Below are 43,121 nucleotides of genomic sequence, written 5' to 3' on the forward strand. Positions count from 1 at the left end.
CCCTCGAGGAGGACCTGCTGCCGGGACGATCGATCGAAGGCGTCGCCACCTCGGCGCTGTACGCCGCCGCCCGCCAGGCCGGCACCCCCCGCAGCCTCGACGAGATCTCCGCCGTCTCCCGCGTCGAGAAGGACGAGATCGCCCGCACGTACCGGTACGTGATCCGCGAACTCGGCCTCGAGGTCCAGCCCGCAGACCCCGAGAGCTACGTCCCGCGGTTTGCGAGCGACCTCGATCTCTCGGACGAGACCGAACGACGCGCTCGGCGGCTGCTCAAGACGGCCAAGGAGACGGGGATCCACAGCGGCAAGTCACCGGTCGGCCTCGCCGCCGCGGCGGTGTACGCCGCCGCCCTGCTGACCAACGAGAAGGTCACCCAGAACGAGGTCAGCGAGGTCGCGAGCATCTCCGAGGTCACCATCCGCAACCGGTATCACGAACTGCTCGAGGCCGAAGGCGGCGCGCCGGCGTGACCCGAACGTGAGATCGGCTGCGACCGCGCGTCGTCGGATGTGGAGTCGTCGCGTCCGTCGTTTCGATTCAGTTTCGTCTTTCCAATTCGGTATTGATCCGCGTTAGTGTCGACTTTCCCGGCGCGGAACCGTTCTAACCGGGGCATACTGAAGGGGGTAGTCGGTGCCTTCGATCGATATGTACGCCGATACGCCCGCCAACGCTGGCCGCGGAGAGTGCGTCGACGCGACCTGTGACAACTGCGAGTCCGACGACGAGATTGCCTACACGCTCCGGACGTACGTCGACGGCGGATCGGGCGAGCAGGTCGACCTCCACTTCTGCTCGAACGATTGCTTGCGCGTCTGGACGTGAGAGATCGGTCGCGAGGCGACGTCCCGTTGCCCTCACGCCAATTCGTCGGAGCGACGGGAGCGACCGTCGACGACGACGGCTCAGTACACGGCTATCTGTGCTACAACAGTACGAAATTTCGAACGAGGGTGTATGAAATACTCGGTTGGAACGGGAGTGCTCGGCGTCTCTCGAGTCGAGCCGGGGAGCTGTGCAACGAGAGCTGCCGGCGGGAAAAGCCGCGGCGTCGGGCCGTGACGGATCACGGCTCGTCGTAGACGTCCGGGTTCGGGTCTCCCTGGACGTCGATCACCGCGAGCGCGCCCTTGTTTACGACCCGCGAGAGCGCGTGGTCGACGATCTTGATCGGGCCGGGAACGGGGAGTTCCATCTCGCCCGCGACGACGGTGCCGGGTGCGATCGGCGACGTCTCCACGTTTCGCGCCGGCTCCGAGAGCAGGTCGCCGTCGCGGTAGAACCGCGACCAGACGTTGCCGATCGGGTGGAGCGCGCTGGTGAAGTTCGGGCCGCCGTTGGCGAAGTACACTCGAACCGTCTCGCCGACTTCGGCCTCGACGGGACCGTGCTGGCCGTCCTCGGTGAAGCCGTAGGCCTCGCCGTTCATGAGGACGTACGTCGGGTCCTCGTCGGCCGAGGCGTCGAAGTCGAAGTGGTGGTGGCCGTCCTCGCCCGTATCGCCGTTGGTGTACAGCTCGTGCTGGCCGAAGTAGAACTCCCGGTCGACTTCCGGGAGCCCTTCTTTGGGTTCGACGAGGATCGCGCCGAACATCCCCAGGCTGATGTGTTGGTCCATGTTCGGGACCGCACAGTGGTAGATGTGCACGCCGGGGTACTTCGTCTTGAACCGGAGTCTGGCCGGCTCGTCACCGGGTGCGATCGTCGTCGCGACGGCGCCGCCGCCGGGTCCGTACACCGCGTGGAAGTCCACGTTGTGGGTGTCCCTGTTGTGTTCGTCGGGCACCTCGAAGGTGAGGTCGATCGTGTCGCCTTCGCGGACCCGGATCATCGGGCCGGGGATCTGGCCGTCGTAGGTCATGTACTCGACGGTGACGTCGGGTTCGACCTCCGCGACCACCTCGATCGTCTCGAGGGTGATCTCGTGCGTCCGCGGCTCGTCCCAGTCGACCGGCGGCGGAACGTCGGTCGGGTCAGCCGCGATGTGGCCGACGCCGACCTCCTCGGCCGGCGGCAGTCCCTGGTCGCCGTCGTCGGCGTCGGCGTTCCCGTTCCCCCCCGCCTCGCTCGGCGGAGCGTCGGTAGTGAGACAGCCGGCGACCGCGACGGCACCGGTCGCGCCGGCAGCCTGGATGAACGATCGTCGGTTAATGGTAGTTGTAGTCATTTTCCTTAACCTCTATCCCCATATTTGCCATACACACGTTCACCTCTGTCGCAAATTCTTGAACGGGGAGAAACTGAGCGAACATGTTCGTGTCAGTGGTGGGACGAATCGGAGAAGAACGGCCGTCAGGCTGGATCGACGCGGTTCGACGTCCGTGGCGCGTCGACGACTACGGCCGCCAGATTACGGTGACGACCTCCGTCCCGCCGTCGACCGTCTCGTAGGCGTACCCCCTCTCCTCGAGTTTCGGAAAGAGAAACCGCGGCACGCGATCGTTTCGCTGGATCAGCACGGTCTCGTCGGGGAGGTCGACGAGCCGCTCGAGCGTGCGCTGTAGCGGCTCCGGGGGGCCGAGCGTTCGGACGTCGATCGTTTCGCGCGGTCGGTCCGACGGTGCGTCGGTTCGGTCGACGATCGATGCGAGCGACTGCATACGGGACCGATCGGCCCGCAGTCACCTCTCTCTCGTGCCGTACGTGTTCGCGACCCGACGGTCGACGACGGCGTTCGGCCACGCGGCTGTCGGGCGTCGGTACCGTGACGGACGGGGGCCGCGGCGCGTCTCACGGGGATCCGAGGTGGTGTGTCGCGTGCGTCCCGCAGTCCGCAAAAGCCGGCGGGTTGCAAACGAACGTATTCCCGGCTAGATCAGCGGGTATCTGCGGACCACGCACCCGTGTGGCGGTCGGAGAATCCGTCTCTCGCCGAACGATCGATCAGCGCTCGCGTTTCGGGAACCGCGCCACGAACTCCTCGGGACCGACGCGTTCGACCTCGTAGCCGTCGGCGTCGAAGCTCTCGACTTCGGCCTGGAACTCGTAGAACAGCGGCTTGGGCTCGTGGTCGTTGACGATGGTTAGCGTCTCGCCGGGCTCGAGCGCGTCGAACTGCTCGTGGATGGTCGGATGGCGGTTCACCGGCGGGACGTCCCTGACGTCGAGTCTCGTCATGCGAACGGAGGTCGACGCCCCGGACGGATCGGTGTTCGTGCGAACCGGTTCGGCCGCCCCGCTTCGTCGGCACCCTCAGGCGCGTTCGATGAACACGCGCCAGACGCCGTCGTCGCGTCGTTCGCTCTCGTGAGCGAAGCCGCGCGCCTCGAGTACCTCGTACAGCGGAGCCGGTTCGAAGGGCGCGAGCAGCCGAAGCCGGTCGTCGGACTCGAGTTGCTCGAGTGCGGTCACGATGTCGTCGAACGGTGGGCCGTCGATCTCCCGGACGTCGAGCGTCCGGTCGGCTGGTTCGGATGCCATGGATCGCCGTTCGGGAGGTGGGCTGTTGGGCGTTGGCACGAATCAGTTCGGCACTCATTCCCAGTCGGTAGGAATCGGGCGAATATATTCGTCACCACGGGTTCGTACTGACGATTAGAAGGTGATTACATGGCCCAGGCGACACTCACGGTGACGATGCCGGAGCAGGTGTGGATTCAGCAGGTCTCGACGGAGTACCCCGAGGCGACCTTCCGCGTGCTGGCCGCGGTTCCCGGTGCGGAGTCGGGGTTCGCGCTCGTTCGCGTCACCGGACCGGACGTTCCGGAAGTCGTCAGCGACGTCGAGGCCCACCCACAGATCACGGAACTCACGCTCGTCCAGTGGACCGACGACGAGGCGACGATCCACTTCGAGACGACGGCTCCGCTGTTGCTGTTTTCCTCGCGCGAGTCCGGAATGCCGATCGAACTCCCCGTCGAAATTCGCGACGGCGAGGCGACGGTCGAGGTGGCCGGCTCGCGAGAACGGCTCGCGGAACTGGCCGAACAGCTCGAGCAGTTCGGGCTCAGGTACCGCATCGACAACGTCACCGAACGCCTCCACGAGAGTCAACTCCTCTCGGATCGCCAGCTCGAGGTCGTCGCCGCCGCGGTCGAGCAGGGGTACTACGACACGCCCCGCCGGTGTTCGCTGACCGAACTCGCGGATCACCTCGACATCGCCAAATCGACCTGCAGCGAGACGCTCCACCGCGCCGAGGAGGCGATCGTCAAGCGATTCGTCGAGGACGTTCCGGGCCTCGACGACCAAGACCCGCTCGTCGAACAGTTCGCGACCGGTTGAGGTCGTTTCTCGTCGATCGGCGACGTCGCGTCGGTACTGATCCCCCACGCCGGCGGCCGATCTAGACTCCGTCCACCCGAGACGGACCGCTTCGTCCGTCTCGGATCGCTTCGTTTCCTCGCCGTCGGACGGTTTCCGGCCGGATCGTACTCGGGCCGTCGACGCGGGCACCGTATATAACACCGAACAAGTTCGCACCGGTTCTCACGAGTTGGAAATCGGCTCGATACTTCAATCGTATCTAGTTGTGACTCCGCACCAGTGGAGCACAAATGAACGTATTCAAGTATCTGTCGCTGAGTATCCACTCCGTGAGAGAAACAACATGCCAGGGGTGTTCTGAGTAGATGAGTACAGACGACGAGTCATTCCACCCGCTCGGCGAGGAGTGGGAGAACGATCTCGAGGCCATGCTCGACGATACCGAGTACGACAGCGATCTCGGGATGGACATGGCCAGAGACGCGATGCGCGTCACCAAAGGCGAACTGTCCGAGGCCGAGTTCCACGAGAAGTACCACGAGGACGTCATGGAGGAGTTCGGCGTCGACGACCGTCCCACCGAGGAGGCCTACGAGGAGCTGAAGGCCGCCGAGGAGGGGACGTTCTCCCGCGTGCTCTCGACGTTCGAGGGCGACGGCGAGGACGGTCGCCGCGACGTGATGAAAAAGATGGGGGCGGGAGCCGCGTTCGTCGGACTCGGTGCCTGGGGAACCGCCGACGCCGGCGAACCGGAGCCGAACGTCGCCGCCCAGGAGGACGACGACGGCGAGGACGGCATCCAGTGGGGGATGGCGATCGATCTCGAGCGCTGTGACGGCTGTCTCTCCTGCGTGACCGCCTGCTCCCAGGAGAACGACCTGGACCAGGGGGTCAACTGGATGTACGTCCTCGACTACGAGGAGCCCCGAGGCGGCGCGGACACGAGCCGAAACCGGCTCGTCCGACCGTGCCAGCACTGCACCGACGCGCCGTGTGAGAAGGTGTGCCCGACGACGGCCCGTCACACCCGCGACAGCGACGGTCTCGTCCTGACCGACTACGACGTCTGCATCGGCTGTCGGTACTGTCAGGTCGCCTGTCCCTACGGCGTCAACTACTTCCAGTGGGACGAACCCGACGCGAGCATCGACGAAGTTCGCGAGCACGCCGAACAGATGGGCGCGGAGAACGACCACCTGTACGACGAGCGCGGCCGGTGGACCGACAGCCGCGCGCCTCGCGGCGTCATGAGCAAGTGTACGATGTGTCCGACCCGCCAGGACGGGTTCAAAGGCGACGAGTACGTCGGGACGACGGCCTGCGAAGAAGCGTGTCCGCCGGACGCGATCCAGTTCGGAAACATGAACGATCCCGACAGCGACCCACAGACGTACATCGACAACCCGAGCCGGGGACGCGCGCTCGTCCGGATGGACGTCAGCGCACCCTCGGCCGACACGCTCGAGGAGCAACTCGACGGCGCCGACGACGACCTCGAGTCCGTCCTCGACGCGTCCGAGGACCTCGACGAGGAGATGCTCCGGATCCTCCTTGCGATCGACATCGTCACCGAGGAGATGGGCGTCGGCGACTCCGAGTACGTCGAGTACGAACAGAACATTCTGGAGATCTTCGACGTGCTCGAGTCTCACGGCCTCGACCTCGCGAGCGAGGACGTCCTCGTCCCGCTCCGTCTGGCGGACGAGCCGGGCGAAGACGACGAGTTCGACGGGCCGAGCGAAAGCGACGCGCAGGCCGCACTCGAGGCCTACGCCGGTTCGCCCGAGTCGAACTTCCGGCTGCTCGAGGACATCGGGACCAACCCGAACATCGTCTACCTGGGTAACGAACCTGGTCCGAACGCACAGCAGGTCGACGGTCCGGTCGCCTACGACGACGTGGGCCTGACGGACAACCGCAAGGACGTGCTCGACGAGAAGACGGTCGGTGACGCAGGGGTGTCGCTATGAGCACGAAGACGCCGACCAAGGAGGACATCCTCCGTCCGACCAACACGTTCACGAAGAAGTACGTCGCGCTCTTTGGCGTCTGCGCCCTCGTGTTCGGTGCGTTCCTGGTCGGCTGGCTGTACCAGCTACAGCAGGGGCTGGCCGTCACCGGCCTCTCCGACTGGGGCTCGGGCGGCGGCGTCACGTGGGGACTGTACATCGGCGCGTTCATCTGGTGGGTCGGCATCGCCCACGGCGGTATCATCCTCTCGGCCGCGGTCAGGCTGCTCGGGATGGACCGATACATGCCGGTCGCTCGACTCGCGGAACTGCTGACGATCGCCGGCCTCTCCGCGGCCGGTTTCTACATTCTCGTCCACATGGGCCGTCCGGACCGGATGGTCACGAGCGTGCTCGGCCACTACCACATCACGGTCAACAACTCGCCGCTGGTGTGGGACGTCACCGTCATCACGGCCTACTTCGTGCTGACGGCGACCTACCTCGGCCTCACGCTTCGATACGACATCTCGCGGCTTCGCGATCAGCTTCCCTCGTTCGCGCCGGAAGTCGGCGGCAAACAGCTTCCCGACGTGTATGGACTGGTCTACGACGCGATGACGGTCGGCTACAGCGAGAAAGAAGACGAGATCATCGAGCGGATGGTCTGGTGGGTCGCGCTGGCGATCATCATCATGGCTCCGCTGTTGCTCCACGGCGGGGTCATCCCGTGGCTGTTCGCCGTCCTGCCGAACTATCCGGGCTGGTTCGGTGCGATCCAGGGGCCGCAGTTCCTGACGATCGCGCTGACGTCCGCGATCAGCGGCGTCATCCTCGTTTCCTACGCGTTCCGTCGCGCGTACGACTGGGATCACATCATCACCGACGACATCTTCCGCGGACTCCTGCTGTGGCTCGGCTTCTTCAGCCTGCTGTTCCTGTGGCTGCAGCTCCAGCAGCTCACCGCGGGTAGCTTCGCGCCGACGGTCGACCACGCGGACGCGACCGCCTCCAAGTTCTCGCACCCGATGTACATCGTTCCGATTCTGATGGTACTCGGCGTCCTCGCGTACATCTTCGCGACGACGCTTCGGCCGTCGCTGTTCAGCAAGAAGCGGGCGATCGTCGCCGGCGTGTTCGTGCTGTTCGCGACGCTCGTCGAGAAGACCTACTTCGTCATCTCGGGCTTTTGGTATCCGACGTTCAGCATCTACGAGGGAACGCCCGGCGAGTACTTCCCGAGCGCGATCGAGCTGATGTCGGTGTTCGGTACGATCGGGATGGTCACGCTGATCTTCCTGGTCGTTTCGAAGCTGGTTCCGGTCGTCGAACTCCACGCGGTCGAGCACCTTCGCGGTGATCACGGCCACGACGGCGATCACGAGTCAGCCCACGACGCCGCGACCGAACCGGAGGTGGAAGCATGATCGCGCCGGCATCGATCGCGTCCGCCCTCTCGTTCGTCCTCTATCACGGCTACGAAGGAACGGAAGGGCTGACCGGCTTCCCGAACATCGGAACCTACCTCATCTTCGGGGTCATCCTGGTTCCCGTCTACGTGATGGTGATCGCGTGGTTCGTCGGCGAACCGCGCGACTCCAAGACCGGCCTGATGGGCGTCACCTACCTCGTCGGGATCACCGCACAGATGTGGATCGGAATGTTCTTCCTGACGATGATCATCGGCATCGTCTTCTACGGTGGGCTGCCCGAACCGTTCGGTTCGGTCGGCCCGCCGTAATCGGATCGATCGCGGTTCGATTTTCGCGTTTTTCGTCGCCCCGTACGTATCGCTTGCACGTGCAGGCCGTACCACGACTCCGTCGGGGATGGTTACGGTAGGCGAGCGATGATTCCACACCGCCTGCTCGCGTCCGTTCTCTACCACGGCTACGGACCGACCGAAGGGCTGACCGGATTTCCGAACACCGGAACGTGGCTCATCTTCGGCGTCGTGTTGGTTCCGATCTACGCGATGGTCGTCGCCTGGTTCGTCGGCGTCCCTCGAGACACGAAGACGGGGCTACTCGGCGTCACCTACCTCGTCGGGTTGACGACGACGATGTGGGTTTCGATGCTGGTGTTGACGGTGATGCTCGGGATCGTCTTCTTCGGCGGTGCGCCCGAGCCGTTCTCCCCACGCGGACCGTAGCGAGGGCGTCCGCTCGCGCACGCGGGTCGTCTCATCACCTCGAGTCCGATCCCGATTTCGGTGACCCACCGCGCCTCTCGACGTCGGTCCCGTGGGACGGTTCGGTAGCCGAACCATCACACGTATCCCGTTCGGTCCCGTTCGTCCGCTCAGAGTATACGACGCACTATGAGTATCACCGAACACGAACTCAAAATCGAACTCGAGGGGATCGAGGACCCGGACATCGGCGAGGACATCGTCTCGCTCGGACTCGTCAACGACGTCACCATCGAGGACGAGACCGCCCGGATCTCGCTCGCGTTCAACGCACCCTACGCGCCCTCCGAGATGGAGATCGGCAACCGCATCCGAGAGGTCTGTGACGAAGCCGGCCTCGAGGCCGACCTGCGCGCACACGTCGGTCAGGAACACGGTTTCGACGACGAAGTGTTGCCCCGCGTGCGAAACGTGATCGCCGTCGCCTCCGGGAAAGGCGGCGTCGGGAAGACGACGGTCGCCGCGAACCTCGCCGCCGGCCTCGAGAAACGCGGCGCGATGGTGGGCATCCTCGATGCGGACATCCACGGCCCGAACGTTCCCCGCATCCTGCCGGTCGAGAGCGAACCCGGCGTCACGCCCAACGAGGAGATCGTTCCGCCCCGGTCCGACGGCGTCCGCGTCATCAGCATGGGCTTCATGATGGAAGAGGAGGACGATCCCGCGATCCTCCGCGGTCCGATGGTGAACAAGTTCATGATGAAGTTTCTCGAGGGCGTCGAGTGGGGTCGACTCGACTACCTCGTCGTCGACCTGCCGCCGGGAACCGGCGACGCGACGCTGAACCTGCTGCAGTCGATGCCGGTGACGGGCTCGGTCGTCGTCACGACGCCCCAGGAGATGGCGCTCGACGACACCCGCAAGGGCATCCAGATGTTCAACAAACACGACACGCCCGTCCTCGGCGTCGTCGAGAACATGAGTTCGTTCATCTGTCCGAGCTGTGGCGACCAGCACGGCCTGTTCGGCACCGAAGGCGCCGACAGCATCGTCGACAGGTACGACGTCCCGCTGCTCGGGCGGATCCCGATCCATCCGGACTTCGGCGCGGACGGCAGCGACGGCGCGATCGTCAAAAACGACGAGAGCCCCGTCCAGGAGCCGGTCGAGGAACTCGTCGCGGAGATCTCGAACCGGATCGGCGAGATCAACCGCCGCACGGTCGACGAGCACACCGCCGATACGCCCGACGACGCCCTGCCGACCGAACTCGAGGACTGACGCTTCTACTGCGGTCACCGTTTCCGACGCGCTCGAGATCCGCGGCAGTTACTGCCGTCGCGATCGCTCGAGGGGACGACGGCGCAGCCAGCACCGATCCCCGCGGCAGCCGCCCGTCAGGGACAGCGATTATTGTGCTCGTCCGCGAACTGTCGGCCGATGACGCTCGACAGGTACACCGACGCGCTCGCCGACCTCGAGCCGGCCGACGGCGAGGTCGAAAGCACCGAACTGGTCGTCACCGACGACATCCTCGTGAAGGCGTTCGCGCTCGGACCCGACGCCGAACTCGAGCCCCACGAACACGGCGACAGCACCAACGTCTTTCACGTGCTCGAAGGGACGGTAACGGTACTGCAGGACGGCGAGAACGAACGAATCGACGCGCCGGGCGTCGTCCTCCACGAGCGAGGGGTCGAACACGGGGCGAGAAACGACACCGACGAGACGGTCATCTTCACGGCGAGTCTCTGTCCGCTCCCGTCCTGAACCGGACGGCACCGGCACCGCCATCGCCGTCAGTCGATCCCGTCCGCATTCTCGAGCAACGACGCGACGTACCGCGAGACGTGGTCGTCCATCCGCCGTTTGTAGCCCGCCTGCCGGGCCAGCCGGTCGAGTTCGCGGGCGACGAGGCTGCCGTACTGGACCGCCTTCTTGTCCCTGGCGGCGACCTCGGCGGGGAGATACCGCGATGCGACGCGCCGGAGGCCCCGCTTGCGGATCTCCTCGTCGGCCAGCAACTCGTCGGGCAGCCCCAGCGCCGCGTCGACGACGGCGTCGTGAAGAAACGGAGCGACCGGCTCGAGGCCGGTCGCCTCGATCGCGAGCACGTCGCGGGGAAGCTGGTCGGGGAGGCTCCGTATCTGTTCTCGCACCGCAGCGCGGGTCGTCTCGGCGTCGACGCGGTGATCGAGGCGAACGACCTTCTCGTAGCCTCCGAACAGTTCGTCAGCGCCCTGGCCGACCGCGAGGGCCTCGTAGCCCTCCGCGGCGACGCGTTCGCCCACGAGAAACAGCGGCAGAGCGATCTGGACGTCCATCGCGTTCGTCCGGCCGATGGCTCGCGCGACGCGCGGAACCGCCCGCTCGAGGTCCGCCGGCTCGAGTTCGACTACGGTGAGGTCGCGTCCCATCGCCGCGGCCGCCGTACGGGCGGCTTCGACGTCGTGGCTGTCCGGAAAGCCGACGACGAAAAGCGGCACGTCGAGGAGTTCCGCGACGAGCGCCGAGTCGACGCCGCCGGAGAAGGCAACCGCGACGTCGCCCTCGACGGCCCGGGCGGCATCCGCCCCCGTCCGGATCGCGCCGTCGAGGCGCTCGAGCGCGACCCCCTCGTCGTCCGGTTCCGGATCGGGGAGCGTCCAGCGGTGGTCGACGGCCGACTCGAGATCTGCGGCGGCCGACGGACCGGACTCGAGGTCGAGAACGCCGCCCGCGGGAACGAGGACGGGATCGGCGAGCGGCGTCGGTTCGAACGACCAGGCCGGCGCGTCGGTCGGGCGATCGGCGTCGCCCTCGAGAAAGAGCGGAACGCGCCCGAGGACGTCGCGGACGAGCCGGCCGTCGACCTCGCCCGCAAAGCCCGCGGTTCCCGGTAGCGCCTCGTCGCGTTCGATGGCGCGGCGAACGAGCCGCGGATCCCCGCCGCAGAGGTCGGTCACCGGAACAACCCCACGACGCCGTTTCGCACCCGGCGACGGACGCCGCCGGCGGCCTGTCTGAAACTGATGTGCCAGGGCGTTCGTTTTCCCTCGACGGACGTCTTTCCCTCGCGAATCGCCTCGAGAATCGCGTCGACGGAGCGCTCGTCGGCGTCGACGCGGGTGACGGCCTGCCCGACCATCTCGCTGATGTGGGCGTCGCTGCCGGCGGTCATCGGCAGTCCGTGCGAGCGGGCGAACCGCTTTGCCTGTCGGTTCGCCCGCCCGGTCAGCAGCCGCGAGTTGTACACTTCGATGGCGTCGCCGGTCGCGAGCTGGTCGCGAGAGATCCGGGCCATGACGCCGTGACGGGATTCCTGAAAGGGATGAGGGATGACGGCGAGGCCGTCCTGGGCGTGAATCTCCTCGATCGTCGACTCGAAAGAGAGGCCGGGCGGAATCGCCTCCGTGACGCCCAGCCCCAGAACGTGACCGGCTTTGCTCGAGATCTCCATTCCGGGAATGCCGACGAGCCCGTACTCCGGCGCTCGGTCGGCGGCCTCGAGGCTGGCGTCGATCTCGTCGTGATCCGTGATCGCGATCGCGTCCAGGCCGATCCCCTCGGCCTGCTCGAGGATGAGATCGACGGGGTCGCGACCGTCGTAGGACAGCGCCGAGTGCACGTGGAGTTCGACCGACAGCACGGATATGCGTTTACGTTGCCTGATGAAAAGCCCCTCGGTCCGGCCCAGCGGCTGCGAGCACGCCGTCGAGTGCAAGCCGCCGAGCGCTCGAGAGCCGCGGCTGGATTCTCGTCGGTCGCGTCGAGACCGGCGAGGTCGGACCCGACGACCGTTACACGAACGTGCACATAGAAACCCCTTTACTGCCCCACTTCCACCACCGACATGAATGAGTCTTGCCGATTCGGACCGCGAACTCGTCGTCTCGGAGCTGGGCCGCGAACCGACCCCGGCGGAGGCGGCGCTGTTCGAGAACCTCTGGAGCGAGCACTGCGCGTACCGCTCCTCGAGACCCCTCCTCTCGGCGTTCGAAAGCGACGGCGAACAGGTCGTCGTCGGACCCGGAGACGACGCGGCGGTGGTCGCACTCCCCGAGAGCGACGGCGAGGGCGAAGGTGACGAGCGAACGTACGTGACGATGGGAATCGAGAGCCACAACCACCCCTCCTACGTCGATCCGTTCGACGGCGCCGCCACGGGCGTCGGCGGCATCGTTCGCGACACGCTCTCGATGGGGGCGTACCCGATCGCGCTCACCGATTCGCTGTACTTCGGCGAGTTCGATCGCGAGCACTCGAAGTACCTCTTCGAGGGCGTCGTCGAGGGAATCAGCCACTACGGCAACTGCATCGGCGTCCCGACGGTCGGAGGGAGCGTCGACTTCCACCCCGACTACGAGGGGAATCCGCTGGTCAACGTCGCCTGCGTGGGCCTGACGAACGAGGAGCGACTCGTTACCGCCGAAGCCCAGGAGCCCGGGAACAAACTGGTGCTCGTTGGCAACGCGACCGGCCGCGACGGCCTCGGCGGCGCGAGCTTCGCGAGCGAGGATCTGGCCGAGGACGCGGAAACCGAGGATCGACCCGCGGTCCAGGTCGGCGACCCCTACGCCGAGAAGCTGCTCATCGAGGCCAACGAGGTTCTCGTCGAGGAGGGACTGGTCGAGTCCGCACGCGATCTGGGTGCGGCCGGTCTCGGCGGTGCCTCGAGCGAGATGGTCGCGAAAGGCGGCCTCGGCGCGCACATCGAACTCGAGCGAGTCCACCAGCGCGAGCCGAACATGAACGCCCTGGAGATCCTGCTCGCGGAGTCCCAGGAGCGGATGTGTTACGAGATCGAACCCGACAACGTCGACCGCGTCCGCGAGATCGCAGAACGGTTCGACCTCGGCTGTTCGGTCATCGGCGAGGTCACCGACGGCAACTACGTCTGTACGTTCGAGGACGAACCGGGCGACCGCGAGACCGTCGTCGACGTCGACGCGCACTTCCTCGGGGAGGGTGCGCCGATGAACGATCTGGCGGTCGACGAACCGGCTCAGCCCGACACCGACCTGCCGGACGTCGATCCCGAGGCGGCCGTCGACGCGGTGCTCTCGAGTCCGAACACGGCCTCGAAGCGGTGGGTCTACCGCCAGTACGACCACGAGGTCGGCGTCCGGACGAGCGTCGGACCGGGCGACGACGCGGCGATCGTCGCGATCCGCGAGAGCGGCCAGGGGCTGGCCATCTCCGCGGGTGCGGCCCCGAACTGGACCAGCGTCGCGCCGCGCGAGGGCGCGCGAGCGATCGCACTCGAGAACGCGACGAACGTCGCGGCCAAGGGGGCGACGCCGCTGGCCGCTGTCGACTGTCTCAACGGCGGCAACCCCGAGAAGCCGGACGTCTACGGCGGGTTCACGGCGATCGTCGACGGGCTCGCCGAGATGTGCGAGACGCTGTCGACGCCCGTCGTCGGCGGGAACGTCTCGCTGTACAACGACTCCGCGACCGGCCCGATTCCGCCGACGCCGACGCTCGCGCTCGTCGGCGTCAAAGACGGCTACGACGCCCCGCCGCTTTCGGTCGACGCCGACGCGGGCGGTGAACTTCTGCTGGTCGGCGACCTCGGCCTCGAGTCGAGCGACGCTCGCCTCGGCGGGTCGGAGTACCTCGCGCGGTTCGACGGCAGCGATCGATTCCCTGCGTTGCCCGACGATCCCGCCGCGTTCGTCGAGACGCTCGCGACCGTCGCGAACGCGGACGCCACGGCCGCGGTCCACGACGTCAGCCACGGCGGTCTCGCCGTTTCCCTCGCGGAGATGGTGACAGACGACGCCGGCCTCGCGGTCACCCTCGAGGCGGACGACCCCGCAGGCGCGCTGTTTCACGAACAGCCGGGGCGCGCGCTGATCCAGACCGGCGCTCCCGAGGACGTCCGCGAGGCGTTCGCGGGGGTCGCGCCGGTCGTCTCGCTCGGAACGGTCACCGACGACGGGACGCTCGCCGCGTCCGTCGGCGACCGAACGATCTCGCTGGAGGCGGCGGAGATTCGCGACCTCCGATCGACGATCGACGCCGAACTCGAGTAGGTCGTTCCCGTTCGGTCGTCTTCCGTTCTCGGTCCCGGTACGTTGATGTATTCTCGGTGCGCACGGCGAACCAACGACCAGGAGACCGGAGGATGTCGATCGACCGCCCGTCAGTGCTGATCGTAGAAGACGAACCGGAGCTCGCACAGCTGTACGCATCCCGGCTCGGGAGAGCGTACGACGTCGAGACCGCATACGACGGCAACGAGGCGCTCGAATCGATCGACGAGAACGTCGACGTCGTCCTGCTCGATCGGCGGATACCCGGCCTGCCCGGGGAGACGGTTCTCGAGACGATTCGCGATCGAAATCTCGACTGTCGGGTCGCCATGGTGACCGCGATCGAACCGGATTTCGACATCGTCAGCATGGGATTCGACGATTACCTCGTCAAGCCGGTCGCCAGGGAGAAACTGACCGACGTCATCGAACAACTCCTGTTACGATCGACGTACGACGAGCAGTTACAGGAATTTTTCGCCGTCGCGTCGAAGAAGGTACTCCTCGACGGACGAAAGACCGAAGCCGAGCGAAAATCCAGCCAGGAGTACGCCAGACTCGAGGATCGCCTCGCGGTGTTGCGTGCTCGCGTCGACGAGACGGTGTCGGAGCTGCTCGAGGGCGACAGCTACCGACAGCTCTGTCGAGACATCACGCGGGAGTCGCTACTCGACGAGTAAACTACGCCGTTCGGCTTCGGTTTCGCGACCGATCGTTCCGACGAGTCGACTCCTCGTCTTCGTCGGTCGTCGCGGGCTCGAGCGTCATCACGCCACGAATCTCGATCCGCGAGCCGGTTTCGCAGTCGGTCTCGACCGAGAGCGTCCAGTCGTGGGCCTCCGCGATCGCTCGCACGAGCGTGAGGCCGAGGCCGTCGATCGCCGCGTCGTCTTCGGTCGTGGGATCGAGCAGGCGGTCGATCGTCGACGGCGGCGCTTCCCGCGCGTCGTCGGCGAGGTAGAACCCGCGGGGCTGATCGGCGTCGTCGACGCCGGTGAGACCGATCCGAACCGAGACGTCGTCGTCAGCGCGCGACGCGACGTCGTCGAACGCCGTCTCGAGCAGGTAGACGAGCCGATCGGCGTCCGCCCTCAGCGTCGCCGCGCGGTCGACGGCGACGGCGTTCTCGTCGAGGCGGGACGCCTCCGCCGCTTCGGCGACGATCCGATCGAGCCGGACGCGACTGCGCGTCCGCACGGTCGAGGCGTTTCGAGCGAACTCGCGGACGTCGTCGACCAGCCGCTCGGCGCGGTCGAGCGTCGGCTCGACCGAATCCTCCGCGAGCGGAAACTCCCAGTGCTCGTCCCCGTCAGTCTCGAGCGCGTCGGCGACGGCCTCGAGCTGCCGTTTGAGATCGTTCGAGAGGACGTTCGCGACGCCCTCGAGGCGCTCGGTTCGGCGCTGAAGCTCGGTGGTCTGTTCCCGAAGGAGCCGTTCTCGATCGGCACGATCGAGCGCCGCGCGGGTGTTTTCCGTGAGCGTCGAGAGCAACTCGACGTCCGTCTCGTCGAAGCGGTGTGGCTCGAGCGATCCCGTCATGAGCACGCCGTGGGTTCCGATCGGCGCGATGATCTCCGAACGGATCGGCGTCTCCGGGTTGTAGAGGCCGTCGACCGCCTCGAGGTCGTCGAATCGCTCGACACCACCGGCCTCGAACACGTCCCAAACGAGCCCCTCGTTCGGATGAAAGCGCGGGAGACCGCCGAACTCGTCGTGTGCGCCGGCCGTTCCGGCGACGGGTTCGAGATAGCCGTGTTCCTCGTCGAGCAGCCACGCGCCGCTGATCGGCAGGTCGAGGAGGTCGCTGCCCGCGTGGACCGCGATCGCACAGATCTCGTTCGGATCGTCCGACTCGAGCAGCCAGCGAGTGATCTCGTGCAACGAGGCAGCGACGCGTTCGTACTCGTGCTGGTCGGTGACGTCGCGAACGACGGCCGCGACGGTGGCCGTGTCGTCTTCGATCGGGACGAAGCGGAACTCGCCCATCCGATCGACGCCGTCGGCGTCGGTAAACGGCACCTCGAGCTGGCGTCTGTCCGCGGTGCCGATGTCGACGTCGGTGATCGCCCGGCCGATCTCGACGGCGTCTTCGTTCGCGATCGACGCTAGCTCGGGGATGATTTCGACGTGTTCGCCACACAGCTCCCGGCGATCGGCCCCGAGAAACTCCTCCATCGCGGCGTTGACGGTAACGATCTCTCGGTTCCGGTCGAGCGTGACCACGCCGTCGTGGACGGCTTCGACGACGGCCGCGTGCTGGGCGATCGTCGTCTCCTTGCTCTTTCGGTCCGTGACGTCGCGCATGTACACCGAGAGACCGTCTTCGGAGGGGTACGCCTGCGCTTCGAACCAGGTCTCGAGCTGGGCGTGGTAGATCTCGAACGCCACCGGAACCTGTTCTTCCATCGCCCGGTGGAACCCGTCGGGAAACTGCGTCTCGACGGTCTGGGGAAACTCGTCCCACATCACCCGACCGATCAGTTCGTCGCGGGAGCGTTTCAACAGCGTCTCGGCGCGGTCGTTGAGGTAGGTGAATCGAAAGTCCGTATCGAGCGCGAAAAAGGCGTCCGTCACGCGATCGACGATCGGAACCGACCGGCGCGTCACCGTTGCTCACCCGCCACCAGCGCCGCGGCCGCACGTTCCTCCCCCACGGAGAAATCGGCGTTCGTTGAAAGCATCGACGGACAGTCAGGAATTACTAGGCGAAGCTCGTATTTCAGTGTCGTGGCCAACTGTTACGGTACGCGTCCGGACGATCGGTTTCCGTTCTCTGGGGGCCGATCTACAATAAAACCGTCGTTCCGAGATTCGTCTCGAGCGCGCGCTCGAAGACGAATTCGGCGGTCGCGGCATCCAGCACCGCCGAGCCGACGCTCTCGAGGACGATTATCTCGTCCGATGATCGCCGTCCCCGTCCGTCGGCGAGCGCGTCGCCGAACCGGCGAACTTCACGGTCGCGATGACCGCGAAGGTCTCCCGTCTCGACCGCCTCCGTCGGCACGTCCGCGAAGATTCGAGCCGCCCGATCGATCGTCTCGTCGTCCAGTTCTCGCATCTCGGCCGTGTACGCGCCGACGGCGATCACCAGCGTTCCGGCCGCGAGCGCCTCGCCCGGAACCACCGGTTCGGTGCTCGTCGTCACCGTAACGACGACCGTCGCGCCGTCGACGGCCTCGCGGGGACTCGAGACCGCACGCACCCGAGCCTCGAGTTCGGCGTCGAGGGCCGTCGCACACTCGAATCTGGACTCGCTCGGCGAGTGGATGCGGACCGACTCGAGATCGTCGCCGACCGCGGCCGCGATCGCTCTGGCCTGCCAGCGGGCCTGCGTTCCCGCGCCGATCACCGCCAGCTCGACTGGGCCGTCGGCCGCGAGCTCGCGCGCACCCAGACCCCCGATGCAGCCGGTCCGCGCGTTCGTGATCCGGTTTCCCGCGAGATAGCCGACGGGCTGGCCGGTTTCGGCGTCCGTCAGACAGATCTGTGCGGTGACGGTCGGCAATCCGCGATCCGGGTTCCCCTCACAGACCGTGGCGAGTTTGGTCGCGACGTAGGCGGCTCCGTGGACGTACGCCGGCATGCAGAGCGCGGTCCCCGTCTCGCGCTCCGGTGAGTCGGGATCGAGTCCGACTCCGATCGGGTAGTGCGGGCGGTCGGGCCGTTCGATCGCGCCCGTTCGCTGCTTTTCGAACGCGTCGGCCACGACCGGAAGCAGCGCCTCGAGGTCGAGCACCGACGCGACGTCCTCGTCTGCGAGCACGCGGAGCATGCCTCGAGCGTCGTCGGCCGGACACTTGTACGTACGCTCGCGGGCCGGCCGGGAGCGGACGCGCCCCCGTCGGCGATCGCTCTCCGTCGAGAGACGCAGACAGCGCCACGAGGGCGGGCCGATGTCGCTCACGACGCGAAACGATCGGACGAGTACCGGTCGCGGCGATCCGCTCGAAGCGCTCGGAGGCGGGTTCGAAGAAGTCGACAGGTCTACGGCGATCTTCTCGAGGAGGCGCGGACGGAAGCGCTCAAGGAAGCCGGTCGGTAACGCTCGTCCGTGAGGACGCGAACGCGAACGTCGCGTCCGGTCTCGACCGAAGGCGACTCCAGTTTCGACTGGAAGACGGTCGCCGAGGAGTGACGCTCCGCAACCACTGCACGCGGCTCGCACCAACCACCACGCAGTAAGCGACTGGACCGAGACGTCGGGACGATGTGATGGGGCCGTCGAATGCCTATCGTCGTTTACTCGTGGACACGAACACGAACTCCCACTAAATAATTTGAGGTGGGCATTTCCACATATCGGGGAACATTTTTATTTTCACCCACCGTACGCCGAGGTATGTCAGACGTCGCACTGGACGACCGCGGCCGCCTCACGCTCCCGAAGGAGGTCAGAGAGCGATACGGGGACCGATATCACGTCGTTCAACTTCCCGACGGAATCAAACTGGTTCCGATCGCCGACGACCCGCTCGAGGCGCTCAGAGACGAGTTCGCGGACGTCGAGAAGTCGGCCGACGAACTTCGTGAAGACGCACGAAAAGCAGCCCTCGACGAGGCCGGGCGATAAATGTACGCGGAGACCGATTTTCTGCTCGCGCTCATCAAGGACGACGACTGGCTCGGCGAGGCCGCCGAGTCGGTGTACCGAGAGCACCGCGACGAGTTGTGGACGTCGCAGTTCACGCTCATCGAACTCCTGATGGTCGCCTACCGCGAGGAACGTGATACCGAACGCGTCGTCTCGAACGCCGCCAACCTCGTCGAGGTACGCGGTGACGTGGAGACGGTCGTTACGGCGGCGACGTACGTGGAGGACCACGAATTCACGCCGTTCGACGCGCTTCACCTCGTCGAATCTAACGGCGATACCGTGGTCTCGAGCGACGACACGTACGAGGACGTCACTCCCCGTCTGGACCTGAAGACAGTCGACGCCGAGTAACGCTCCGCAACCACTAAACGCGGCTCGCACCAACCACCACGCAATGAGCGACTGGACCGAGAAGTACCGCCCGACGACGCTGTCGGAGGTGCGCGGCAACAACAAGGCCCGCGACAAACTCGAGGAGTGGGCCGAAAGCTGGGACGACCACCGGGACGCGGTGATCGTCCACGGCAGCCCCGGCGTGGGGAAGACGTCGGCGGCTCACGCCCTCGCCAACGACATGGACTGGCCCGTGATGGAGCTCAACGCAAGCGACGACCGGCAGGCGGACGTGATCGAACGGGTCGCGGGCGAGGCCGCAAAGAGCGGCACCCTGACCGCCGGCGGGGCGGGCCGGCGGCTGGTGATCCTCGACGAGGCCGACAACTTCCACGGCAACGCGGACTACGGCGGCTCCCGGGAAGTTACCCGCGTCGTCAAAAACGCCAGCCAGCCGATCGTGCTCGTCGCAAACGAGTTCTACGACATGAGCCAGTCGCTGCGAAGCAGCTGCGAGACGATCGAGTTTCGCGACGTCTCCAAGCGCTCGATCGTCCCGGTGTTGCGGGACATCTGTCGCCGGGAGGAAATCGAGTACGACGAGGCGGCCCTCGAGAAGATCGCGGAGTCGACGAGCGGCGACCTCCGATCCGCGGTCAACGACCTGCAGGCCGTCGCGGAGGAGGCCAACCGCCTGACCGTCGACGACGTGGTTACGAGCGCGCGCGACCGAACCGAGGGTATCTTCGACTTTCTCGACGCGCTGATCAAAGAGGAAGACGCCGAGGGGGCGCTTCGGGCGTCCTACGACGTCGACGAAACGCCCGACGAACTCCTCAACTGGATCGAGGACAACGTCCCGAAGGATTACGAGGGTCCAGAGCTCGCCGACGCCTACGGCTTTCTCTCGAACGCCGATCGGTGGCTCGGCCGGGTCCGGGCGACGCAGGATTACTCGTTCTGGCGGTACGCGACGGACAACATGACCGCCGGCGTCGCCGCCTCCCGGCGCGAGAGCAAGGGCGGCTGGACCCGGTACGGCCCGCCGAGTTACTGGTCGAAACTCGGCCGAACCAAGGGGACGCGCAACACGCGCGACGCCATCGCGGGGCGCATCGCCGAGCGCGAGGGAACGAGCGTCGCGACGGCTCGCCGGGAGATCATGCCGTTTCTCGCCGCGATGACCCACCACTGTCGAAACCGCGAGCTGACCGTTCGGATGGCCGCCGCCTACGACCTCGACGAGGGCGAGGTTTCGTTCGTCACCGGGAGCGGAAAAGACACCAACAAGGTTCAGTCGGTCGTCGAGGACGCCGAGGAGCTCATCGAGGAGGCGACGGTCGAACACTCGGGGTCGGCGTTCTTCGCGCCGGCAGACTCGAGCGACGGGGCCGGAGCCGACGCGGGCGGTGAGTCGGAAGACGTGGACGTGACCGCGACGGACGGCGACAGCGAGGACGGCCAGCAAACGCTCGCCTCGCCGAACGGCGGGGACGCGGGCGAGTCCGACGACGGCTCGAGCGCCGACGCGTCGGACGAGCGTGACCAGGACGACGACCAGTCCGGCCTGAGCGACTTTCTCTGATCTGCCAACCGGCCGTCCGCCAGCGGGCGCTCCGGCGAGCGCCGTCCCGGGTCGGGTGCGACCGGTCGTCGACGCCGGCGTTCTCGGCACTCGATCCGTCGGATCGAGAACTGGCGGTACAATTACGTCGATGAACGTCGTTACTAGACGACGGTGAGTAGCGAAATGACCGACCAGCACGGCTGCCCCTTCTGTCCACACTCGTACGACGAGCGCACGGACCTGCGCGTCCACCTCGAGGTCGAACACCGAAAGTCGGAGATCGTCTCCGCGTTCGTCAACGTACTCGAGTCGGATACCCCGACCCACGACGGGAAGACGGCGGCTCCCGAAGACGAGATCCGGTCCGCCCCGTCGCCGTGAGCGGCGGATTTCGACTTCGAGCCGGTACCCGACTGACCGCGAGCCCGGTTCCGATGGTCGACCGAACTCGATAGCCGTCGGTCTGCAATCGTCGCTCGAGCGAGACGATCGGTCGGGACGAACCGCCGCTCGAGCGCGACCGTCACTCGATCGATTTCGCGTCGACGTCGGAGAGACGCTCGAGAAACGAAGGTGAGAGCGCGTCGACGACGCCCGTCGCGAGCGTTCGCGGCGACCCGTCGGCGTCGACGGACGGAACCGTCTCGACCGGGCGTCCGGTCATCCGCTCGAGTTCGGCGGGATTCGTCCGCTTGGCGACCGTCGCCCCGTCGAACTCGTTGCAGACGATCCCCCGGACGTCGACGCCGCGGCGTTCGAGCGCCGCGACCGAGAGCGCGGTGTGGTTGAGCGTTCCCAACCCCGAGCGCGCGACGACCACCGCGGTCGCCTCGAGATCGGCGACGAGGTCGATCACCTCGCGGTCGCCGGCGAGGGGAACCCGGAGCCCGCCGATCCCCTCGACCAGTGCGAGTTCCGCGCGGTCGACCTGGCGCTCGCAGTCGGCGAGGATCGCGTCGTAAGAGAGCCGGTCGCCGACGCGCTCGGCGGCGACCCGCGGCGCGAGCGGCGGCTCGAGGGCGCGCAGTCGAACCGCCGCGTCGGGATCGCCGCAGGCGTCCGCGACGAACGCCGCGTCGTCGTCCGGCGGACAGCCGGTCTGGGCCGGCTTGATCGCTCGAGCGGCTTTCCCTCGTTCGCGGTAGTAGCGGGTGAGGCCGGCGGTGATCGCGGTCTTTCCGACGCCGGTGTCGGTGCCGACGATCGCGAGCGGACGCGACGTCGATCCGTTCGGCCGATCGCCGTCCGTCGTCACGCTTCGGTACACCTCGCCCGACAGCGGCTCACAGGAGACCGACCTCCTCGCTCGCTTCCCGGACGGCCTCGAGACAGGCGACGACGTCCGCCTGCTCGTGGGTCGCCATCGGCGCGAACCGGAGGCGGCTCTCGCCGTCGGGGACCGTCGGCGGTCGGATCGCCGGAACGACGACGTTCCGATCGCGAAGCGCGGCCTCGAGCGCGAGCGCGTCGCGACGGTCGCCGACGACGACCGGGAGGATCTGGGAGTCACCGGGAACGTCGAATCCCATCGTCTCGAGGCCGTCGCGGAGGTGGGCGACGTTCTCCCAGAGGCGTTCCCGCGCGTCGCCGTGGCGCGCGAGGTGGAGCGCCTCGCTGGCGGCCGCCGCGGCCGGCGGCGTCAATCCCGTCGAGAAGACGAACGACCGCGCGTCGTTGACGAGACACGAGATCAACGCGTCGCTGCCGGCGACGTAGCCGCCCTGGCTCGCAAGCGCCTTCGAGAGCGTCCCCATCTGGACGTGGACGCGATCCTCGAGTCCTTCCGCCTGGACGACGCCGCCCCCGTCGACGTACAGCCCCGTCGCGTGAGCTTCGTCGACCATGACCCACGCGCCGAACTCCTCGGCGACGTCGCAGAGCGCAGAAAGCGGCGCGACGGTGCCGTCCATGCTGAAGACGCTGTCGGTGACGATCAGCCACGATTCGGTTCCGTCGGGCGAACTCGAGTCGGAACTCGCGCTCGCACTCGAGTCGGAACCGGAGCACGCGTCGGCGTTCGGGTCGGAAGCCGAATCAGCATCGACGGGCGCGTCGTCCCGGTCGGCCCGCGCCGCCAGTTTCGCTCGGAGGTCCTCGACGTCGCGGTGGTCGTAGACCACCGTCTCGCAGTCGACCAGTCGACAGCCGTCGATGATGCTCGCGTGGTTGAGTTCGTCCGAGAAGATCACGTCGGGCTCGAGCGCCGCGATCGTCCCGACGTTCGCGGCGTATCCCGACGAGAACGTCAGGGCGCGGTCGGTTCCTTTCGTCTCGGCCAGCAGCCGCTCTACGTCGCGGTGGACCATCGTATCGCCGGTGACGAGTCGACTGGCTCCGGAGCCGGTGCCGACGGTCGCGGCGGCGCGACGGGCCGCGTCCTGGACGCGCTGATCGTCGGTCAGCCCGAGGTAGTTGTTGGAGGCAAACACCAGCGCCTCGTCGGCGTCGAGGACCGGGAGTTCGCCTCCGCAGGACTGTGCGAAGTAACCCCGCTCGGCGACGCGGTCGACGGGCGACAACGTCCGGTTCAGCTCGTTCTCCTCGAGCGTCGCGAGACGCGCCTCGAGGTCGAACCCGCGGTCTTCCATTCGGATGAAGGGAGTCATCGCCACGGTTTCACTGTCACGGTTCCGTTCCGACGTGTCATCGTCCACCCATCAAATGCGAGGCATCAGCTCCGCCGGTCCGAAGACGCCGTACTCGCCGGCGCGATTGCGCCGGACGCCCGCTTTCAGGTAGCCGAGCGCCGGCCCGTTCACGTTGGCCGCCATGCTCGTCTCGTCGCCGAGCTGGACGGTGTTCGTCGCCCGCTCGCCATCGAACGTCGTCCCCGTCACGGTGACGGTCGTCGTCATCGGCTTCTCGTCGCGCCGAAGATCGAGTACCCCGCCGACGGTGACGTCCGCGGCCTCGCAGACGCCCGCGCGCTCGAGCAGGACGTCGTCGGCGTGTTCCATGTCCTCGAACTCGATGACGCCGTCGCGGTCGTCGACGATCGCCTCGATCTCGTCGTCGGAGAGGTCGCGCACGGTCTCGAGGTCGTAGTCCGGCAGATGTGCGATGTCTTCGCGGACGGTGCCGCGATTGTCCTCGTACCCCGACGCGAGTCCGACGCCCCACCGGATGTCGACCGAGTCGACCTCGACGAACGACTGGGCGACGAGCGCGGCCGCGCCCGTGAGGAAGCCGGGGGTCGCACCCGCGCCACAGACGAAGGTGACGCCGGCGTCCTCGAAAGCGACGCTCCGGTCGTCGAGCATGCCGATCACGCGCGAGCGCTTCAGGACGTCGACGAGGACGCCGTCGTAGCCAGCGTCGACGAACCGGTCCGCCGTCCGCGGGATGAAGTCGTGTTCGTAGTTCGGGAGCGCGAGCAAAACGGCGTCGAGGTCGTCGCCTCGATCGACGATCGACCGGATCGGATCGTCGGTTTCGTTCCCCTGTGCCGACGCGAGGACGCCCGCGCGCTCGCCGTGGCGCGTGACGTCATCGTTGCCTGCAGCGTCGGAACCGGAACCGGTGGCGGCGTCACCACCGATGTTGCCCTCGGTCGCCGCGAGCAGTTCGTCGACGTCGAGTCCGTCGGGATCGATCGCGACGCCGCGTCGGTCGCAGGCCGCGACGGGAGTGAGGTCGTCTTTGTGCTGGCTAACCTCGAGCGCTCGTCTGCCGATACCACCGGTTCCAAGGACTGCAAACGTGATTTCTTCCATCGTGTGTCGGTGATCGGTCGTCTCGTCGTCGTTCAGTCGTCGTCGCTTTCGGCAGCCGCGTCCGTCGCCGACCCGTCGCTCGAGCGCACGGCCGGTTCCGTCCCGGCGTCGTGGCGGGCTTTGACCGTCTCCGGATCGAACTCGTTCGTCTCCCGGTTCGGTTCGAGGCCGGCGCGCTCGACGATCCGGACGTCCTCGGCGGGCGACTGGCCCTCGGTCGTGAGGTAGTCCCCGATGAGGATGCCGTCCGCGCCCGCCTCGAGCGGGCGATGCTGTTCGTCGGGGGTGAGATTGACCTCGCGCCCGCCCGTGAGTCGAATCCGCGCCTCGGGGTGGAGGAGTTTGTAGACGGCGACGGTCGCGACGATCTCGTCGGTCGTGATCTCGACGCCGCGTTCCGCCAGCGGCGTCCCCTCGATCGGGTTCAGGACGTTCACCGGCAGCGACGAGACGCCGATCTCCTGGAGTGCAACGGCCGCCTCGATTCGATCGGTCGGCGTCTCACCCATGCCGAGGATAACGCCCGCACAGAGGTCCATGCCGGCTTCCTTCGCCACCTCGAGCGTCCGGACGCGGTCTTCGAAACTGTGCGTGTCGACGATCTCGGGGAAGTACCGCGGAGACGTTTCGATGTTGTGATTGTAGTGGTTGATGCCCGTTTCGGCCAGAATGTCGGCTTCCTCGCGGGTGAGGATGCCGAGCGAGGCGTCGACTTCGAGGTCGCACTCGTCGCGGACGAGCCCGATCGCCTCGAGGACCTCCTCCCACTCGTCGGGGCGGCGATCCTTCGAGACGCCTTTCTCCGCGAGGACGATGCCGAAACGCTGGGCGCCGTCGCGCTCCGCTCGTTTGGCCGCCTCGAGGACGCGCTCCGGTCCGAGGAAGTCGTACGTGTCGATGCCGGTGTCGAAGTGAACCGACTGGGCGCAGAAACCGCAATCTTCCGCGCAGTTGCCGGCTTTCGCGTTGACGATCGAGCAGGCGTCGACCGTTCCGTCCCCGAAGCGGTCGCGAACCACCGCGCCGGCGTCGGCGAGCTGGTCGACCGGCTGGGCGATCAGGGCGAGCCCGTCCGTTCGATCGAGGCGTTCGCCGGCGAACACTCGCTCGAGGGCGTCGTCGATCGTTTCGTTTCCGGTCTCGTAAACCACAGGAAAAGAGATGGTTGACGAGAATATAATTCTTGTGACTCTCCGGCGACAGGTCGCTCGACGAACGGCGCTCCGGGGACGGCGATCGACGAGGGACGGCCCGAAGCGTCGATCACCGACCCGGACGGCTCACTTCTCGAGTTCCGCGTCGACACCGCGTACGTCTCCCCGTCGAACTCGTAGTGGCCGTCGGACCGACTGCCGAAATGGGGTGAGTTCCGTCGTACTCCTCGAGGCGAACTCGATCGGCGTCGCGCAGTCGGTCGTCGCGAAGGAGCGTCTCGATGAGCAGCGGCGTTGCCTCGACGTCGTCGTCGGTTCCGCTCGAGTCGTCTCCCGTCCCGTCGGAGCCGGAACGCCAGCGGTGGGGCCCGCTATCGCGGCGTCTCGGCACCCCACTTCTCGAGCGCGGTCGCGAGTTCCTCGTGGTCTTCGGCGTAGGTCCCGAGCGGGACGCCCTCGAGGCTGGCCTCGACGGACTGGCGGAGCGCCTTCGCGCCGGCGTGGGTGCCGTCGGGGTGACCGTGGATGCCACCGCCGGCCTGGATGCAGATCTCCGTCCCGAGCGCGTCGATCAACTGGTCGACGACGCCCGGATGGAGCCCGCCGGAAGCGACGGGCAGGACCGGCGTCAGGCCGTGACAGTCGCCGGCCAGCCAGGCGTTGATCCCGGGCGTGTCCTCGTTCTCGAGTTTGCCGAGACCCGCCGTGCCGGTGTGGATGTGGTCGACGCCACAGAGGCGCGCGATCTGTGCGAGCACGCGCATCGAGACGCCGTGGTGGTCCGTGCGGTCGAAGGCGGCGTGCATCGCGCGGTGGGCGTGGATCGCGAGGCCGTGGTCCCCACAGCGCTCGCGGACGGACTGGACGGCGGCCCAGCCGCAGGTGATGACGTCGACCATGACGAACCCGCCGCCGTGTTCGGCCACGAGGTCGACCCGCTCGAGCATCTCCGTCGTCTCCGCCGTGACGTTGACGAGGTAGTCCTTGCGCTCGCCGACGTCCTCCTGGACGCGGTCGCGAGCCGCGAGGCTCTCCGCGAGGCGGTCTTCGAAGGGGTTGAACGCCTGGTCGGTGAGGTTCTCGTCGTCTTTCAACAGATCGATGCCGCCGCGCCAGGCGGCTTCACCGACGCCGACGTGGGCAGACGTCGAGAGGCCGACCTTGGGTTTCGGCACCGTCGCGAGCACCGGTCGGTCGCCCGCGTCGAGTTTCTCGGTCGCGACGGCCGGGCCGAACTGCGGCCCCGGAAACCCGTCGACGATCGACGCCGGCCAGGTGCAGTCCTCGAGCCGGATCGAGTCGACGGCTTTCATCCCCATGATGTTGCCGGCGATACACGAGAGGATCTGAGCCATGCTCCCCTCCTCGAAAAGGCCGACCGGATAGGCGACGGCGATCCGGTTCCCGTCGATTTCGCACGCGACCGCACCGAGGTGGGTTAGCTCGTCCTCGTCGACGTGCAACGCCGCCCAGGTCCCGTTCGAGGATTCCGAGGCGACACGACTGGCCGCCGCTTCCGTCGACATCCCCGCCGCCGGATCTATCGTAAACTCACAGACGAGGTCCGTCGCCGACGGCTCGTACTCGAGGTCCAGAAAGTCGTCGTACTCGATTCCAGTCATGGCAACTCGCGACCTTCTCCGCCTCGAGTAATAAGGGTTGGCGTCGCGTTCACGCGCTGGAACGGGCTCCCCGCCGGGCCACGCATCCCGCGTGCTACGGCGCGTCCAGCGGTCTTCGAATCCGGACGACGTGACGTCCTCGAGCGAGTTCGAACGGTGCGTCGATCGCGCGCCGATCGATCAGTTCGTTCGTTCACCGAACGAAATTATCGGTGGACGATCCGACAGACTGGTGCGACACCAAATTGTTGAATCACAGATACTCTGTGGCGCGTCTCCCGTCCTGACTCCCGTCTAGAAAAATTCCAAAACTTAATTATCTGTGATAATGTAGTAGTACAAAGCGAGTTCATGACCGATAGTACGATCGACGAAAAACCGGGTGACGGCGGGTTCGACGTCGGCTCGAGCGCCGACGAGCTGTTCGGGGAGATCACGGAGGAGCCACTCGAGGCGGACGTCGATCGAGAAGACCCAACCGAAAGCGACGACACAGCAGAGACCGGCGACGACGGCATCGAGGATCGGACCGCCGCGTCGGTGTTCGGCCAGCTCAAAGACGAGGTCGGCGATTCGGGCACCGACGAGCTACTCGAAGACGAGACGCCGGACGAAATCATCGCGAGTGCAGACGAGCCGGATCCGGAGCCGGAAGACCCCATCGACGACGACCTGCTCGCCGACGACGACGAACTGGCCGACCTCCTGCTCACCGGTCGAACGAAAGGCGAAGAGTTCCTCTGGATCGACGCGGACGACTCGTCGACGCCGACGGACAGCGCCGACCCGGACGACGCCGACGTCGAATCCGACTCGAGCGCGCGTCTGGAACGGGCTGACGACGTAGCGGCGGAGTCGGCGGACGCCCCGTCGGCGCTCGAGTCTGACGAAACGCGGGAGACCGAGTCGGAGACTGACGAAACGCCGGCACTCGAAACGGACGACGCCGACGAATCGTCCACGCTCGAGGTCCCGTCCGGGGCCGAGAGCGACGAGTCGGTTTCGGCCGAAACGGACTCGACGGCTGCGGACGGACCGGCCGACTCCGAACCGACGGCGAACCCGGACGCTGTGGGCCCGAGTGACGAATTCGACGACGCCGAACGCGAGTCCGAGCCGACCGAGCGCGACGCCGGAGACGGATCCGACGAACGCGATGCCACGAGCCGTGACGCCGAACGCGATGCCACGGACAGCGAGGCCGAACGCGACGACGAGCGAGCGTCCGAAAGCGAGCGTTCGCCCGGTCTCTTCGCTCGCATCCGGGCGAAAATCGCGGGCATCTTCTAGCTGGACGTCACACCGATCGATCGGTCGTGGACGCCGCCGGTGGGACGACCGCCGCTCGAATATCTCCGAAGGCGACGACGGTGTCCTCGCGTTCGCCTCGATCCTCGACCGTCGTCGAGAGACGGTATCCTCTCGGTGGAAAGCGGACACCCTCGAGTCGACGATCCCGGGTTCCGAAATCGGTCCGAAAAGCAAAATGATGCGAGATAACGGAGACGCGAGTTAGGCGAGGAACTCTTCGATGTGATCCGCGACTTCCTCGGGCGTGTCTCCGACGGGGACGCCGGCGTCGTTGAGCGCGTTGATCTTGCTCTCTGCGGTGCCGGTTCCCGAGCCCGAGACGATCGCGCCGGCGTGGCCCATGCGCTTGCCCGGCGGCGCGGTTCGACCGGCGATGAAGCCGGCGACCGGCGTGTCGACGTGGTCGTCGATGAACGCGGCCGCTTCCTCCTCGTCCTCGCCGCCGATCTCGCCGCACATGACGATGGCCTCGGTCTCGTCGTCGTTCTCGAACAGCTCGAGGGCGTCGACGAAGTCCGTGCCGATGATCGGGTCGCCCCCGATGCCGATGGCGGTCGTCTGCCCGATGCCGCGGTTGGTGAGGTTATCGACGACCTGGTAGGTCAGCGTCCCCGACCGGGAGACGAGCCCGACGTTGCCGTCCGAGAAGATGTTGCCCGGCAGGATTCCGAGTTTGGCCTCGCCGGGGGTGATGAGACCGGGACAGTTCGGACCGATGAGTCGCGTATCCGTCTCCGAGAGGCGCTTGTTCACCCGCGCCATGTCCTGGGTCGGGATGCCCTCGGTGATCGCGACCGCAAGCTCGAGGTCCGAGTCGAGCGCTTCGAAGATGGCGTCGCCCGCGAACGCGGGCGGGACGAAGATGACGGAGGTGTCGGCGTCTTCCTCCTCGACGGCCTCGTGGACCGTGTCGTAGACGGGAACGCCGGCGGACTCCTGGCCGCCTTTGCCCGGCACCGCGCCGGCGACGACGTTGGTGCCGTACTCGATCATCTGTTCGGCGTGGAAGTTACCCTCCCCGCCGGTGATACCCTGTACCACGACGCGCGTGTCGTCGTCGACCAGTACGCTCATTGTTCGTTCACCTCCTCAGCGTACGCCACGGCACGCTGAACCGCATCCTCGAGGGTCTGTTCGACCGTCACGAGGTCTTCGTTCAGTATCTCCATTCCTTCCTCCCAGTTGGTGCCGGCGAGTCGGACGACGACCGGCTTGGGAATCTCGTCGAACTGCTCGAGAGCCTCGTTGATCCCCTTTGCGACCTCGTCGCCGCGGGTGATGCCCCCGAAGATGTTGAAGACGACGCTGTCGACGTTGTCGTCGGAGAATACCATGTCGAGCGCGTTCGCGATTCGGTCGGCTTTCGCCCCGCCACCGACGTCGAGGAAGTTGGCGGGCCGGCCGCCGTAGTGGTCGACGAGGTCGAGCGTCGTCATCACGAGGCCGGCTCCGTTGCCGATGATACCCGTGTTACCTTCGAGACGGACGTAGTCGAAGTTGTACTCGTCGGCCTTCTGCTCGAGTTCGTCGCCCGCGGCGGCCTCGTCTTCCATTTCGGCCAGTTCGGGCTGACGGAACAGCGCGTCCTCGTCGATGTTCATCACGGCGTCGGCCGCGATCACGTCGTCGTCGGCCGTGACCATCAGCGGGTTGATCTCGGCGTCGGAGCCGTCTCGGCTCTCCCAGAGATCGTAGAGCGTCATGAGAACGGTCGAGACGTCGCGCGCGACGGCGCGGTCGACGCCCGCGTCGTAGACGGCCTTGCGGGCCTGGTAGGGATGCATTCCGAAGGAGGGATCGACGTGTTCGCGGGCGATCGCGTCGGGGTCTTCCTCGGCGACCTCCTCGATGTTGACGCCGCCGCGGGTCGAGACCATCGCGACGGGTTTGCCCTCGCCGCGGTCCATCGTGATCCCGACGTAGAGTTCGTTCGTGAAGTCGACGGCCTCCTCGACCAGCACGCGGTCGACGTGGTAGCCCTTGAGATCCATTCCGAGGATCGAATCGGCCGCCTCGCGGGCCTCGTCCTCGTTTTCGACGAGTTTGATACCGCCGGCTTTCCCACGGCCGCCGACCTGTACCTGCGCTTTGACTGCCACCGGATACCCGATCTCCTCGGCCGCGGCGAGTACGCCGTCGGCGTCGGAGGCGAGTTGTGACGCCGGCGTCGGAATCCCGGCGTCGGCGAAGACCTGCTTCGCCTGGTATTCGTGGAGTTTCATAGGCATTCGAACGGGCGTGCTGGCCTTGCTTAAATCCTGTTAGTTTCCACTCGCGCCGGTGATCCGCCGGATAGTATCAACCCACAACGCCGCACACGTTCACGCTCTGATCACTCGAGGTCGTTTTTTGTGAGGAACACAACAGCGGTGAAGAGATGGCGTCGTCGATCGCGGTCGGGCGACGACGTCGGATCGCCGCGACGGGGGGAGACGTCGTCGCCGGTCGGGCGGAGAGCCTACGACGCGGACGACGCCTCGAGTTGCATGACGTCGAGCAGAATCAGGTTCTTCGTGGGTTCGACCGCCTCGATAACCCCGGCGAGGAGGAGTTCCGCGTTGGGCTGGACGCCGATCGCGATCGGATCCCCCTGTGCCAGTCGTTGGACGGACTCGCCGAACCGGATCCGAGCCTGGCAGGTTTCCGGGTGGTGGACGTTGGTGAACGTGATGCTGTCGACGACTGCGTCGACGCGATCGAAATCGCGAGCGAGAACCGCCATCTCGGGGTCGTCGACGGGGTGGCGATCGAGCACCTCGTATGCGGCCTCGGTGGGTTGGTATCCGCCCCGCGGTCCGGAGACGCTCTCTACGAGACCGAGATCGACCAGATTCGACATCTGGTTTCGGACGGTTCGGGGTTGGCGGTCGACGTGACTCGCGATGGTTCGTGCGGGGACCGGGCGCTCGTCATCCCGCGCGTTGTTGATGAGCACGGAAAGAATAGTTCGCTGACTCGTCGTCAACTCGATCTCGACCATGTTCGATATAGTTCCCGTTCGCACTTTATACCAGTCGGTGTCTTCGGTCGGCGAGGAACTGATCGATCGACGCGAGCGAGAAACCGACGTCGCTCCACAACGCCCAAGGCCGTCCGGACCCTTCCACCGCTAGAGACGACTCGACTCGCGCGTCGACTTCCTCGAGCGCGCCGCGTTCCGGCCGTTCGCGGGGTCGACCGCGACGGCCGATCCGTCCACCGGAGGCAGACCCGCCGTGTCCAACACCACACCCACGCGCAGCCGGCGACGGTGGCTCTCGTCGGTCACGTCGGGGCTTCGGACGCTGGTGCACACCAACCTCTTCATCTCGCTGGCGACGGTGAGCGTCGCGGTCACGACCGTGACGCTAGCCGGACTTCCCCTCGAGGCGCTCCCGCTGTTCATCGTCTTCGCCGCCACGATGTTCGTCTACACCGTCAACCGGTTCACCGACCTCGAGGAAGACGAACGGAACGTCCCGCGTCGAGCGGCGCACACGCGCCGCTACGGTCGGTTCTGGCTGGCTCTCGGCGTGGTGCTCTATCTGGCTGCGGTCGCCGTCGCGGTCGTACTCGGACTTCCCGGCGCGCTCTACCTGTCGCTCCCGCTGGTGGCGGCGCTTTTGTACTCGGTGGTCGGCGTCAAGCGACTCTTTCTCGTGAAGAACGTCTTCGTCGGGCTCGCGTGGGGAGCCATCCCGCTCGGCGTCGGCTACTACTACGGTCAGCTTCTGAGCCTCGAGATTCTGTTTCTGTTCGGCTACGTGACCGCGATGATCACCATCGCTGCGGTCGTCTTCGACGTCAAGGACATCGAGGGCGACCGCGCGGAGGGGATCGCGACGGTTCCCAACACGCTCGGCCCGCGTCGAACCAGACGCTTCTCGCTCGTGGCGACCGTCGTCGTCGCGCTCGTGGTCGTCGCCCTCGTACAGATCAGCGCGCTCGGCGGCGAGTTTTTCGTCGTGCTCGCGATGAACGGCTACGTCGCCTGCTACGTTCCGTTCGCGACGCCGGACCGCGGACCGCTGTTCTACGGGTTCGTCGTCGACGGCGAACACGTGTTTCTCGCCGCGGTCGTTCTCGCCGCCGAGTGGCTCGTCTGGTGATGGGCGGTTCTCGACACTGCGGGTCGCACGCGACACCACGGACCCGAGCGGCGTTCGGACGGGGCTCTCGTCGGTCCGCTCGCAGTCGCCTCGAGCAATCGCGACGACCGATTCCGGCACGTACCGTCCTCCGTCACGCCGAGCGCGGTCAGTCCCCGTCAGTCTCGCTCCAGTCGCAGTCCTGGCACTTGCGTCCGACGACGAACTCGGTGACCGAGGGCATGTAGCCGACCTCGAGAACGGAGCCGCCGCAGTCGGGACAGGCCCGGTCCGCCTCCTCGATCGACTCCGCTTCCATCACGGACTCGCCCTCGATTAGCTCCGCCAGCGTCTCCGCCGTGACCATTCGTCCCTGAACGACGCGGTTCTCACTCACACTCGTGGGTGCGGACTCGACCGCCCTAAGCGTTCGGGACGGTTCCGCGGGTCGTCGCTCGGACCGATAGTGCGCACCCGGCAAATTGCCCGACGGATTCGCCTGCGGGATATTCCCGAACGAGGACCTGTAACCGGACCGAGCCGGTAGCTGCGGGCACAAGGGTATAAGGGCGGACTCGCCTACGGATCGGTATGGAGACGCGATGGGCGACGATCGACGGTGTTCACCTCGAGATTCCGACTGACTGCACCGTCGACCAGCTCCGCACTGTCCTGCACAAGCCCGAGAACGCGGTTCTGATCGCGGTGACCGGCGACCTCGTGTCCGTCGTTCACGACGAGGAACGCCCCTTATCCGAGCTGGTCGCCGGCTGTGGCGACACCTACTACTTCAGAAGCGAAGACGAGTACGATCCCGGGCGCAACGAGATCCTCTCGGCACCCGAGATCGAGAACGCGCTGAAGATGCCAAGCGGCGAAGAGACGACGTTCCAGCGGCCGGGAATCGACCACTGAGCGCGACGTCGCGGCGGCGAGTATTCGAACTCGGTCTCGAGTCGGGTGTTCGACCCGATCCCGTTTCAGGCGTCGACTGGTGGACGAAACCGAACCCTACCACACGATTTCGCTCGGCAGTTCGGGCCCGGAAAACCGCTAGCGAAAACGGATCACGTGAAGTTCGGGTGATCGCTGACGTGACGCGGGAGATAGCGGGCCTTGTTCGGTTTCTCCCCGACGTCTTCGAGCACGGCCGCCGTCAGCGTCTCGAGATCCATGTCGCGTTCGTCGTCCTCGTGACGGAGGTTCACGCCGAAGACCGGCTCTGCGACCTCGTCGTCGCCGACGACGGCATAGTACGGAACCCAGTCGGTTTCCGCCTTCGCGATGCGTTTACCGACCGACTCGTTTCGGTCGTCGACGTCGGCGCGAACGCCTGCCTCCTCGAGTTCGTCGACGAGGTCGTCGCAGTACTCGACGTGCTCGTCGCCGACGGGAATGAACCGAACCTGCGTCGGCGAGAGCCAGGTGGGTAGGCTCGCGGTCTCCTGACGGGCGGCCTGCTCGAGCAACGCGGCCATCACGCGCTCGATCCCCCCGCTGGGCGAGTAGTGGAGGATGATCGGATTGTGCGAGGACTCGCCGGTGTTGTACGTGATGTCGAATCGCTCGGCGCTCTCGACGTCGATCTGAACGGTCGGGTTCTCGATCGGCCGACCCAGCGCGTCGATGGCGGCGAGGTCGATCTTGGCCGACCAGTAGTGGTGGCGATCCGGCAGCACCTCGAGCAACACCGGTTCGTCGACGTCGGCCGCGACCGTCTCGATCCACTCGCGATGCTCGTCGAAAAAGTCCTGGGTGACCCGAAGGGCCGCGACGTAGTTGAGTCCGAGGTCCGAACTCGACTCGAGCGAGAGGTTCGTCTGGGCCCGGAACTCGTCTTTTGCCTGTTCGATGTCGGCCGTCGCGGTGTGCATGTCGGGCATGGTGAACGCGCGCTGGCGCTTGAGTCCCATGACCTCGCCCTTCTGTTCGCGCCGGAACGAGTACGTGCTCATCTCGTAGACGCGAAGCGGGAGATCGGTTTCGGAGATGAACATGTCACGCATGATCGAAAACTGACCGAAACAGGCCGCAAAGCGCAGCATCATCTTCCGATTGCCGCTCTCGAAGCGATACTGGCGCTCGCCGAACTTGCCCGCGTGTTCGTCGATCGCGCGCACGCCGAGGTCGTACATGATCGGCGTCTCGACGGGCATCCCGCCGTAGTCGACGACGAGGTCGTTGACGTACTCCATCAGCGAGTCGCGGACGAACTTGCCCCGCGGGTAGTACCGCAGGTTGCCCACGTCCGAGAGCGGATCGTAGTCGACGAGCTCTTTTTCCTGCATCAGCGAGAGGTGGGCCGGCTCCTCGCCCTTGCTCGCGGTGATCTCTTCGACCTCGTCCTCGACGAACGCCCGCATGTCCTCGCTCAGCGCCGACTTTCGCTCGACCGGATCCCGAAGCTCGCCGTCGGGCGTGAGGAGGTACCAGTCGCTCGGTTCGCGCTCTTCGGATTCGTCCTCGTCGGACTCCTCGGCGTCGCCGTGGTGACTCGTGACGTGACGCGACAGCTCCGACAGCGGGTGTCCCTTACAGGAGATCTCGAAAGACTTGTACCAGCCGAACGGCGCGCGGAGTATCTCGTAGTTCTCGGCCTCGAGTTCCGACTCGAGTGAGCGCATGACCGTCTTCGCCGCGTCCGGGCTCGCCAGATCCTCGCTCAGGTGCGCGTAGGGGTAGAGAACGATGCTGCGGGTGTTGAGCTGACCGGTGACGTCCTCGAGTTCGTCGACCGCGTTCGCGACGACGCCGTCGAGGTCTTCCTCGTCGTCGGACTCGACGGTGATGAACGCCGTCACGCACTCTTCCATCTCCCCCGCCATCGGTACGCCCTCGGTCTCCGCGAGGTCGTCCGGCCCCGCCTTGTCGGTCGTCTCAAACGTTAGATGATCCGAATGAATGAACAGCAGTCGCATGTGCAATAGATGGACTCACGGGCTAGATAAATACCGTGGTTCGCCGGCCGGACGCCCTCGAGAACGCGCGATCCGTACTCGACGCGCGACGGCCGGGTGAGTCGTCCAGAGCGGTCCGCTCGGACGCGTTTCGTCGATCACACTCGAACGGGGTGGACGCGTCGGTCGGCGCTGACCGACGACGAGCGTTCGACGAAACGCTCGAGCACTACGTAATCAAATGTGGTTTCGAGAGGGTCGGGAGTGCGAATATACGTGCGCTGAACGGGGCAGTGAAAAGGAAACTCTGTCGTCGACAACCAGTTTCAGTTACGTTCGAATCCAAAGCTATTTTGTCCCGGCACGGGTCGTAGTATCTATGCCGATACAACGCCGAGAGGTCGTCGCCGCGCTCGGAAGCACCCTCGCGGTCGGCCTGGCCGGGTGCACGGTTCTCGGCGACGGTGGCAACGGCGACGCCGGTCCGGAGATCAGCGGCGAAACGCTGACGCTCACCACCACGACGAGCACGTACGACACCGGCCTGCTCGACGAACTGAACGCGCCGTTTCAAGAACGGTACGGCGTCACCGTCGACGCCGTCGGACAGGGGACCGGTGCGGCACTCGAGACCGGGCGAAACGGCGACTCCGACGTCGTGATGGTCCACGCGCGCAGACTCGAGGACGAGTTCGTGGCGGACGGCTACGGGGTCAACCGGCGCAACGTGATGTTCAACGACTTCGTCGTCGTCGGCCCCGCGGACGATCCCGCCTCGATCGCCGGGAGCGGCGGGGTGACGGGGGCCGTCGACGCCGTCGCGGAATCGGAGTCGACGTTCGTCTCCCGCGGCGACGACTCCGGCACGCACGCGAAGGAACTCGAGGTCTGGGAGGCGGCGGGACTCGACGTCGCCGACTTCGGCGAGTGGTACGTCGACGGCGGGGATGGGATGGGAGCGATCCTGGTCCAGGCCGACCAGCAGGGCGGATACACGCTGGCCGACCGCGGAACGTACCTCTCGATGCGAGACGAGATCGACCTCGAAATCCACGTCGAGGGTCCGGTCGAGGGCGGCCCCGAACTGCTGGCGAACCCGTACGGGATCGTCGCCGTCAACCCCGCGGTTCACGACCACGTCGCCTACGACCTCGCGATGGCCTACATCGGCTACGTCACGAGCGTCGAGGGCCAGGAGATCGTCGAGCGGTACACGATCGACGGCGAACAGTTGTTCTTCTCGCAGGCGCTGGCCGAGGAGCCGAACTTCGAGCAGTACGTCCCCGAGGGGTGGGAGGGGGCGAGCGACGCCGAGTGAGCGAGCGATGACGGTCGAATCCAGCCTGGTGACGCCGCTGTTGCTCGAGTTTCCCTTCGAGTGGACGTACCTCCGGAGCATCGTCCGCGTCTCGCTGTACGTGAGCCTCGTCGCGGTCGCACTGAGCACGCTGTGTAGCCTGCCGATCGCACTCGCCGTCGGGTTCACAGAGTTTCGCGGGAAGACGCTGCTCACGTCGGTCATCAACACCGGAATGGGGTTTCCGAGCGTCGTCGTCGGCCTGGTCGTGCTGTTTGCCGTCTCCAACCAAGGACCGCTCGGATCGTTCGACCTCGTGTTCACGGCCGAGGCGATGATCGTGTCCCAGTTCGTGCTCGCGACACCGGTCATCACCGGCGTGAGCCTCGCCGCCGTGAGCAGCGTCGAACGGACCGTCCGCGACGCCGCGTTCGCGATGGGCGGAACGAGAGTCGACGTCGCGCTCGTGACGATCAAGGAGGCCCGCTACGGAATCGCCACGGCGGTGCTCGCGGGGTTCGGACGGGCCATCAGCGAGGTCGGCTCCGTTCTGATCGTCGGCGGCAACATCGTCGGCCCGGACGGCACCTCGAAGACGCGAACGCTCACGACCGCGATCCAGCTCGAGGCGAGACAGGGACGGTTCGAAACGGCGATGATGCTCGGAGCGATCCTGGTGGTGCTCGTGTTGGTCGTCAACGCGTTCGTCGTCCGACTGGGACGCGGTGACGGGGGGTACCGATGACGCTCGCCGCGAGAGACGTCCACCACGGCTACGGCGACGACCCCGTCTTCGACGGCACGTCACTGTCGGTTTCCCCCGGCGAGGTCGTCGCGATCATCGGTCCGTCCGGGGTCGGCAAATCCACCCTGCTCCGACTGCTCGCGCTGTTCGACCGACCAGACGGGGGCACCGTCGAGTACGACGGCGAGGACGTCTGGAACGCGTCGGAACGGAGGCGGCTCGCGTACCGACGCCGGATCGGCATGGTGTTCCAGGAGACGAGCCTCTTCGACGCGAGCGTGCGTCGCAACGCCGAGTACGGACTCAGGGTTCGAAAGTCCTGGCCGGATCGACTCCGCGACGAACTCCGGGGTTTCCTGGGTCGAACCAACGGCACCGTCGACGCGGTCGAAGCGCTCGAGACCGTGGGGTTGGCTGAAAAAGTCGATCAGGACGCCGCGTCGCTGTCCGGCGGGGAGGCACAGCGGGTCGCGTTCGCTCGCGCGCTCGCGTACGATCCCGAGGTGCTTTTGCTCGACGAACCGACGTCGGATCTCGATCCGCGAAACACCGCGGTGCTCGAAGACGCCGTTCTCCAGGCCAAAAACAGCGGAATCGGCGTCGCGATCGCGACTCACGACATGCACCAGGCCGAGCGGGTCGCTGATCGAGTAGCGGTGCTGCTCGGAACCGGGATCATCGAGATCGGCGAGACTGAGACGGTCTTCGACGATCCCGCCGACGACCGAACCCGGAAGTTTATCGACGGCGAGTTGGTATACTGACGGTAGTCGCCGCGACGTCACCATCCGCTCGAGGCCCAACGATGACGATCGAAAAGGAATACAGCACGAAGCTCTCGATCGACGGCGTCACCGTCGATCGCCGCGACGTCGAGATGCTCGCGGCGATCGACCGCCGTGGATCGATGCACGCCGCGGCCGACGATCTGGGGCGGTCGTACGCGCGTCTGCAAAATCGCGTCGTCGAGATCGAGGAGGCCGTCGGGCCGATCACCGAGCGACGCCGCGGCGGTCCCGGCGGCGGCGGGACCGAACTGACCGAGACCGCCCGCGATCTGTGTCGGCAGTTCGACCGCCACGACGCCGAACTCGACGGCGTCGCGCGGGTGACGGAGTCCGTGTTCTCCGGTACCGTCCGGGAGCGAACCGGCGAGCTCGCGACCGTCGACTCGGCGGTCGGCTCGATCCTGGCGCTGGTTCCCGACGGAGCGAGCGAGGTACAGGTCTCGGTTCGCTCCGACGCGGTCGTCCTGACCGACCCGGACGAGACGCCGCGGGCGGACGGAACGAGCCTGCGAAACCGGTTTACGGGAACCGTCGACCGACTCGAGTCGGGCGACGCGATCACCAGAGTGACCGTCGAACTCGAAGCCGACCGGCCGATCCAGGCGTTGATCACGAACGCCAGCGCGGATCGGCTGACGCTCGAGCCCGGTCGGTCGATCGCCGCGTCGTTCAAAGCAACGGCGGCTCGAGCGATCGCGGTCGATTCCCCGTAGCACGTCCGAGCGGCGTCACTGGACGGGTCGGGGAGCGTTCGGAGTACTACTCCAGTCGAGAGACGTTCGGTATCGAAGCGCGCTCCGGACGCCGTCCTGCTGACCGCCGCGAACGGCCGTGGCCCGCCCGCGCATCGCTACTCGGCCATCCTCCGCGGTCCGATCCACCCCACCTATTCAACCGGCCACGTGTTATCGGAGTAGTATGACCGCCGAACGAACGGCGGCCGACGCGTTCGCCCTGCTCTCCGACGAGAGCCGGGTGGAGATCATCCGAGCGATCGCCATCGCCCACTCCGAGCAGGAGCCGTCGAACTCGGGACCCGCGCCGCTTTCGTTCTCGGAGGTCTACGAGCGCGTCGGTGTCGACAACACCTCGAAACTGTCGTACCACCTCGGGGAGCTCACGGGAACGTACCTCAGGAAACGCGAGGGGGGCTACTCGTTCACCCACGCCGGCGATCGGATCGCTCGGTTCATCCTCGCGGAGAATTTCCGCCGGCCGGCCGACGTCGGCCCCATCGAGACGGACGGGAGCTGTCCGTACTGCGGGGAAACGACTCTCGAGGCGGGAGTGGACGACCAGTACTTCGCGGTTCGGTGTTCGGCCTGTGACCGGCCCGTGACCGGCTACACCATCACGCCGGCTCAGACGCGCGCCCGCTCGGGGAACACGCTGCTCGAGGTGCGATTATTCCCTGGAGATACGACGAAAATGGGAACGTTGCCGACCAGTGGGTTGAGGCAGAAATGAGTGTTCTCCGCGGACTAGAAGAGGGAGGGATGATAGATGTGTTTCGAGAGCTGCACGGCTACGGCGAACTCGACGTTCTCGATGTGAGTCACGCGACGCAAACGGATACCCCGTTGGCGGTTCCAGCAACAGAAGTTGAGGGGAAACGATTCGACCACACGATCGTGACACAAACACTGGATCCCCGAGAGCGTTATTACGATCAAGATCGCTTTCGCTGCAGTGATCACGCGCCTCTTATTGCGGTATTTCGGCCGTAAATCTGCGTGTGTCCGCGGTTACTGACTCTGGATTTATTTCATGCGGGTGAAAAAATCTGTGCGAGGTCGTCTAATTCGAACAGCGACCAGCTATCGTCAAGTTCCGCAGCGAGGCCGTCAACAAATCCGCTTCTCGAGAACAGGGCAAAGCGTTCGGATCGATTTCCTGGCCCCCATCGGACGTTCTCAGCCGTTTCTCGAAGGTCATCGACGAGTCCGTAGCCAACTGGATCACTGGTCCACTTGCATTCGGCGAGGAGGATTCGGTTATCAGCGGGTGCGAGCCCGACGATGTCGATTTCGTGTTCCCCATACCACCATCGGCCCACTTCGGAATATGGCTCCAGTTCTTCGCGTCTGATCAGCTCCCAGACGGCTTCGTTGCAGATATCTTCGAACGTTGTTGCAACATGCGTCGGCAAATCCGGCTCGATCGTCCCCTCGAACACGACGGACGGGGCTTCTTCGATGCTGGATCGGTTCGGCTCGACGTAGCGAAACCAAAACCGGAGGAACTCATCGGCGACGCGGTACCGGGAGCGTTTGGACTTCTGCCCGGCTGCCGTGACCGGCACTTCGCGATCGAGGAGTCGAAGTTGGCGAAGCGTCTGGAGGTACTTCGAAAGCGGTCCTGAATCGATGCCAGTGGCACCCGAAATTTCGTTCGGTGTCGTGTGTCCCAGTGCGACTGCCTCGAGGATACTCAGGTAACGGGCCGGATTTCGAAGTTCCGTTCGAAGCAGGAACTCCGGCTCGTTGTACAGCATTGCTGTCGGCGAGAGGATGTGTGTCCGGATGTTTTCGGATAGCGGCCGCTCGTAGTCGAAGAGTGTGAGATACATGGGCGTCCCTCCCGTAACCGAGTACGACCGGATCGCGTCTGCAATGTCGTACGAGATGACGTCACGAGCCTGTTGAAACGAAAACGGTTGGAGGTCGATCTGTCCGGTTCGACGACCGTACAGGGGACTTTCGTGGCCGAGCACCGCTGATTCCATCGTGCTCACGCTCGAGCCACACAGTACGAGCATCGACTCGCTGCCCTGGAGTTGCTCGTCGACGAACGCCTGGATATAGGACGGGAGTGAGTCATTTTCCTCGACTAAATACGGAAACTCGTCGATTACGACGATCCGATCGTCCGTTTTGAGTTTCTCTCCGAGATACTCGAACGCGTCGTCCCAGCCGTCGATTCGTGGAACACGCTCATCGAACGTTTCAGCGACTTGCTCCACGAATTTCTCACGTTGACGATCTTCTGCTTCTTGCGCAGCGAGATAGTAGAGATGGGGGCGATCAACACAGAACTCTTTGAGAAGCGCGGTCTTTCCCACGCGCCGACGCCCGTAGACTACGTAGAACGCGTGGCCGGGCGATGAATATGCCGTTTCGAGTGAAGCGAGTTCGTCCTCCCGATCGTAGAATGTCATACTTTGGCTAATGATTACTGCGATAATGACTTGGTCGTTTTGGTCGATCTGGGTGAACGGAGTCTACCGCACGCAATCTAGATGAGGATAGCTTTATCTTACCGAGTAGTTGAACGATCAGAGCAAACAGTACAGGAACAACTATGCAACATGTGAACCGAGAGAGTACGGGCAAAGTGACCTTTTGAGTCATTTGCCCGCGAATCTAGTGCTCCGTCTGGGATTTGAACCCGATGCAAATCCTCGCTTCACTCGGATTTCCGTGATTCAAATCCAGCGGTCGCATTTGCTGCTCACGGTTTGTTCGCAGCAAAGTGCTCCGTCTGGGATTTGAACCCAGGTCATCGGCTCGAAAGGCCGAAATGATTGGCCGGACTACACCAACGGAGCCCCGTACGCACTCAGTGGTTGCCGAGGCCTAGTAAAAAGCGTTCCGTTCCGCGTCCGTCGTGGCACGACCTGACACTCGAGCGCTCGCCCGCGTTCGGTTCGCCCTCGTCCGGTTGAGTTCCCGCCTCGAGATCGACGTTCCCGGACGGAGCCGAGACGCCGTCGGATCGCAGCTTCGCCCGCATCTCAACGCTTTTGACCGTACGATTCGACTCGATGCGTATGAAATACGTTCGATTTCGCGACCCGGCCGGCGCGGTCCGTCGCGGCGAGTACGAGAGCGGTCACGTCCACTTCGCGAACGAGAGCTACGCGCTCGCGGACGACGCCATCGACGTTCTCCCGCCGTGTGAGCCGTCGAAGGTCGTCTGCGTCGGACGAAACTACGCCGCTCACGCCGACGAGATGGGATCGGACCTTCCCGACCGCCCGCTGTTGTTTCTGAAACCGCCGAATTCGGTCGCCGGCCACGGCGACACTGTCACCGCCCCCGCAGGCAAGGACCGGATCGACTACGAGGCGGAACTCGGGATCGTGATCGGCAGGCAGTGTCGCCACGTCCCCGAAGCGGACGCGATGGACGTCGTCGAGGGCTTCACCTGCGTCGACGACGTCACCAACCGCGACGATCAGGAAGAGGAGGTGAACTGGATCCGCGCGAAGGCCTTCGACGGCTCCGCACCGATCGGCCCCGTGCTCGCGACGCCCGACGAAGTCCCGGACGACGCGGCCGTCCGCTCGCGGGTCAACGGGACGGTGAAACAGGACGGCTCGCTCGAGCAGCTCATCTTCTCGATTCCCGAGTTGATCGCCGAGATCACCACCTACCTCACCCTCGAGCCCGGCGACGTGATCGCCACCGGCACGCCCGAGGGCGTCGGCCCGCTCGAGGACGGCGACCGCGTCGAGATCGACGTCGAGGGGATCGGCACGCTCGAGCACTCGATCCGAATCCCCTGAGACGGGTTACTGGAAGTCATAGGGATCAGTAGGCTAGTTCATATCTTCTGGACGCGTAGAGAGTCCCATGACGACGTGGGGCGGAAAGTTGGGTGATGTTGATGAGGAGCAGTTGCGCCAGCAACTGCGCACGGAAACTGATGCGAAGGCGATCAAACGCCTCACGTGTGCGCTGCTGTACCGACAAGGTAAATCACCGGCAGAGATCGAGCAGTTGCTC

44 protein-coding genes and 1 tRNA gene are annotated in these 43,121 nt (G+C 65.8%); 24 read left to right on the forward strand and 21 right to left on the reverse strand.

Going from position 1 to position 43,121, the window contains the following annotated elements; translation table 11 throughout:
- The coding region (locus EA472_RS19360; RefSeq protein WP_133306990.1) for a transcription initiation factor IIB at nt 1-473 on the forward strand (473 nt) is incomplete at its 5' end.
- Between the two features lie 178 nt (nt 474-651).
- A complete protein-coding gene (locus tag EA472_RS22665) occupies nt 652-828 on the forward strand; it encodes a hypothetical protein (protein ID WP_165874946.1) in 177 nt (58 codons plus the stop codon).
- Nucleotides 829-1,069: 241 nt separating this feature from the next.
- Here the strand turns inward: EA472_RS22665 and nirK are convergent, their stop codons facing one another.
- The 4 genes from nirK to EA472_RS19380 all read right to left on the reverse strand — a co-directional run bounded on the left by nirK (nt 1,070) and on the right by EA472_RS19380 (nt 3,423).
- On the reverse strand, nt 1,070-2,170 hold the full coding sequence (nirK, locus tag EA472_RS19365; RefSeq protein WP_124193152.1) for a copper-containing nitrite reductase: 1,101 nt from the start codon (nt 2,168-2,170) through the stop codon (nt 1,070-1,072).
- Nucleotides 2,171-2,339: 169 nt separating this feature from the next.
- Nucleotides 2,340-2,603 (reverse strand): DUF2249 domain-containing protein, encoded by a 264-nt coding sequence (locus EA472_RS19370; protein ID WP_124193153.1) that lies wholly within the window; start codon nt 2,601-2,603, stop codon nt 2,340-2,342.
- A 283-nt stretch (nt 2,604-2,886) separates the two neighbouring features.
- Nucleotides 2,887-3,120, reverse strand: a complete 234-nt coding sequence (locus EA472_RS19375; RefSeq protein WP_124193154.1) for a DUF2249 domain-containing protein — start codon at nt 3,118-3,120, stop codon at nt 2,887-2,889.
- A gap of 75 nt (nt 3,121-3,195) precedes the next feature.
- Entirely contained in the window at nt 3,196-3,423 is a 228-nt protein-coding gene (locus EA472_RS19380; RefSeq protein WP_124193155.1) for a DUF2249 domain-containing protein, read from the reverse strand.
- A gap of 129 nt (nt 3,424-3,552) precedes the next feature.
- Here EA472_RS19380 and EA472_RS19385 point away from each other — a divergent pair, with 129 nt between their 5' ends.
- The 7 genes from EA472_RS19385 to EA472_RS19415 all read left to right on the forward strand — a co-directional run bounded on the left by EA472_RS19385 (nt 3,553) and on the right by EA472_RS19415 (nt 10,059).
- The gene (locus tag EA472_RS19385) at nt 3,553-4,227 is read left to right on the forward strand and encodes a helix-turn-helix domain-containing protein (RefSeq protein ID WP_124193156.1); all 675 of its coding nucleotides are present in this window, start codon (nt 3,553-3,555) and stop codon (nt 4,225-4,227) included.
- Between the two features lie 347 nt (nt 4,228-4,574).
- On the forward strand, nt 4,575-6,179 hold the full coding sequence (locus EA472_RS19390; RefSeq protein WP_124193157.1) for a 4Fe-4S ferredoxin N-terminal domain-containing protein: 1,605 nt from the start codon (nt 4,575-4,577) through the stop codon (nt 6,177-6,179).
- A complete protein-coding gene (gene nrfD / locus EA472_RS19395; RefSeq protein ID WP_124193158.1) occupies nt 6,176-7,585 on the forward strand; it encodes an NrfD/PsrC family molybdoenzyme membrane anchor subunit in 1,410 nt (469 codons plus the stop codon). The genes EA472_RS19390 and nrfD overlap by 4 nt, the downstream gene beginning before the upstream one ends.
- Nucleotides 7,582-7,899, forward strand: a complete 318-nt coding sequence (locus EA472_RS19400) for a hypothetical protein (RefSeq protein ID WP_124193159.1) — start codon at nt 7,582-7,584, stop codon at nt 7,897-7,899. The genes nrfD and EA472_RS19400 overlap by 4 nt, the downstream gene beginning before the upstream one ends.
- A gap of 108 nt (nt 7,900-8,007) precedes the next feature.
- A complete protein-coding gene (locus tag EA472_RS19405; RefSeq protein WP_124193160.1) occupies nt 8,008-8,310 on the forward strand; it encodes a hypothetical protein in 303 nt (100 codons plus the stop codon).
- Nucleotides 8,311-8,478: 168 nt separating this feature from the next.
- On the forward strand, nt 8,479-9,570 hold the full coding sequence (locus EA472_RS19410; RefSeq protein ID WP_124193161.1) for an Mrp/NBP35 family ATP-binding protein: 1,092 nt from the start codon (nt 8,479-8,481) through the stop codon (nt 9,568-9,570).
- Between the two features lie 159 nt (nt 9,571-9,729).
- Nucleotides 9,730-10,059, forward strand: coding sequence for a cupin domain-containing protein (locus tag EA472_RS19415; RefSeq protein WP_124193162.1), 330 nt, complete (start codon nt 9,730-9,732; stop codon nt 10,057-10,059).
- A 29-nt stretch (nt 10,060-10,088) separates the two neighbouring features.
- Here the strand turns inward: EA472_RS19415 and EA472_RS19420 are convergent, their stop codons facing one another.
- Together EA472_RS19420 and EA472_RS19425 are read right to left on the reverse strand one after the other, a co-directional pair.
- Nucleotides 10,089-11,234 carry an asparagine synthase C-terminal domain-containing protein gene (locus tag EA472_RS19420; RefSeq protein WP_124193163.1) on the reverse strand — a complete coding sequence of 382 codons (1,146 nt, stop codon included), beginning with the start codon at nt 11,232-11,234 and terminating at the stop codon, nt 10,089-10,091.
- Nucleotides 11,231-11,917, reverse strand: coding sequence for a PHP domain-containing protein (locus EA472_RS19425; protein WP_124193164.1), 687 nt, complete (start codon nt 11,915-11,917; stop codon nt 11,231-11,233). Before EA472_RS19425 ends, EA472_RS19420 begins: the two co-directional genes overlap by 4 nt.
- Before the next feature lie 208 nt (nt 11,918-12,125).
- Here EA472_RS19425 and purL point away from each other — a divergent pair, with 208 nt between their 5' ends.
- A complete protein-coding gene (gene purL / locus EA472_RS19430; protein ID WP_124193165.1) occupies nt 12,126-14,306 on the forward strand; it encodes a phosphoribosylformylglycinamidine synthase subunit PurL in 2,181 nt (726 codons plus the stop codon).
- A 92-nt stretch (nt 14,307-14,398) separates the two neighbouring features.
- Entirely contained in the window at nt 14,399-14,986 is a 588-nt protein-coding gene (locus tag EA472_RS19435) for a response regulator transcription factor (RefSeq protein ID WP_124193166.1), read from the forward strand.
- 1 nt (nt 14,987) lies between these two features.
- Here the strand turns inward: EA472_RS19435 and EA472_RS19440 are convergent, their stop codons facing one another.
- The gene (locus tag EA472_RS19440; RefSeq protein WP_124193167.1) at nt 14,988-16,913 is read right to left on the reverse strand and encodes a PAS domain-containing sensor histidine kinase; all 1,926 of its coding nucleotides are present in this window, start codon (nt 16,911-16,913) and stop codon (nt 14,988-14,990) included.
- A 178-nt stretch (nt 16,914-17,091) separates the two neighbouring features.
- Nucleotides 17,092-18,078 carry an ornithine cyclodeaminase family protein gene (locus tag EA472_RS19445; protein WP_124193191.1) on the reverse strand — a complete coding sequence of 329 codons (987 nt, stop codon included), beginning with the start codon at nt 18,076-18,078 and terminating at the stop codon, nt 17,092-17,094.
- Between the two features lie 567 nt (nt 18,079-18,645).
- Between EA472_RS19445 and EA472_RS19450 the strand changes: the two genes are divergently transcribed.
- From EA472_RS19450 to EA472_RS19465, 4 genes are all read left to right on the forward strand, one after another.
- Nucleotides 18,646-18,876 carry an AbrB/MazE/SpoVT family DNA-binding domain-containing protein gene (locus tag EA472_RS19450; protein WP_124193168.1) on the forward strand — a complete coding sequence of 77 codons (231 nt, stop codon included), beginning with the start codon at nt 18,646-18,648 and terminating at the stop codon, nt 18,874-18,876.
- Entirely contained in the window at nt 18,877-19,251 is a 375-nt protein-coding gene (locus EA472_RS19455; RefSeq protein WP_124193169.1) for a PIN domain-containing protein, read from the forward strand.
- Nucleotides 19,252-19,294: 43 nt separating this feature from the next.
- Nucleotides 19,295-20,818, forward strand: coding sequence for a replication factor C large subunit (locus tag EA472_RS19460; RefSeq protein ID WP_124193170.1), 1,524 nt, complete (start codon nt 19,295-19,297; stop codon nt 20,816-20,818).
- A 153-nt stretch (nt 20,819-20,971) separates the two neighbouring features.
- Nucleotides 20,972-21,181 carry a hypothetical protein gene (locus tag EA472_RS19465; RefSeq protein ID WP_124193171.1) on the forward strand — a complete coding sequence of 70 codons (210 nt, stop codon included), beginning with the start codon at nt 20,972-20,974 and terminating at the stop codon, nt 21,179-21,181.
- Nucleotides 21,182-21,323: 142 nt separating this feature from the next.
- On the opposite strand, the gene bioD is transcribed toward EA472_RS19465, so the two are convergent.
- The 6 genes from bioD to rbcL all read right to left on the reverse strand — a co-directional run bounded on the left by bioD (nt 21,324) and on the right by rbcL (nt 27,289).
- Nucleotides 21,324-22,055: a dethiobiotin synthase gene (bioD, locus tag EA472_RS19470; RefSeq protein WP_124193172.1), complete on the reverse strand. Its 732-nt coding sequence runs from the start codon at nt 22,053-22,055 to the stop codon at nt 21,324-21,326.
- 28 nt (nt 22,056-22,083) lie between these two features.
- Nucleotides 22,084-23,388, reverse strand: a complete 1,305-nt coding sequence (locus EA472_RS19475) for an aminotransferase class I/II-fold pyridoxal phosphate-dependent enzyme (protein ID WP_124193192.1) — start codon at nt 23,386-23,388, stop codon at nt 22,084-22,086.
- A 69-nt stretch (nt 23,389-23,457) separates the two neighbouring features.
- Nucleotides 23,458-24,513 (reverse strand): transcriptional regulator, encoded by a 1,056-nt coding sequence (locus tag EA472_RS19480; protein WP_124193173.1) that lies wholly within the window; start codon nt 24,511-24,513, stop codon nt 23,458-23,460.
- Nucleotides 24,514-24,545: 32 nt separating this feature from the next.
- Entirely contained in the window at nt 24,546-25,664 is a 1,119-nt protein-coding gene (gene bioB, locus EA472_RS19485; protein ID WP_124193174.1) for a biotin synthase BioB, read from the reverse strand.
- Nucleotides 25,665-25,776: 112 nt separating this feature from the next.
- Complete coding sequence (locus EA472_RS19490; protein ID WP_124193175.1) at nt 25,777-26,058, reverse strand: hypothetical protein; 282 nt, start codon at nt 26,056-26,058, stop codon at nt 25,777-25,779.
- Nucleotides 26,039-27,289 carry a type III ribulose-bisphosphate carboxylase gene (gene rbcL, locus EA472_RS19495; protein WP_124193176.1) on the reverse strand — a complete coding sequence of 417 codons (1,251 nt, stop codon included), beginning with the start codon at nt 27,287-27,289 and terminating at the stop codon, nt 26,039-26,041. Before rbcL ends, EA472_RS19490 begins: the two co-directional genes overlap by 20 nt.
- Nucleotides 27,290-27,640: 351 nt before the next feature.
- Here rbcL and EA472_RS19500 point away from each other — a divergent pair, with 351 nt between their 5' ends.
- Entirely contained in the window at nt 27,641-28,579 is a 939-nt protein-coding gene (locus tag EA472_RS19500; protein ID WP_207891190.1) for a hypothetical protein, read from the forward strand.
- Between the two features lie 222 nt (nt 28,580-28,801).
- On the opposite strand, the gene sucD is transcribed toward EA472_RS19500, so the two are convergent.
- The 3 genes from sucD to EA472_RS19515 form a co-directional block, all read right to left on the reverse strand.
- Nucleotides 28,802-29,674 carry a succinate--CoA ligase subunit alpha gene (sucD, locus tag EA472_RS19505; protein ID WP_124193177.1) on the reverse strand — a complete coding sequence of 291 codons (873 nt, stop codon included), beginning with the start codon at nt 29,672-29,674 and terminating at the stop codon, nt 28,802-28,804.
- Nucleotides 29,671-30,822 carry an ADP-forming succinate--CoA ligase subunit beta gene (gene sucC / locus EA472_RS19510; protein WP_124193178.1) on the reverse strand — a complete coding sequence of 384 codons (1,152 nt, stop codon included), beginning with the start codon at nt 30,820-30,822 and terminating at the stop codon, nt 29,671-29,673. The genes sucD and sucC overlap by 4 nt, the downstream gene beginning before the upstream one ends.
- Nucleotides 30,823-31,058: 236 nt before the next feature.
- Nucleotides 31,059-31,580: an Rrf2 family transcriptional regulator gene (locus tag EA472_RS19515; RefSeq protein WP_124193179.1), complete on the reverse strand. Its 522-nt coding sequence runs from the start codon at nt 31,578-31,580 to the stop codon at nt 31,059-31,061.
- 235 nt (nt 31,581-31,815) lie between these two features.
- On the opposite strand from EA472_RS19515, the gene EA472_RS19520 reads away from it, so the two are divergent.
- Entirely contained in the window at nt 31,816-32,688 is an 873-nt protein-coding gene (locus EA472_RS19520) for a UbiA family prenyltransferase (protein WP_124193180.1), read from the forward strand.
- Nucleotides 32,689-32,836: 148 nt separating this feature from the next.
- Here EA472_RS19520 and EA472_RS19525 read toward each other — a convergent pair whose 3' ends face one another.
- Nucleotides 32,837-33,064 (reverse strand): DUF5795 family protein, encoded by a 228-nt coding sequence (locus EA472_RS19525; RefSeq protein WP_124193181.1) that lies wholly within the window; start codon nt 33,062-33,064, stop codon nt 32,837-32,839.
- 194 nt (nt 33,065-33,258) lie between these two features.
- On the opposite strand from EA472_RS19525, the gene EA472_RS19530 reads away from it, so the two are divergent.
- Nucleotides 33,259-33,582: a hypothetical protein gene (locus EA472_RS19530; RefSeq protein ID WP_124193182.1), complete on the forward strand. Its 324-nt coding sequence runs from the start codon at nt 33,259-33,261 to the stop codon at nt 33,580-33,582.
- A 152-nt stretch (nt 33,583-33,734) separates the two neighbouring features.
- Here the strand turns inward: EA472_RS19530 and EA472_RS19535 are convergent, their stop codons facing one another.
- Nucleotides 33,735-35,585 carry a threonine--tRNA ligase gene (locus EA472_RS19535; RefSeq protein ID WP_124193183.1) on the reverse strand — a complete coding sequence of 617 codons (1,851 nt, stop codon included), beginning with the start codon at nt 35,583-35,585 and terminating at the stop codon, nt 33,735-33,737.
- A gap of 358 nt (nt 35,586-35,943) precedes the next feature.
- Here EA472_RS19535 and EA472_RS19540 point away from each other — a divergent pair, with 358 nt between their 5' ends.
- The 5 genes from EA472_RS19540 (at nt 35,944) to EA472_RS19560 (ending at nt 39,861) form a co-directional block, all read left to right on the forward strand.
- On the forward strand, nt 35,944-36,882 hold the full coding sequence (locus EA472_RS19540) for a substrate-binding domain-containing protein (protein ID WP_124193184.1): 939 nt from the start codon (nt 35,944-35,946) through the stop codon (nt 36,880-36,882).
- A gap of 7 nt (nt 36,883-36,889) precedes the next feature.
- Nucleotides 36,890-37,606 carry an ABC transporter permease gene (locus tag EA472_RS19545; protein WP_124193185.1) on the forward strand — a complete coding sequence of 239 codons (717 nt, stop codon included), beginning with the start codon at nt 36,890-36,892 and terminating at the stop codon, nt 37,604-37,606.
- Complete coding sequence (locus tag EA472_RS19550; protein WP_124193186.1) at nt 37,603-38,370, forward strand: amino acid ABC transporter ATP-binding protein; 768 nt, start codon at nt 37,603-37,605, stop codon at nt 38,368-38,370. Before EA472_RS19545 ends, EA472_RS19550 begins: the two co-directional genes overlap by 4 nt.
- Before the next feature lie 41 nt (nt 38,371-38,411).
- Nucleotides 38,412-39,107, forward strand: coding sequence for a TOBE domain-containing protein (locus EA472_RS19555; RefSeq protein WP_124193187.1), 696 nt, complete (start codon nt 38,412-38,414; stop codon nt 39,105-39,107).
- Nucleotides 39,108-39,312: 205 nt separating this feature from the next.
- Nucleotides 39,313-39,861 carry a DUF7351 domain-containing protein gene (locus EA472_RS19560; protein ID WP_124193188.1) on the forward strand — a complete coding sequence of 183 codons (549 nt, stop codon included), beginning with the start codon at nt 39,313-39,315 and terminating at the stop codon, nt 39,859-39,861.
- 298 nt (nt 39,862-40,159) lie between these two features.
- Here EA472_RS19560 and EA472_RS19565 read toward each other — a convergent pair whose 3' ends face one another.
- Nucleotides 40,160-41,551 carry an ATP-binding protein gene (locus EA472_RS19565; protein WP_124193189.1) on the reverse strand — a complete coding sequence of 464 codons (1,392 nt, stop codon included), beginning with the start codon at nt 41,549-41,551 and terminating at the stop codon, nt 40,160-40,162.
- Nucleotides 41,552-41,866: 315 nt separating this feature from the next.
- Nucleotides 41,867-41,941: transfer RNA gene (locus EA472_RS19570), tRNA-Glu, on the reverse strand.
- Between the two features lie 222 nt (nt 41,942-42,163).
- On the opposite strand from EA472_RS19570, the gene EA472_RS19575 reads away from it, so the two are divergent.
- The gene (locus EA472_RS19575; protein ID WP_124193190.1) at nt 42,164-42,901 is read left to right on the forward strand and encodes a fumarylacetoacetate hydrolase family protein; all 738 of its coding nucleotides are present in this window, start codon (nt 42,164-42,166) and stop codon (nt 42,899-42,901) included.
- Nucleotides 42,902-43,121: the final 220 nt, after the last annotated feature.

Source organism: Natrarchaeobius oligotrophus (genome assembly GCF_003841465.1).
In the GTDB taxonomy this organism is placed as follows: domain Archaea; phylum Halobacteriota; class Halobacteria; order Halobacteriales; family Natrialbaceae; genus Natrarchaeobius; species Natrarchaeobius oligotrophus.

Coding starts and splice junctions, on each gene's coding strand:
- EA472_RS19560 (WP_124193188.1), top strand. CDS start 39,313: ATGACCGCCGAACGAACGGCGGCCGACGCGTTCGCCCTGCTCTCCGAC.
- EA472_RS19540 (WP_124193184.1), top strand. CDS start 35,944: ATGCCGATACAACGCCGAGAGGTCGTCGCCGCGCTCGGAAGCACCCTC.
- EA472_RS19445 (WP_124193191.1), bottom strand. CDS start 18,078: ATGCTCCGCGTGCTCGCAGACGAGGACGTCGCGTCGGTGCTCGACCTC.
- EA472_RS19370 (WP_124193153.1), bottom strand. CDS start 2,603: ATGCAGTCGCTCGCATCGATCGTCGACCGAACCGACGCACCGTCGGAC.
- EA472_RS19390 (WP_124193157.1), top strand. CDS start 4,575: ATGAGTACAGACGACGAGTCATTCCACCCGCTCGGCGAGGAGTGGGAG.
- EA472_RS19450 (WP_124193168.1), top strand. CDS start 18,646: ATGTCAGACGTCGCACTGGACGACCGCGGCCGCCTCACGCTCCCGAAG.
- EA472_RS19410 (WP_124193161.1), top strand. CDS start 8,479: ATGAGTATCACCGAACACGAACTCAAAATCGAACTCGAGGGGATCGAG.
- EA472_RS19415 (WP_124193162.1), top strand. CDS start 9,730: ATGACGCTCGACAGGTACACCGACGCGCTCGCCGACCTCGAGCCGGCC.
- EA472_RS19460 (WP_124193170.1), top strand. CDS start 19,295: ATGAGCGACTGGACCGAGAAGTACCGCCCGACGACGCTGTCGGAGGTG.
- nrfD (WP_124193158.1), top strand. CDS start 6,176: ATGAGCACGAAGACGCCGACCAAGGAGGACATCCTCCGTCCGACCAAC.
- EA472_RS19565 (WP_124193189.1), bottom strand. CDS start 41,551: ATGACATTCTACGATCGGGAGGACGAACTCGCTTCACTCGAAACGGCA.
- EA472_RS19475 (WP_124193192.1), bottom strand. CDS start 23,388: ATGGAAGACCGCGGGTTCGACCTCGAGGCGCGTCTCGCGACGCTCGAG.
- EA472_RS19380 (WP_124193155.1), bottom strand. CDS start 3,423: ATGGCATCCGAACCAGCCGACCGGACGCTCGACGTCCGGGAGATCGAC.
- EA472_RS19500 (WP_207891190.1), top strand. CDS start 27,641: ATGACCGATAGTACGATCGACGAAAAACCGGGTGACGGCGGGTTCGAC.
- EA472_RS19515 (WP_124193179.1), bottom strand. CDS start 31,580: ATGGTCGAGATCGAGTTGACGACGAGTCAGCGAACTATTCTTTCCGTG.
- EA472_RS22665 (WP_165874946.1), top strand. CDS start 652: ATGTACGCCGATACGCCCGCCAACGCTGGCCGCGGAGAGTGCGTCGAC.
- EA472_RS19555 (WP_124193187.1), top strand. CDS start 38,412: ATGACGATCGAAAAGGAATACAGCACGAAGCTCTCGATCGACGGCGTC.
- EA472_RS19385 (WP_124193156.1), top strand. CDS start 3,553: ATGGCCCAGGCGACACTCACGGTGACGATGCCGGAGCAGGTGTGGATT.
- EA472_RS19400 (WP_124193159.1), top strand. CDS start 7,582: ATGATCGCGCCGGCATCGATCGCGTCCGCCCTCTCGTTCGTCCTCTAT.
- EA472_RS19435 (WP_124193166.1), top strand. CDS start 14,399: ATGTCGATCGACCGCCCGTCAGTGCTGATCGTAGAAGACGAACCGGAG.
- EA472_RS19550 (WP_124193186.1), top strand. CDS start 37,603: ATGACGCTCGCCGCGAGAGACGTCCACCACGGCTACGGCGACGACCCC.
- EA472_RS19455 (WP_124193169.1), top strand. CDS start 18,877: ATGTACGCGGAGACCGATTTTCTGCTCGCGCTCATCAAGGACGACGAC.
- EA472_RS19405 (WP_124193160.1), top strand. CDS start 8,008: ATGATTCCACACCGCCTGCTCGCGTCCGTTCTCTACCACGGCTACGGA.
- sucD (WP_124193177.1), bottom strand. CDS start 29,674: ATGAGCGTACTGGTCGACGACGACACGCGCGTCGTGGTACAGGGTATC.
- EA472_RS19535 (WP_124193183.1), bottom strand. CDS start 35,585: ATGCGACTGCTGTTCATTCATTCGGATCATCTAACGTTTGAGACGACC.
- EA472_RS19375 (WP_124193154.1), bottom strand. CDS start 3,120: ATGACGAGACTCGACGTCAGGGACGTCCCGCCGGTGAACCGCCATCCG.
- purL (WP_124193165.1), top strand. CDS start 12,126: ATGAGTCTTGCCGATTCGGACCGCGAACTCGTCGTCTCGGAGCTGGGC.
- EA472_RS19575 (WP_124193190.1), top strand. CDS start 42,164: ATGAAATACGTTCGATTTCGCGACCCGGCCGGCGCGGTCCGTCGCGGC.
- EA472_RS19480 (WP_124193173.1), bottom strand. CDS start 24,513: ATGGAAGAAATCACGTTTGCAGTCCTTGGAACCGGTGGTATCGGCAGA.
- EA472_RS19545 (WP_124193185.1), top strand. CDS start 36,890: ATGACGGTCGAATCCAGCCTGGTGACGCCGCTGTTGCTCGAGTTTCCC.
- sucC (WP_124193178.1), bottom strand. CDS start 30,822: ATGAAACTCCACGAATACCAGGCGAAGCAGGTCTTCGCCGACGCCGGG.
- EA472_RS19530 (WP_124193182.1), top strand. CDS start 33,259: ATGGAGACGCGATGGGCGACGATCGACGGTGTTCACCTCGAGATTCCG.
- nirK (WP_124193152.1), bottom strand. CDS start 2,170: ATGACTACAACTACCATTAACCGACGATCGTTCATCCAGGCTGCCGGC.
- rbcL (WP_124193176.1), bottom strand. CDS start 27,289: ATGACTGGAATCGAGTACGACGACTTTCTGGACCTCGAGTACGAGCCG.